We start from the raw sequence: 57,671 nt of genomic DNA, 5'->3' as shown, positions 1-57,671 counted from the left end.
GCGGCTGCGTCACGTCGTCACATTAACCACCCGGCGCCCGGCTGGTCAGGGGTTTTCGATCTCATTGCCCGCCGGGGGGACGCCACCTCGGCGTCCGCGTCAGCCCCAGCGTCCGGTACGGCCCAGCAGGAGGGCCGTCGCGGCGACACCGGCGGTGGAGGTGCGCAGCACGCTGGCGCCGAGGCGGTACGGCTTCGCGCCGGCCGCGGCGAAGGCGTCGAGCTCCTCCGGGGAGACCCCGCCCTCGGGGCCGACGACGAGCACGATGTCGCCCTCGGGCGGCAACGGGGCCGTGGCGAGCGGCTCCGAGCCCTCCTCGTGGAGGACCGCGGCGAACGCGGCGCCGGACAGCAGCCCGGCCAGCTGACGAGTCGTCATCGGCTCGGCGACCTCCGGGAACCGCAGCCGCCGGGCCTGCTTGGCCGCCTCCCGGGCGGTGGACCGCCACTTGGCCAGCGACTTGGCGCCGCGCTCGCCCTTCCACTGGGTGATGCAGCGCGCGGCGGCCCACGGCACGACCGCGTCGACGCCGACCTCGGTCATGGTCTCGACGGCGAGTTCGCCCCGGTCGCCCTTGGGCAGCGCCTGGACGACGGTGATCCGCGGACGGGGTTCGGCCTCCTCGCGGACCTCGGCGACGGCGACCTCGAGCGTGTCCTTGCCGTCGACGGCCGCCACCGTGCCGTACGCGCCGCGTCCCAGGCCGTCGGTGAGCACGATCTCCTCGCCGGCCCGCAGCCGGCGCACGGACACCGCGTGCCGCCCCTCGGGGCCGGAGAGCGTGATGCGGTCCGGGCCCAGCGCGCCGGGCTCGACGACGAAGACGGGTGCGGTCACGGCGCGGTCCTCGGGGAGCGGTGGGTCAGGGCGGCCATGCGCCCATCGTTTCACGGCACGCGACGGCCCGCGGTCCAGGGTGCGTGCACCCTCGGCCGCGGGCCCGTGAGCGAGGCGGTGTCGGCCTAGCGCCCGTTGAACGCGTCCTTGAGGCGGGAGAACAGCCCCTGCTGGCCCGGCTGGAACTGCCCCAGGGGCCGCTCCTCGCCGCGCAGCTTCGCCAGGCGGCGCAGCAGTTCCTCCTGCTCCGGGTCGAGCTTGCCCGGGGTCTGGACCTCGACGTGCACGATGAGGTCGCCCCGGCCGCCGCCCCGCAGGTGCGTGACGCCGCGCTGGTGGAGCGGGATCGACTGGCCGGACTGTGTCCCGGGCCGGATGTCGATCTCCTCCAGCCCGTCCAGGGTCTCCAGCGGGACCTTGGTGCCCAGCGCCGCCGCCGTCATCGGGATGGTGACGGTGCAGTGCAGGTCGTCACCGCGCCGCTGGAACATCTGGTGCGGGAGCTCGCGGATCTCGACGTAGAGGTCGCCGGCGGGACCACCGCCGGGGCCGACCTCGCCCTCGCCCGCGAGCTGGATGCGGGTGCCGTTGTCGACACCGGCCGGGATCTTGACCGTCAGCGTGCGCCGCGAGCGGATCCGGCCGTCGCCCGCGCACTCCGGGCACGGGTTGGGGACGACGGTGCCGAAGCCCTGGCACTGGGGGCACGGGCGGGAGGTCATGACCTGGCCGAGGAAGGACCGCGTGACCTGCGAGACCTCACCGCGGCCGCGACACATGTCACACGTCTGCGCGGTCGTGCCCGGGGCGGCGCCCTCGCCGTGGCAGGTGTTGCAGACGATGGCCGTGTCGACCTGGATGTCCTTGGTCGTGCCGAAGGCCGCCTCGTCCAGCTCGATCTCCAGCCGGATCATCGCGTCCTGGCCGCGCCGGGTGCGCGAGCGCGGGCCGCGCTGGGACGCAGTGCCGAAGAAGGCGTCCATGATGTCGCTGAAGTTGCCGAAGCCCTGGCCGAAGCCCGCGCCCGCGCCCGCACCGCCGCCGTTGGCGGACAGCGGGTCGCCGCCGAGGTCGTAGACCTGCTTCTTCTGCGGGTCCGAGAGCACCTCGTAAGCGGCGTTGATCTCCTTGAACCGCTCCTGGGTCTTCGGATCCGGATTGACGTCCGGGTGCAGCTCTCGCGCGAGACGGCGGAAGGCCTTCTTGATCTCGTCCGGTCCTGCGTCGCGGCGCACGCCGAGCACGGCGTAGTAGTCCGTGGCCACTACGACTCCGCCAGGATCTGTCCGACGTAACGTGCCACTGCGCGTACCGCTCCCATCGTTCCGGGGTAGTCCATGCGGGTCGGTCCGACCACGCCGAGTTTCGCCACCGCCTCGTCGCCCGAACCGTAGCCGACGGAGACGACCGATGTGGAGTTCAGGCCCTCATGGAAGTTCTCGTGACCGATTCTCACCGTCACGCCCGAATCCTTGGCCTCGCCCAGCAGCTTGAGGAGCACCACCTGCTCCTCGAGCGCCTCCAGCACCGGGCGGATCGTCAGCGGGAAGTCGTGCCCGAAGCGGGTCAGGTTGGCCGTGCCGCCGAGCATGATCCGCTCTTCGGTCTCCTCGACCAGGGTCTCCAGGAGTGTGGCGAGCACCACCTGGACGGAGGGCCGGTCGTCGGGCTCGAAGCCCTCGGGGAGCTCCTGCACCAGCGGCGGGACGTCGCTGAAGCGGCGCCCCACCACCCGGCTGTTCAGCCGGGCGCGCAGGTCGGCCAGCACGGTCTCGCCGACCGGTGCCGGGACGTCCACCAGCCGCTGCTCCACCCGTCCGGTGTCCGTGATCAGCACCAGCATGACCCGGGCCGGGGCGAGCGCGAGCAGCTCGACGTGGCGCACCGTCGAGCGGGTGAGCGACGGGTACTGGACGATCGCGACCTGCCGGGTCAGCTGCGCCAGCAGCCGGACCGTGCGGGCCACCACGTCGTCGAGGTCGACGGCGCCGTCCAGGAAGTTCCCGATGGCCCGGCGCTCGGCGCCGGACAGCGGCTTGACACTGGTCAGCCGGTCGACGAAGAGCCGGTAGCCCTTGTCGGTCGGCACGCGGCCGGCGCTGGTGTGGGGCTGCTGGATGTAGCCCTCGTCCTCCAGCACGGCCATGTCGTTGCGGACGGTGGCCGGGGACACGCCGAGGGCGTGCCGCTCGGTCAGCGCCTTGGAGCCGACCGGCTCCTCGGTGCCCACGTAGTCCTGGACGATGGCACGCAGCACTTCCAGCCGTCGTTCACTGAGCATCGCGCACCTCCAGTCGCTCGGTCACCGTGCGGGTCGTGTCGCCCCCCGTGGCCTGGCACTCCTCTTGGCTGAGTGCCAGTTTTCCCCAAGTCAGTGTACGGCGGGGTGGCAAGACCTCGGCAAGGGCCGTCCACGGGTTCGGTCCCAGGACGTCCTTGACCGGCCACCGTAGCGGGCGCGGGGCACGTCGCGGGGATACCGTCACGTTGTGGAGACCACACCGACCGCGCCGGGCTCCCCCGGCGGCTGGGAACAGCTCGCCCCGGGCGTCGCACGGCGGCGGCTGCCCTTCCTCGACGTGACCGTCGGGGTGGTCGTCGGCGACGACGGCGTGCTGCTGATCGACACGGGCTCCTCCGTCCCCGAGGGCGCCGGACTCCGCCGGGAGGTCCGCGAACTGACCGGGCGGGACGTGACGCACATCGCACTCACCCACGGCCACTTCGACCACGTCTTCGGCACCGCCGCCTTCGAGGGCGTCCAGGTCTTCGGGGAGATGACCCTCGACACCTACCTCGGCCGCGAGCGCTTCTCGCTGGGCCTGGACGCGGTCGAGCACGGCGCCGGCGAGGCCGAGTCCGCGCAGGCGGCGGAGGCCCTCGTGCGCCCCGGTCACCTCGTGGACGGCTCCTACGAACTCGACCTCGGCGGCGACCGGCAGGTCCTGCTGGTCCACCCGGGTGAGGGACACACCACGCACGACCTGGCGGTGGTCGTGCCGGGCACGCGGGCCGTGGTCTTCTGCGGCGACCTCGTCGAGGAGTCCGGCGAGCCCCAGGCCGGGCCCGACGCCGCCCCGCACGCCTGGCCCGCCGCCCTGGACCGGCTGCTCCTGCTGGGCGGCGAGACCGCGCTGTACGTGCCGGGCCACGGCGCCGTCGTCGACGCCCGATTCGTCCGCGCCCAACGGGACGCGCTCGCCGCCCGGTTCGGATCCGCCTGAGCGGCGCGCCGCGCGGATACGATCCCAGGCATGCGCAGCCGCAGCTACGACCCCGACCTCACCCCGCCGTGGAAACGGCCCGCCACGCCCGCGCCCGAGGTCGCCGCCGAGCGGGACCTGGTGGTGGAGGAGGTCTCCACCGGCTTCTGCGGCGCGGTCGTCCGGTGCGAGAAGACCGCCGAGGGCCCCACGGTCACCCTCGAGGACCGCTTCGGCAAGCACCGCGTGTTCCCGTTGGCGCCCCGCGGCTTCCTCCTGGAGGGCCGCGTGGTCACCCTCGTGCGCCCCTCCGCCGCCGCCCCCGCGGCCGGCCCCCGGCTGACCGCCTCCGGCTCCCTCGCCGTCCCCGGCGCCCGGGCCCGGGTCGCCCGCGCCGGCCGGATCTACGTCGAGGGCCGCCACGACGCGGAACTGGTCGAGCTCGTCTGGGGCGACGACCTGCGGGTCGAGGGCGTCGTCGTCGAGTACCTGGACGGCGTCGACGACCTCCCCGCCATCGTCGCCTCCTTCGCCCCCGGCCCGGACGCCCGCCTCGGCGTGCTCGTCGACCACCTCGTGCCCGGCAGCAAGGAGTCCCGGATCGCCGCGGAGGTCACCGGCGAGCACGTCCTGGTCGCCGGCCACCCCTACATCGACGTCTGGGAGGCCGTGAAGCCCTCCTCCCTCGGCATCCCCGCCTGGCCGGCCGTCCCCCGCGGCCAGGACTGGAAGACCGGCGTGTGCCGCGCCCTGGGCTGGCCGGAGAACACCGGCGCCGCCTGGCAGCGCATCCTGGGCGCCGTCCACTCCTACAAGGACCTCCAGCCCGAACTGCTGGGGCCCGTGGAGGAGCTGATCGACTTCGTCACAGCCCCGGGCTGAGTCAGTCGACCAGGTCCCTGACGACGGCGTCGGCGAGCAGACGGCCGCGCAGGGTGAGGACGGCGCGGCCCTCACGGTAAGGACCGGTCTCCAGGAGGCCGTCCCTCACGGCACGCTCCGCGGCCCCGGCGCCCGCCGGCGCGAGCACGTCCAGCGGACAGCCCTCGGACAGCCTCAGCTCCAGCAGGATCCGCTCCACCCGGCGGTCCTCCGCCGCCAGTACCTCACGGCCCGCCCCGGGACTGCGGCCCTCGGCGAGCGCCGCCGCGTACGCCGCCGGGTGCTTCACGTTCCACCACCGCACCCCGCCCACGTGGCTGTGCGCGCCGGGCCCGGCGCCCCACCAGTCCGCCCCGGTCCAGTACAGCTCGTTGTGGCGGCACCGGGCCGCCTGCGAGGTCGCCCAGTTCGACACCTCGTACCAGCCGTAGCCGGCCGCCGCCAGGCGCTCCTCCGCGATCAGGTAGCGGTCCGCGTGCACGTCGTCGTCCGTCATCGGCACCTCGCCGCGCCGGATCCTGCGCGCCAGCTGCGTGCCCTCCTCCACGATCAGCGCGTACGCCGACACATGGTCGGGCCCCGCGCCGATCGCGGCGTCCAGCGACGCCCGCCAGTCGTCGTCCGACTCCCCGGGCGTGCCGTAGATCAGATCCAGGTTGACGTGCTCGAACCCCGCCGCCCGCGCCTCCGCCACACACTGCTCCGGGCGGCCCGGCGTGTGCCGCCGGTCCAGCACCTGCAGCACGTGCGGACGGGCGCTCTGCATCCCGAACGAGAGCCGCGTGTACCCCCCGGCCCGCAGCTCCTCCAGGTACGCCGGGTCCACGGACTCCGGGTTCGCCTCCGTGGTGACCTCCGCGCCTTCCGCCAGGCCGAACTCGTCCCGGATCGCCCCCAGCATCCGGGCCAGGTCCGCGGCCGGCAGCAGGGTCGGCGTCCCGCCTCCGACGAACACGGTCTCGACGCGGCGGGGGTCGTCGCCCAGCAGCTTGCGGGCCAGCCGGATCTCGTCGACCAGGGTGTCCGCGTAGTTCTCCCGGGAGGCGAGCACGCCCCCGGTGCCGCGCAGCTCGGCGGCGGTGTAGGTGTTGAAGTCGCAGTACCCGCAGCGGGTGGCGCAGTACGGGACGTGCAGGTAGAACCCCAGCGGGCGGGAGTCCGCGCCCTGCAGCGCGGTCGGCGGGAGCGCGCCGTCCTCCGGCATGGGCTCCCCGTCGGGCAGTACGGATGGCATGCGTCCCATTGTCCGCCATCCCCTCCGAGGGCGGTTCCGTCCCCTCGGGGTGCGTTGTGTGGGGCCCGGTTGTTGTGCGCGGGTCCGTTGTGGTTGCGGGCCGGGTGCCCCGGGCTGCCCGGTTGTCGTGTGCGGGTCCGTTGCGCCTGCGGCGGGCGGTTTCCCCGCCCTCCCGCCCTCCCCCAGCCTTCGGCCGGGGGGACCCCCATCCGGCGCGGTCAGTGAACGCCTCGCAGGGTGCGTGGTGGGCCGGGGGCGGGGCCTCCGGGGCTGCACGTCCTGGACTGGGTTATTTACGTGCATGGCGGGCGGTATTTGTTGTGCCCGGATGCCGCACACAAATATCCCGCAGCGTCCAGAACATCCACCCCTACGACCCCGCCCCCTCCGAATCGTGGGGCGACCAACGGCCGGTGGGGGGGGTGATGGGGGGCCGCCCCTCCCCACACCGCGGGGAGCTGCCCCCAGCAGGGGGTCCCCAGCCGCAGGCGAGCAAGGGTGCACGCACCCGTGGCCCGGGGCACCTCCCACGGGACGAGTGACGCACCTCACCCACCGGCGCTCCAGGGCATTGCCTATGTCACGGCGATGCCGAAGGCCGCCAGGCGGCAGATCACGACGAGCCCCGATGCGGGGACGCACCCTGACCTCCGGCGGGCGGCCGACCCGCAACCAGGTTCAGTCTTGGAACCACACCGAATCAGGCCGCCCCCCTGGCCGAAGGCCGAAATCGGGCAGGAACGCGCACACGACAACGGGCCGCTCAGCAGGGCGCCATACCGCCGGGCATCGGCCCGAACACCCCCTTCCGGTCCGATCGCGCCGGAACCGGCGCGGGCCTCAGCCACCACCCCCATGGCCGTGGGCGTTCGGTAAGACGCGTGCGGCAACCCCGGACTGCCCTCTGACCACCCTCCGGCCGTCAGTCGCCCGCGATACGGAGGGGGTGGGGTCGTAGGGGTGGATGTTCTGGACGCTGCGGGATATTTGTGTGCGGCATCCGGGGCACAACAAGTACCGCCCGCCATGCACGTAAATAACCCAGTCCAGGACGTGCAGCCCCGGAGGCCCCGCCCCCGGCCCACCATGCACGCGCGAGGCGGTCACTGACCGCGCCGGGCAATCGGGGGGCGGGCGGGAGAACCGCCCGCCGCAGGCGCAAACGACCCGCACACAACCACCGGGCACCCCGGCGCACCCGCCCGCAGGCACAACGCACCCGCACACAACAACGGGCCGCAAGGGGCACCCCTCGCGGAAAGGGCCCTCACTGGGCCTGAAGCACGAGCACCGCGAGATCATCATCCGGCGGCGCCACGTCGTACTCGTGCACCGCTCGCCGGATCCGCTCCGCCACCCCCGCCGCCCCCAGCCCGGCGCAAGCCGCCAGCACGGCCGCGAGCCCGTCGTCGTCGTCGAACTGGCGGCTCCCGTTGCGCCGCTCCGTCACCCCGTCCGTGACGCACAGCAACGTGTCCCCCGGGGCCAGCCGGAACGATTCGCTGCGGTACCGCGCGTCGTCCGTGATCCCCAGCAGTATCTGCGGCACCGCGGCGGGCCGTACCGCGCCGTCTCCTGTGAGCAGGAGCGGAAGGGGGTGCCCGGCACTGGCCAGGGTGCACAAGGCGCCGCCACCCGAACCGCCTCCCGGCGCACCCTCCCCCGCCCCCTCCGGCACGATCTCCCCGTACAGCAGGGAGAGGAACCGCGGTCCCGCGTCCCACCCCGGCCCGAGCGCGTCACCGAGCGTGGCCGCCGCGGCCTCGTCCGCGAGCGCGCGGTTGAGCCGGTCGAGGACCTCCGTGACGCCGTACCCCTCGCGCGCGAGCAGCCGCATGACGGGCCGGGCGAGGCCGGTGACCGCGGCGGCCTCGGGGCCGTTGCCCTGGACGTCGCCGAGGGCGAAGCACCAGCGGCCGCCGCCCGCGGGGAAGAGATCGTAGAAGTCGCCGCCGACGACGTCGGCACGCGTGGGCTCGTAGACGACGGCCGTGTCGACGCCCGGCACCGCGCCGAGCCCCGCGGGCAGCAGGCCGCGCTGCAGCACCCGGCTGATCATGGCCTGGCGCGTGTACTGGCGGGCGGTGCCCACCGCCAGTGCGACGCGGCGCGCGAAGTCCTCGATGAGGCCGATGACCTCGTCGGGGAAGCGCATCAGCCCGGTGCGCCCGAGCAGCAGCGTGCCGTGGCAGCGGCCGCCGGTGACGAGGGGGCAGGCGAGCGCCGCGCCGACCGCGTCCGTGCCCTGGGCGGTGGCGGGCCACGGCCAGGGCACGGCGCCGGCGCGGGAGGCGGGCGGCGGCGGTTCCTTCTCCAGCACCATGCGCAGCCCGTCGATGCTGCTCTCCGAGGCGTGCCAGACGCGCGCCAGGCGGGGCTCGGTGCCCTCGGGCCCGTCCCCAAAGAGCCAGACGGCGCACCAGTCGGCGAGGCGGGGCACGAGCAGCTGCCCGGCGAGCGAGGCGACCATGTCCTCGTCGAGCTGCCCGGCGAGCAGGTCGGAGGCCTCGGCGAGGAAGGAGAGCGAGCCGCGGTTGATCCACTCGCTGTCGTGCCGCCGCGGCAGGCGGTGCGCCGTCGGCGCGAGGATCTCGGTGGCGCGCAGTCCGCGCATCAGGGCGCGGTCGGCCTCGGGGGCCGGCGGCAGCGTCCCCGCGGGCTCGCGGTCGGCGGCCAGCCGGCACCAGATGGTCTTGAGCTCGCGCCGGTAGGTGATGCCCCACTCCTCGGAGAGCGCGGAGACGAGCTGCAGTCCGCGCCCTCCGTCGCGGCCCTCGCGGGCGAGTTCGGCCCGGTCGCGGACGACCCGGGCCGGGTGGTGGTCGGAGACCTCGACGACGAGTCCGCCCTCCTCGCGTCCGCCGGGCGCCGCGCTCTCCAGCCGGCAGAGCAGTTCGACGGTGGTGCCGGCGTGGATGACGGCGTTCGTGACGAGTTCGCTCACGAGCAGCACCGCGTCGTCAACGAGGTGGTCGCCGATGCTCTCGGCCGGCCAGGGCTCCTCGGTGGTCCACTCGGCCAGCGCGGCACGGACGAACTTCCTTGCCGCGGAGGCCGCCAGCTGGTTGCCGGGCAGGCTGGTACGGGAAACGAACTCCCGTGGCATGGAATCTGGCCCCACTGTGCGGCTCCCGAGCAGATCCGGCATTGCGCCCTTAACGGCACGCCCAGCGTGACAGACTGAGCGCGCTCATAAGCGCCGAGTCACCGAAGAAGGCCGTCATGGCTCTTAAATCGGCTGTTCCCGCACCGAAAACCGCGACTCCTGCGCGTCCGCGTGTCGCCGACCCGCCTACGGACGGTGAGTGGATACGCGCGGCGGAACTGCGGCCGCTGCTGACGGCGATGCGCTCCCTGTGCGACGGCGACTTCCGGGTACGGCTGGGCGACGGGACGGAGGGGGTGCTGGCCGAACTCGCCGGAACGTTCAACCGGATCGTCGCCCGCGAGCAGCACTTCTCCGCCGAACTGGACCGCGTCAAGCGGGAGGTCGTACGCCGGGGCAGGCTGGACGAGCGGCTCGCGGAGAGCCCGGGCCAGGGCTCCTGGGCGATGAGCGTGCAGGCGGCGAACTCCCTCATCGACGCGCTGGTCATCCCGGCGGCGAACGCCACCCGTGTGCTGGACGCCGTCGCGGACGGGGACCTGACCCAGCGGGTGGACCTGCACGACGGCAGCCGGCCGCTCCGCGGGGACCTGCGCAGGCTCGGCCGGGCGGTCAACCGCATGGTGGACCAGCTGTCGCTGTTCACCGGCGAGGTGACCCGGGTGGCCCGCGAGGTCGGCACCGAAGGCCGGCTCGGCGGCCGCGCCAAGGTGCGGGGGCTGTCCGGCAGTTGGCGGGACGTGACCGAGGCGGTCAACAGGATGGCGGCCCGGCTGACCGCCCAGGTCCGCGACATCGCGCTGGTGACGACAGCGGTGGCGCGGGGCGACCTGACCCGCGAGGTGACGGTCGAGGCGACAGGTGAGCTGCTGGAGCTCAAGCTCACCGTCAACACGATGGTGGACCAGCTCTCCGCCTTCGCCGACGAGGTGACCCGGGTGGCGCGCGAGGTCGGCACCGAGGGCCAACTGGGCGGCCGCGCCCAGGTCCGCGGCGTCTTCGGGGTCTGGAAGGACCTCACCGACAACGTCAACTTCATGGCGTCCAACCTCACCTCCCAGGTCAGGAACATCGCCCAGGTGACGACCTCGGTGGCGAACGGCGACCTGTCGAAGAAGATCACGGTCGACGCCCGCGGCGAGATCCTGGAGCTCAAGGACACCATCAACACGATGGTCGACCAGCTCCGCGGCTTCGCGGACGAGGTGACCCGGGTGGCCCGCGAGGTCGGCACCGAAGGCCGGCTCGGCGGCCGGGCACAGGTCCGCGGCGTCTCCGGCGTCTGGAAGGACCTCACCGACAACGTCAACTTCATGGCCGACAACCTGACCTCCCAGGTCAGGAACATCGCCCAGGTCGCCACCGCCGTCGCCCAGGGCGACCTGTCGAAGAAGATCGACGTCGACGCGCGCGGCGAGATCCTGGAGCTGAAGACGACCATCAACACGATGGTGGACACGCTGTCGTCCTTCTCCTCCGAGGTGACCCGGGTCGCCCGTGAGGTCGGCAGCGAGGGCCAGCTGGGCGGCCAGGCCCGCGTGGAGGGCGTCTACGGCACGTGGAAGCGGCTGACGACGGGGGTGAACGAGCTGGCGTCCAACCTCACCACCCAGGTGCGGGCCATCGCCGAGGTGGCCTCCGCCGTCGCCCAGGGCGACATGTCGCGCAGCATCGCCGTCGAGGCGCAGGGCGAGGTCGCCGAGCTGAAGAACAACGTCGACCTGATGGTGGCCAACCTGCGCGAGACCACCCGCGCCAAGGACTGGCTGGAGTCCAACCTGGCCCGTCTGGCCGGCCTGATGCAGGGGCACCGCGACCTGATGGAGGTCGCGGACCTCATCCTGCGCGAACTGACCCCGCTGGTGAACGCCCAGTACGGGGCGTTCTTCCTCGCCGAGACCGACGCCGACCGCAGTGGCACCGCCCAGCCGCGGGCCCCGCGCGGGCTGGCCTTCATCGCGGGGTACGGCTCGGCGCAGGGCGCCACCGTGGACACCCCCGGCATGCCCGGCCACGGGCTGGTGCGGCAGGCGGCGATGGAGAAGAAACGCATCCTCGTGGAGGAGGCGCCGCCCGACTACATCACGATCACCTCGGGTCTCGGCGAGGCCGCCCCGGCCAGTGTCGTGATCATCCCCATCCTCTTCGAGGACGAACTGCTCGGCGTCATCGAGCTGGCCTCCTTCTCCCGCTTCTCCGACGTCCACCTGGCCTTCTTCGACCAGTTCGTGAGCACCATCGGCGTGGCGATCAACACGATCATCGCCAACTCCCGCACGGAGTCGCTGCTGTCGGAGTCCCAGCGGCTCGCCCAGCAGCTGCAGGAGCGCTCGGACGAACTCCAGCGGCAGCAGGGCGAGCTGCAGCGCTCCAACGCCGAACTGGAGGAGAAGGCGGCCCTGCTGGCCACCTCGTCGCAGTACAAGTCCGAGTTCCTGGCCAACATGTCGCACGAGCTGCGCACCCCGCTCAACTCGCTGCTGATCCTGGCCCGGCTGCTCGCGGACAACCCGGACGGCCATCTGTCCGAGCAGGAGGTGCACTTCGCCACCACGATCCACCGCTCCGGCTCGGACCTGCTGCAACTGATCAACGACATCCTGGACCTCTCCAAGATCGAGGCGGGGCGGATGGACCTCCGTCCCAAGAAGCTGCCGCTGATCAAGCTGCTGGACTATGTGCACGCCACCTTCCGGCCGATCACCCTGGACCGCGGACTCGCCTTCGACGTCACCGTGGCCGAGGACGTGCCCCGCGAGATGTTCTCGGACGAGCAGCGGCTGCAGCAGGTGCTGCGCAACCTGCTCTCCAACGCGATCAAGTTCACCTCCCAGGGGCGGGTTGAGCTGCGGGTGTCACGCTGCGAGGGCGCCGACGACCTGATCGCCTTCGCCGTACGGGACACCGGGATAGGCATCCCCTGCGACAAGCTCCCGGTGATCTTCGAGGCCTTCCAGCAGGCCGACGGCACCACGAACCGCAAGTACGGCGGCACCGGGCTGGGCCTGTCCATCAGCCGGGAGATCGCGGGGCTGCTCGGCGGCCGGATCGTCGCCGAGAGCGAGGCCGGCCGGGGCAGCACCTTCACGCTCTACGTCCCGGCGGTGTACGCGGGCCACGGCGCCACCGGCGAGCCGGAGCCGCAGCACGGCCCCGCGGGCGCCCCCGGCGAGGCCGGGGGATGCCCGGCGCCCGCCGCCGGGACGTACGACGCCGATCCCCGGGCGTCGGGCGCGGGCGCGGGCGCGCCGGACGACACGTGGCCCACCTCGAACCGGATCGACGAGTGGCGGGACGGCCGCGCCGGCCGGGTCCTGACCGGCAACCGCGTGCTCATCGTCGACGACGACATCCGCAACGTCTTCGCCCTCACCCACGTCCTGGCCCGGATCGGGATGCCCGTCCTGTACGCGGAGAACGGCCGCGAGGGCATCGAGACCCTGGAGCGGAACCCCGACGTCGCCCTGGTGCTGATGGACATCATGATGCCCGAGATGGACGGCTACGAGACGATCGAGGCCATCCGCCGCACCCCTCGCTTCGCCGCGCTGCCGATCATCGCCCTTACGGCGAAGGCGATGCCGGGCGACCGCGAACGCTCGATCGCCTGCGGCGCCAACGACTACGTGCCCAAACCGGTGGACGTGGACCGGCTGCTGCACGTGGCGCACCTGCTGCTCGACCCCGAGGCGGGACGGGACGACGGACGGACCTGTCCCGGCCCCGGCGGCCCGGGCGGCTCCGACGACCCCGCGAGGCCCGCGTCGTGACCACGGGCACCACCGGCACGGTCGCGGGGAAGGCGGGCATCCTCCTCGTCGACGACATGGAGGACAACCTCGTCGCCCTCGAGGCCATCCTCGGCACCCTCGACCAGCCGCTGGTGCGCGCCCGTTCCGGGGAGGAGGCGATGAAGGCACTGCTGCGCCAGGAGTTCGCGGTGGTACTGCTCGACGTCCTGATGCCCGGCATGGACGGCTTCGAGACCGCCGCGAACATCAAGCGCCTCGACCAGACCAAGGACATCCCGATCATCTTCCTGACCGGGAACGACCTGGACACCACCTTCGCCTTCCGCGGCTACGCCACCGGCGCGGCGGACTACCTCACCAAGCCCTTCGACCCCTGGGTGCTGCGCGCCAAGGTGACGGTCTTCCTCGAACTGCACCACAAGTCCCGCCAGTTGCGGGGACTGCTGGAGCGCGACCGGGACCGGCTGGAGGCGGTCGAGCAGCGCCTCGCGGCCGTCGAGCGGCAACTCGCCGCCGACGGCCGCCCGGACGTCACCGCGCTCGCCCACCGCGTGGCCCGGCTGGAACGCGCGCTGCGCGGCGTGGGCCTGCCGGGCCCCCGGACGGGCGACTGAGGCGCCCGGCCCGCTCAGTCCTCGCGCGTACCGGCGTACATGTCGTCGATCAGGTCCTTGAACTCCCGCTCCACGACCGGCCGCTTGAGCTTCAGGCTCGGCGTGAGGTCGCCGTGCTCGACGTCCAGGTCCCGCGGCAGCACGCGGAAGGTCTTGATCTGCTGCCAGCGCTGCAGGTCCTGGTTGACCCGCTGCACATAGCCGTCCATCAGGGCCCGCACCTGCTCGGAGCCGACGACCTCCGCGTAGGGCCTGCCCTCCTGGCCGTTCTCCTTCGCCCAGCCGAGGATCGTGGGCTCGTCGAGGGCGAACAGGGCGGTGCAGAAGTTGCGGTCGGCGCCGATCACCAGGACGTTGCTGATGAACGGGCAGGCCGCCTTGAACTGGCCCTCGACCGCGGCCGGCGCGATGTACTTGCCGTTGGAGTTCTTGATGATGTCCTTCTTGCGGTCGGTGATGGTGAGGTAGCCGTCCGCGGACAGCTCCCCGATGTCACCGGTGTGGAACCAGCCGTCCGACTCCAGCACTTCGGCCGTCTTCTCGGGCAGCCCGTGGTAGCCCTGCATGATGCCGGGGCCGCGCAGCAGGATCTCGCCGTCCTCGGCGATGCGGACCTCGGTGCCGGGCAGCGGCTTGCCGACCGTGCCGGTCCGGTAGGCCTCGCCGGGGTTGACGAAGCTGGCGGCGCTGGACTCGGTCAGCCCGTAGCCCTCCAGGATGTGGATGCCGGCGCCGGAGAAGAAGTAGCCGATCTCCGGGGAGAGGGCGGCGGAGCCGGAGACGCAGGCGCGCAGCTTGCCGCCGAAGGCGTCGCGGAGCTTGGCGTACACCAGCCGGTCGGCGACGGCGTGCTGGGCGGTGAGCCCGAAGGGGGCGCTCGCGTTGCCGGTGCGGCGGCGGTTGTCCTGGGTGACCTTGGCGTACTCGCGGGCGACCTCGGCGGCCCACTTGAAGATCCGGTACTTGGCCCCGCCGCCGGCGCGGGCCTTGGCGGCGACGCCGTTGTAGACCTTCTCGAAGATGCGCGGGACGGCGGCCATGTAGGTGGGCTGCACGACCGGCAGATTCTCGATGATCTTGTCGACGCGGCCGTCGACCGCGGTCACGTGGCCGATGGTGATGTGCCCGGCGGTGAGCACCTTGCCGAAGACGTGCGCCAGCGGCAGCCAGAGGTACTGGACGTCGTCCGCCTCCAGCAGGCCGTTCGCCTGGATCGCCCTGGCCATGTACGCCCAGCAGTCGTGCGGCAGCCGTACGCCCTTGGGGCGGCCGGTCGTGCCGGAGGTGTAGATGAGGGTGGCCAGCTGGTCCTTGGTGATCTCGCCCACGGCCTTGCGGACGGCCTCGGGGTTCTTCTCCAGGTAGACCTTGCCGCGCTGCTCCAGTTCGGCCAGCGAGAGCGCCCACCCGTCGTCCCCGAGGTCGGCGCCCTCGGCGTCGACGACCACGACGTGGACCAGCTCGGGAAGCTCGGCGCGGCGCTCGACGGCCTTGGCGAGCTGCACCGCGTTCTCGGCGATCAGCACCCGGCTGCCGGAGTCGGCCAGGATGAAGGCCGTCTCGTCGGCGTTGGTGCTCGGATAGACGGTGGTGGTCGCCGCACCGGCGCAGAGCACGCCGAGGTCGGCCAGGATCCACTCGACCCGGGTGGCCGAGGCGATCGCCACCCGCTCCTCGGGGCGCACACCCAGGTCCATCAGGCCCGCGGCCACGGCGTGGACCCGTTCCGCGGCCTGCTTCCAGGTGAGCGACCTCCATGACTCGGCACCGCCGTCCGCCGACGCCACCGGGAAGCGGTACGCCTCGGCATCGGGCGTCGCCTCGACGCGCTCCAGGAACAGGCTCGCCACGGAGGGCGGCCGGTTCTCGATCAAAGTCTGCGTGTCGGTCACGACAACCTCCGGGGGCCCGCCTCTTAGCTGGGTGACTCGTGAGTAACCACCGAGTGGTGATCAGAGTAGGGAATCGGCGCCCGCTTGGTAAGGGGCCGCGGCCACCGCGATGCAACCGTGACGACCGAATGCATGGCCCATACACGTAACGGCGGGCCCTCCCGGAATCCGGGGAGCCCGCCTTCCGGCCACCGCTCCGGCCACCCACCGGCGGCACCGCGGGGAGGCGGCGCTCAGCCGCCGATGGGCAGCCCGCCGATCATGCCCTTGGTGCCCCCGGTCCTGCCCGCTCCGCCGAGCAGCTCGCCCGTCTTGCCGGTGACCGCCTTCAGACCGGTCTTGGCGACCTCGTCCTTGGCGTCCAGGATCTTCATCGGCCCGTTGCCGAGCGGGAGGGCCTCCCCGGCGAAGGCGGGGGACGCGGCGGCACCGGCGGCGCCCAGCGCGATCACGGAACCGGCGACGACGGCCGCGGCCTTCGAGTACTTCACTTCACATTCCCCTTCCACAGCGACGCCTTTCGCCGCTGTCACGATGAGTAACGTCGTGGACTCCCGGCAGAAACCGCACGGGCAGGGGTTTTTGCCAATCACCCGAATGCCGGACCTCTCATACGAAAGGGCGCCTGCCCGGTAATCGGACAAGCGCCCTTCCTTCGCGCGGCGTCGGACCGCGTCGGCCGACCCGCCGCGGCTACTTCTTCTTGGCCGCGTTCTCGTCGCTGGAGAGCACCGCGATGAAGGCCTCCTGCGGCACCTCCACGGAGCCGACCATCTTCATCCGCTTCTTGCCTTCCTTCTGCTTCTCCAGCAGCTTCCGCTTGCGGGAGATGTCACCGCCGTAGCACTTGGCGAGGACGTCCTTGCGGATGGCGCGGATGGTCTCGCGGGCGATCACCCGCGAACCGATGGCGGCCTGGATGGGCACCTCGAAGGCCTGCCGCGGGATGAGCTCGCGCAGCTTGGCGACGAGCCGCACCCCGTAGGCGTACGCCGCGTCCTTGTGCGTGATCGCCGAGAAGGCGTCCACCTTGTCGCCGTGCAGCAGGATGTCGACCTTGACCAGGCTGGACGTCTGCTCACCGGTGGGCTCGTAGTCCAGGGAGGCGTAACCGCGGGTCTTGGACTTCAGCTGGTCGAAGAAGTCGAACACGATCTCGGCGAGCGGGAGGGTGTAGCGGATCTCCACCCGGTCCTCGGAGAGGTAGTCCATGCCGAGCAGCGAGCCGCGCCGGGTCTGGCAGAGCTCCATGATCGCGCCGATGAACTCCGTGGGCGCCAGGATCGTGGCCCGCACCACCGGCTCGTACACCTCGGCGATCTTGCCCTCGGGGAACTCGCTGGGGTTGGTGACGACGTGCTCGGCGCCGTCCTCCATCACCACGCGGTAGACCACGTTGGGGGCCGTGGCGATCAGGTCGAGCCCGAACTCGCGCTCCAGCCGCTCGCGGATCACGTCCAGGTGCAGCAGACCGAGGAAGCCGACGCGGAAACCGAAGCCGAGGGCCGCGGAGGTCTCCGGCTCGTAGACCAGCGCGGCGTCGTTGAGCTGCAGCTTGTCCAGGGCGTCGCGCAGCTCCGGGTAGTCGGAGCCGTCCAGCGGGTACAGGCCCGAGAACACCATGGGCCTGGGGTCCTTGTAGCCGCCCAGGGCCTCGGTGGCGCCCTTGGTCTGCTGGGTGATCGTGTCACCGACCTTGGACTGGCGGACGTCCTTCACACCCGTGATCAGGTAGCCCACCTCGCCGACGCCGAGGCCGTCGGCCGGCAGCATCTCGGGCGAGTTGGTGCCGATCTCCAGCAGCTCGTGCGTCGCGCCGGTGGACATCATCCTGATCCGCTCGCGCTTGCCGAGCTGACCGTCGACGACCCGGACATAGGTGACGACGCCGCGGTAGGAGTCGTAGACCGAGTCGAAGATCATCGCGCGGGCGGGCGCGTCGGCGACGCCGACCGGGGCCGGGACGGTCTCCACGACGCGGTCCAGCAGCGCCTCGACGCCGAGGCCGGTCTTGGCGGAGACCTTCAGCACGTCGGAGGGGTCGCAGCCGATGAGGTTGGCCAGCTCCTCGGAGAACTTCTCGGGCTGCGCGGCCGGCAGGTCGATCTTGTTCAGCACCGGGACGATGGTGAGGTCGTTCTCCATCGCCAGGTAGAGGTTGGCCAGCGTCTGCGCCTCGATGCCCTGCGCGGCGTCGACCAGCAGGACCGTGCCCTCACAGGCCGCCAGCGACCGGGAGACCTCGTAGGTGAAGTCCACGTGCCCCGGGGTGTCGATCATGTTCAGGATGTGGGTGTTCCCCTGGCCTGCACCCTCGGTGGGCGCCCAGGGCAGCCGGACCGCCTGGGACTTGATCGTGATACCGCGCTCGCGCTCGATGTCCATCCGGTCGAGGTATTGGGCGCGCATCTGCCGCTGATCCACCACGCCGGTGAGCTGGAGCATGCGGTCGGCGAGCGTCGACTTGCCGTGGTCGATGTGCGCGATGATGCAGAAATTGCGGATCAGCGCCGGGTCGGTACGGCTCGGCTCCGGCACGTTCGAAGGGGTCGCGGGCACGCAGGGTCCTGTCTCTTGAGGCGCCTGTCGCCTCTGGTCGGATCGATACGTATGGCTCCCATAGTCCCATGGCCCGGGCCCACGACCGTGCCGGGCGGTGCGGGACGGGCCGGGAGACCCGCCACCGGACACCGGTTTGGGCGGCGCGGCGGCCGACTGCTAACCTGGGCAGTCGCGTCTCGTGCCCTCTACCCGAGGCGCGGACCCCATCAGATCGCACCTGAAAAGGCTCTTTCGTGGCGAACATCAAGTCCCAGATCAAGCGCAACAAGACCAACGAGAAGGCGCGCCTGCGCAACAAGGCCGTCAAGTCCGAGCTCAAGACCGCCATCCGTCGCACCCGTGAGGCCGTGGCCACCGGCGACGTCGAGAAGGCCACCGAGGCCGCGCGCCTCGCGTCCAAGAAGCTCGACAAGGCCGTGAGCAAGGGCGTCATCCACAAGAACCAGGCCGCCAACAAGAAGTCGGCGCTGGCGCTGAAGGTGGCCGGCCTCCAGGGCTGAGCCTTCCCGTAGCAGTACCCGTCGGTGACGGACACAGCGGTCCCTCTCACCCGCTCCTCCACCGGCACCCATGATGTTCCGGCCGCACGCGGCCTGCGTTCGCCACGCGGGTGCGGCCTCCGAAGGGCCCCTTACCTCCTCGGTACGGGGCCCTTCGGCATGACCGGATCCGTCCGCCGCGGGATCAGCGAGCCCGCGCGGCCCGCGCGACGGCGACGACCGCCTTCTCCAGGGCGTAGGCCGGGTCCGCGCCACCGCCCTTGACCGCGGCGTCGGCATCGGCGACCGCGCGCAGAGCGGCGGAGACGCCGTCGGCCGACCAGCCGCGCATCTGCTGGCGTACGCGGTCGATCTTCCACGGCGGCATGCCCAGCTCGCGGGCCAGGTCACCGGAGCGCGCCCCGCGCGGGGCGGAGGCGAGCTTGCCGATGGCGCGGACACCCGAGGCGAGCGCGAAGGTGATGCCGGGCAGCGGCTGGCCGACCGCGATCGCCCAGCGCAGCCGCTCCAGTGCCTCGGCGGCGCGGCCGGTCACCGCGAGGTCGGCGACCTCGAAGCCGGTCGCCTCGGCGCGGCCGGTGTAGTAACGGGCCACCACCGCCGCGTCGATCGCGCCCTCCACGTCGGCGGCGAGCTGGGCACAGGCACTCGCCAGCTCCCGCAGGTCGCTGCCGATGGCGTCCACCAGTGCCTGGCAGGCCTCGGGGGTCGCGGACCGGCCCAGGGTGCGGAACTCCTGCCGGACGAAGGCCAGCCGGTCGGCGGGCTTGGTCATCTTCGGGCAGGCCACCTCGCGCGCACCGGCCTTGCGCGCCGCGTCCAGCAGACCCTTGCCCTTGGCGCCGCCCGCGTGGAGCAGGACGAGCGTGATCTCCTCGGCGGGAGCGTCCAGGTAGGCCTTGACGTCCTTGACGGTGTCCGCGGACAGATCCTGTGCGTTCCGTACGACCACGACCTTGCGCTCGGCGAACAGCGACGGGCTGGTGAGCTCCGCCAGCGTGCCCGGCTGGAGGGCGTCCGGAGTGAGGTCGCGCACATCGGTGTCGGCGTCGGCGGCGCGCGCCGCCTCCACGACCTCCCGTACCGCACGGTCGAGGAGCAGGTCCTCCTGTCCCACCGCGATCGTCAGGGGGGCGAGCGGGCTGTCTGTCGTACTGTTCCTGGCCATCGCGGTCCAGCATCCCACGCGGGTCCGACACAATGTCCCGGTGAATGACGTCAGACATGTGCTCGTCCTCCCCGACCGCGACGCCGCCGAGGACGCCGCCGACGAAGCCGCCGAACGCTTCGACCTGCCCGCCCGCCCCCAGCTCGTCCGTGACGCCCTCGCGGGCGAGGACGACGCCGAGGACGCCCAATGGCTCGTCGTCATCAACGACGACGACGAGGAACTGGACCCCACCGCTCTGAACGAACTGGCGGAGGAGTTCGAGGGCTGGCTGGAGGAGGAGGACTAGACCGTGCCGCTGCGGGTCCCCGCACAGCGCCGTCGATCGCAGGAGCCGGGGGCCGAACGCCCCGGGACGGCCGGGACGCTCCCGGCCGTCCCGTTCAACCAACGCGTACGTCTCCTGGTCGAGGCAGTCGACCAGGCCGACGAGCTCGCCCTCGCCCAGGGGCTGATGGAGGCACGGGGCTGGGCGGTGCGCCGCGCCGGCCGTGAGGACGCCCCGGCCACGGCGGACGGCGGCCGCGTCGCACTCGTCGTCGAGGTCCGGCTGAGCGGCTCCCGCCGGCGGGCCGAGAAGGCTGCGTGCGGGGCCGTGGAGCGGCTGGCGAGGACCCATCAACTCGCCCTGTGGGTCCGGGACGCGGCGCTGTTGCTGCGGCCGGACGACCCGCGGACCGAGTACCGCGTGATCCGCCGTCCCGGCGCGGGCACCGGGTGGCGCGACCGGCTCGCACGGTGGTGGGCCGCGTGCGGCGGGCGCGGCGCGCACCGGCTGCTGCGGGTGCCGGGCGGGCTCACCCGGGAGGCCGTCGAGCGCGAGCTCGCGGAACGCCCCTTGGGTGGCCGCACGTTCACCTCCGAGGCCTATGAACTGCGGCCCGCGCCGCCGGAGACGGAGGAGGAGGCGACGGCCGTCGAGGGGCGCCGTACCGCGTCCCGGGTGCGGGTGCTGCCCGGTGCGGCCGTCGCCGCGGCGGCGGTGCTGGGCTGGGCCGCCCTCGACGGCACGGGGCTCCTGTGGTGGCCGCTGACCGCGGCGGCCCTCTTCTGCGCGCCGGGGGTGTACTTCGCCCTGCGCGACTCGTGGTTCTCACGCAACGCGGTCTGGCTGGTGCCGCTCGCCCTACCGGTGGGGTGGTCGCTGGTGACCTGGCTCGGCCGGCTGATGCAGGCGCTCTACCTCGACCGCTTCGGCATCCCGTCCGGCTCCGTCCGCTCCGCCGGGGACCTGTGGCCGTACGCGGCCGCCGCCGAACCGCTCGGCCTCGCGCTGGGGTTCGTCCTGTTCTTCACGGCCGTCGCGGGGTGGCTGCGGCACGTGCACATCGCCAAGGGCGACAACCGCCTCGCCCTGGTCGCCCTCACCGTGCTGCTCTCGGCGGCCTTCGCGGCCACCGCGCTCTTCACCGGAGTCCGCGACGCGGACCGCGCCGCCCGGGAAGCGGCGACCGCCGCCCACCGAGGTCACGCCCCGGCGGCGTACTTCGGGGTGCGCGGCACCCTGATGTGCGTGGTGCCCGTAGGCGAGGGCCCCGTCCCCGTGGAGAACGGCCCGGTGCCGGCCGGCCACGCCGTCCTGTCCTTCGGCGCCTCCGGGGACTGGATCTGGCTGTGGGACCCGGACCGTTCGCAGGCGCTGTCCGTGCGCCGGGAGGATGTGCAGCTCCTGCCCGCGCCCGCGGTCAGCGGGAGTCGCCGAACAGGATGCGGTAGATGATCAGGAGGGCGAGCGCGCCGCCTATGGCCGCGCCCCACGTGGGCAGGTCGTAGAAGTCCTTGGTGATGGGGTGGTCGAGGAACTTCGCCGAGATCCAGCCGCCGACCACGGCGCCCGCGATGCCGATCAGCGTCGTCCCGACCACTCCGCCCGGGTCCTTGCCGGGGAGCAGTATCTTCGCGACGGCGCCCGCGATCAGGCCCAGAACGATCCAGCCGATGATGGTCATGCCGTCAACCTGCCACGGCCCCCCGCCCTTCATGCGTGCCGAGACGGAGCCATGGGCAAGCCGTGACACGGCGGTTGCACTTCTCAGCGGACTCTCAGCTCCGCCGCGGCGGACGGCCAGGGGGGGGCGGCCCGGGGTGCCGTCCCGGGGGGCCGTCCGGGGGTGCCGTCCGGGGGTGCCGTCCGGGGTGCGAAAAACCGGGTGACGTCCACGCGGCGGCTCTGCAGGATCGCCGGGTCAGCCAGTTCGAGCCGAGGAGTCCCCCATGGTGCGTCGCACGATCGTCCCGACCCTGTTCCCGCCGCCCGGCTACGCGCACGCCGCCGTCGTCGAGGCCGGGCAGCGGCTCGCCTTCATGGCCGGTTCCGTACCTCTGGACGCCCAGGGCGCCCTGGTGGGCCCCGGCGATCCGGTCGCCCAGGCACACCAGGTCGTCGCCAACCTCGACGAGGCCCTGCGCGCCGTGGGCAGCGGCCTGGAGCACGTCGTCGCCAGCACGGTCTACGTCGTGGCCGCCGACCCCGCCGACCTGTCGCGGGTCTGGGAGGTCGTACGGGCCTCGGGGCTGACCGAGGGGCCCCACACGTCGACGCTGCTCGGGGTCGGCTGCCTCGGGTACACCGGCCAGTTGGTGGAGGTCACCGCGACGGCGGTGGTGCCCTGACCCACGACGGGTCGGGGGCGTCCGGGGTGCGCGGCGCGGACGCGGCGAAGTCGGGCTCCGGCCGGGAAGGCGTCCCTCGCGTCAGTCCTGGGGAACCCGCGACGATCACGCCGGACCCGGATAGCTTCACCGTATGACTCGAACACTGCGCGAGCGGCACGCCGGGGCGATGGTCCGGCTCAGGGACGACGAGGACGTGTGGGTGGCGACGGCGGACGGGGAGGGTGCACCGTGCCTGGTCCCGCTGTCGTTCTGGTGGGACGGGCAGGAGCTGTGGCTCGCCACCCGGAGGACGAATCCCACCGGGCGGAACCTGGAGGCATCGGGACGGGTGCGGCTGAGCCTGGGGCACACCCGGGATCTGGTGCTCGTCGACGGCACCGCACGGGTCGTGGAGTTCGCGCGGCTGCCGGACGGCGTCGGCGACGCCTTCGCGGCGAAGGCCGCGTGGGATCCCCGCGGTGACGGACCTTCGTACGCGTTCTACGCGGTCCGGCCGCAATGGGTGCAGGCCTGGGGGACGGCGACCGAGATGCGAGACCGGGATCTGATGAAGGAAGGGGTGTGGCTATTCTGATCTCCGAGCACTGATATGCACAGCGGACTGCCTTAAGTTGCCGGTTTTACGTCGGACATGGGGCAGTGGATCTTCGGATTTCGTTGTCCGGAGACTCTTGACGGGGGCTTGGCGGGCGCGGTTTCATCCTCGGAAGCGGAAGTGAATATTCCGTTCCATGTTTCCCTGGACCGGAGGCGGTAGCCCCCTCAAGCCCGACCCGATCGGATGCGCGCATGACCGACACGCTCCACCCGCCGACGGCCCCGCACTCGCCGCTCGCCCCGCCCATCGAGGCGCCGAAGTCGCTCAAGAGGTCGATCGGCGTGGTCGGCGGAACGCTTCTGACGCTGTCGTGCCTGACCCCCGCCTCCTCGCTCTTCGTCATCGTGCCCCCGCTCTTCGCCGACCTGGGAACCGGGACGGCGCTGACGATCGTGGTCGCTGCGGTCCTCTGCATCGCGGTGGCGTTCTGCTATTCGGAACTCGGCACGCTGATACCGAGCGCGGGCGGCGAGTACGCCATGGTCGGCACGCTCATCGGGCGGCTGGCCGGATGGATCGTGTTCGTGCTGTCCCTGGTCGTCGTGATGATCGTGCCGCCGATCATCGCGCTCGGCACGGGTGAGTACCTGGCGCCGATCATGCAGATCGACCCGAAGATCGCGGGCGCCGCCGTCATGCTGCTCGCCACCGTCATGGGTCTGCTGGACCTGCGGGCCAACGCCTGGATCACCGGCATCTTCCTGGTCCTGGAGGTCGTCGCGGCCGCGGTGGTGGCCTTCCTCGGCTTCTCCCACACCTCCCGGTCGGCCTCGGTGCTGATCCACCCGGTGACCGAGGCCGGGCACGGGGTGAGCACGGCCGTCACGGCGGGGACGATCATCGCGGGACTGGCGATCGCGCTCTTCGTGCTGCAGGGCTTCAGCACGGCGGTGTACCTGTCCGAGGAGATGGAGAACCCGCGGCGCACGGTCTCCCGGACCGTGCTGTGGACGCTCGGCATCGGCGCCGTCGTGGTGATCGTGCCGACGATCGCGATCACGCTGGGCGCGCCCGACATGAACTCCCTGATGGCCGGCGACCTCTCCGCGCTCGTGCAGGGCTGGAGCAACTCGGCGGTCGGCACCTTCATCAGCCTCTGCATCGCGCTGGCCATCATCAACGCGGGCATCGTGATGGTCATCCAGAACTCCCGGGTGCTGTACGCCTCCGCGCGGGACCGCGCCTGGCCGGCCCCGGTCAACAGGGCCTTCGGCACGCTGAGCAAGCGGTTCGGCGCCCCGTGGATCGCGACGCTCGCGGTGGGCGTGCCCGGCGCCGTGCTCTGCTTCGTACCGGTGGAGACGCTGAGCGGCGTCACCGGTGTCGCCGTCGCCGCGATGTACATCGTCGTCGCGCTCGCGGCCCTCGGCTCGCGCCGCGGCGGGCACAGGGAGCGCGCGGCCTGGCGCATGCCACTGTGGCCCGCGGTGCCGCTGCTGCTGGTCGTCGTGCTGGCGTACGTGCTGACCCGGCAGACCGCGAAGGACCTGGTGATCACCGGTGTGATCGTCGCCGCCTCGCTCGCCTACTGGCTCTTCTACCTCCGGCCCCGGCAGAGCACCCGCTGGGTGATCTCCGTGCCCGAGGAGGAGATGGGCCTCGAGAACGTCTGAGCCGCCGCCCGTCCCCCGTGGGGCCCGTACCGGTCGTGCACCGGTGCGGGCCCTTCGCCGTCCCCGGCCGGCCCGCCTCGCGGCGGGCGGCGGACCGGCCGCGGCTGCCCGCAGTTCCTCCCGGTCGCCCAGGACGGCGACCGGACCGTCCCGGTCGGTGCGCAGGACGGCGGTGCCCTGGGCGCGCAGCGCGGCGAGGGTGCGTGGGGACGGGTGTCCGTACGGGTTGCCCGCACCGCAGCTCACGAGCGCCAGACGGGGCCGCAGCCGGGCCAGGAGCGCCGGGTCCTGGTACGCGGAACCGTGGTGGGCGACCTTCAGCACGTCGACGCGGGGGAGGTCCGGGACGGCGGTCAGGAGCGCGCGCTGGGCCGCGGGCTCCAGATCGCCGAGCAGGAGCACGGTGAGCCCTGCCGTGCGGACCAGCAGGGTGACGCTGGCGTCGTTCGGGTTGGCGTCGTTCGGGTTGGCGTCGTCGGCGCCCGCGAGGAGGGAGGGCGCGGCGGGCCACAGCACGCTCCAGTCCAGGGAGCCCAGCCGGCGGCGCTCCCCGGGCGCCGCGCGTAGCAGGGGGACACGGGCGTCGGCCGCCTGACGGCGTACGAAGGCGGCCTGGTCGGAGGGTTCGTCGAGGGTGGTCGTCTCGATGGCGCCCACGGAGCGGCCGCGCAGGACCCCGGGGAGGCCGGCGACGTGGTCGGCGTGGAAATGGGTGAGGACGAGCAGCGGGACCTCGGTGACCCCGAGGGAGCGCAGACAGCGGTCGACGAGGCGGGGCTCCGGGCCGGTGTCCACCACGACGGCGGCGCCGTCGCCCGCGGAGAGCACCAGCGCGTCGCCCTGGCCGACGTCGCAGGCCACCAGCCGCCAGGCCGGCGGCGGCCAGCCCGTCACCGCGCGCGGCAGCGGCACCGGACGCACGACGGCCGCCACGAGCAGCAGCGCCGCCGCGGCGCACAGCCAGGGACGGCGCAGAAGGCGGCGCCCGGCCGCGACCACCACCACGGTGACGGCGGCCAGCAGCAGGGCGCCTGCCCAGGTGCCGGGCCAGTCGATCGTCGCTCCGGGCAGGGCGGCACCACGACGGGCCACCGCCGCGATCCAGTCGGCCGGCCAGGCCGCGACCCAGGCGAGGGCCTTGGCGACGGGCATGGCGAACGGCGCCGCGGCCAGGGCCGCGAACCCGAGGACGGTGGCGGGGCCGACCGCGAGTTCCGCCAGCAGGTTGCAGGGGACGGCGACCAGGCTGACGTGGGCGGCCAGCACCGCCACCACGGGGGCGCACACCGCCTGCGCGGCCGCCGCCGCGGCCAGGACCTCCGCGAGGCGCGGCGGCACCCTCCGGCGTCGCAGAGCGGCGCTCCAGCGCGGCGCGAGAAGGAGGAGCGCGGCGGTGGCCAGCACGGACAGCACGAAGCCGTACGAGCGGGCGAGCCAGGGGTCGTAGAGGAGCAGCAGGAGGGCGGCTCCGCACAGCGCGGGCAGCAGGCTGCGGCGGCGGCCCGTGCCGATGGCCAGCAGGGTGATCAGCCCGCAGGCGGCCGCGCGCAGCACGCTCGGGTCCGGCCGGCACACGACGACGAACGCCACCGTGAGCACTCCCCCGAGCACGGCCGTCACACGGAGCGGGAGAGCCAGCCGCGGCGCCAGGCCGCCGCGTTCGGCGCGCAGGGCGAGCCCGGGAGGACCGATCAGCAGGATCAGCACCAGGGAGAGATTGGAACCGCTGACCGCGGTCAGATGGGTCAGGTCGGTGGCCTCGAAGGCGTCGTGCAACTCCACCGGGACTCGGGACGTGTCCCCGACGACCAGCCCGGGAAGGAGGGCCCGGGCGTCGGGCGGCAGGCCCTCGGTGGCCTCACGCAGTCCCGCCCGGAGCCCGCCGGCCACCCGTTGCGCACGGCCCGGCGGCTCGACGACGCGGGGCGGCCCGCGGACCGACAGCACCGCGGCGACTCGGTCACCCGGGCCCGTCGCCGGGGCGAGCCGGGCCTCCGCGTCGACGTGTGTCCCCGGCAGCAACGTCAGCCACCTGCGAGCCGGTTGCCGGGCGATGAGCAGGACCGGAGTGCGGACGGCGGTCGTCGCACCCCGCGCCGCCACGCGCACCGCCTCGGCCTCCACCAGCACCGCGTCCGGGGCTCGCACCGCCCCGCTCATCTGTGGGCGGATCAGCCGGGGATCCGCGGTCAGCCGCAACTCGACCCTCGCATGCGCGTGTTCGGCCGCCAGGGCGGGCACCGGACCGCGGTGCAGATCCGCGGCGTGCAGCCCCGCGACGGCCGCGGACGCCGCCGCGCAGAGCGCCACAGTGGCCGCCGTCGCCCACCGGCGTACGAGCGACGCCGGCGCCGCCAGGACGACCACCGCGCACGCCCATGCCACGGCTCGCCCCGGCAGTGCGAGGGCGACGCCCGCCGCGAGCCAGGCCGCGATGGCCGGTGCCACCAGACGCAGGTCCGGCGGGCCTTCCTGGCGCGGGTTCGACGCACCCCGTGGGGAGACGGCCGCCGCGTGCACCGCCGGGCGGGAGGCGTTCACGGGGTGACCAGCGGTTTGAGATCGGAGAACCGGCGGTCCCCGATGCCGTTGACGTCACGCAGTTGCTCCACGGACGTGAAACCGCCGTGCCGTCCGCGGTAGTCGATGATGTGTTGGGCGAGCACGGGACCCACACCGGGAAGGGCGTCCAACTGCTCGGCGGTGGCGGTGTTGAGGCTGACCGGACCGCTCGCGCCGGCGGCCCCCGGGACGCCGGCGGCGGGCGGCGGGGCCGGGCGGCCGACGGCGATCTGCTCCCCGTCGGCCAAAAGGCGGGCCAGGTTCAGGGCGCTGGTGTCCGTGCCGGGCAGCGCTCCCCCGGCGGCGGCCACGGCGTCCGCCACGCGGGACCCCGCGGGCAGCCGGCGCAGCCCCGGGGTTCTGACCTTGCCCGCGACGTCCACGACCAGCACCGGTTTCGCGCCCGGCACGGGGCTCGGCGCCCGCGGCCCGGCCGCGGCGGAGGTCCGGGCGGCGGCGGGGGCCTCGGCAGCGGCGGGCAGCGCCGCGGCGACCGGGGGCACCGCGACGGTGCGCGGCCGGCCGGTCCAGAAGTGGTGCACCGCGAAGGCCAGGGCCACGAGGAGCACGACGGCGAGGGCGGCCGCGGTCCTCGCCTCGATGCCGCACCGGACGGAGAACCAGGTGGGGAGGCGTTCGGTGAGGGCCAGACGCCAGGCACCCCCGACGCGGCCGCGCCCCGGCGGGTCCGGCACGGCCCCGCGCCCCGGCGGATCCGCCGCAGCCGGCGGCTCCGGTCGTGCCCCGCGCCCCGGTCGCGCCGCGGGCTCCGGTCGTGCCGCGCGCTCCGGTCGCGCCGGTCGTTCGGGCGGATCCGGCCGTGCCGGTCGTTCCGGTGGCTGCGGCACACCCCGTTGCGCGGGGCGCACCGGCGGACGGTCGAAGAGCGCGGCGGCCCGTTCCCGGACCGCGGCAGGGGCCGGTGTGCCGGAGGCTGCGGACGGATGCCTGCGGTGGCGAGGAGTTGCGGTGGTCGATCGCATGTCAGGGACGGTAGGCGGACCGCCGCCAAAGAGATGATCTTGCTCAAGTCCTGTGGATCGTCCGCAGGTTGTGGATAACTCCGTCACCCGCAAGGCGTCACAGCGGGGAGACGACCGCCCCCAGCAGCCCGGGGCCCGTGTGGGCGCCGATCACCGCGCCGACCTCGCTGAGGATGAGGGTGTTGAGTCCGGGGACCCGCGCCCGCAGCCGCTCCGCCAGGGCGGAGGCGCGGTCCGCGGCGGCCAGGTGGTGGACGGCGATGTCCACCTGCCGGGTGCCCGCCCGCTCGACGACGATCTCCTCGAGCCGCGCCAGTGCCTTGGAGGCCGTACGGACCTTCTCCAGCAGCTGGATGCGGCCCTCGTCCAGCTGCAGCAGCGGCTTCACCGCGAGCGCCGACCCGAGCAGCGCCTGCGCCGCGCCGATGCGTCCGCCCCGGCGCAGGTAGTCCAGGGTGTCCACGTAGAAGTACGCCGATGTGTCCGACGCCCGCTTCTCCGCCGCCGCCACGATCTCGTCCGCGGAGCCGCCCGCCTCCGCCGCCTCGGCGGCGCTCAGCACCGGGAACCCGAGGGCCATGGCGACCATGGCGGTGTCCACCACGCGCACCGGCACCGGCGCTTGCGCCCCCGCGAGCAGCGCGGCGTCGTAGGTGCCGGAGAACTCGGCCGACAGGTGCAGGGAGACGATCTCGGTCGCACCCGACTCCGCCACCGCGCGGTAGGCGGCGGCGAATTCCTCGGGGCTCGGCCGCGACGTGGTGACGGGCTTGCGGCGCTGCAGGGCGCGGGCGACCGCGGGAGCCGACACCTCGGTGCCCTCTTCCAGCGCTTCGTCGCCGATCACCACCGCCAGGGGCACCACGGTGATGCGGTGCCGGGTCAGGGCCTCCTGCGGCAGGTAGGCCGTGGAATCGGTGACGATAGCGACATGGGACGACATGTGCGGGAGGTTACCCGCGCCGAAGGCCGGGCGACAGTACGGCTCCGCCGAGGTGAACCCGGGTGAACGTCCCCGGGACGCGTCCCGGCCGCGTGGGGCCCGTCACAGCGCCTTGGGCGGCTGACCGGCGCCGGGCTCGGACGTCCGCTCCCGCCGCGTCCCCGGCTGAATGTGCGGTTCCGGTACCGGTCCCGGCTCCGGGAGCGCCGCGGGAGCCCAGTGCCGCAACGCCCCGGCCTCCAGGTCGATGTCGCGGCCCAGCGCGGCGAGGTCGTCGTCGGCGAAGCGGCGGGCGCGGTCCTGGGCGGCCCAACGCAGCGAGTCCGCGGAGTGGGTGATGCGCCGCGTGCGCTCCTCGAGTTCGCCGATCCGGGCGGCGATGCGGGCCCGGTCGGGCTCGCGCTCCAGAAGCCTCAGCTCCGCGTCGAGTTCCTGGGCGTGCGAGCGCAGCCGGCTGAGCAGGGCGACGGCCTCGCTCAGCGACGGGTCGACAGCCGCCTGCCCCTCCAGTGCCTCGCCCGTGCTCGCGACGGACGTACGCAGTGCCAGGCGCAGCTCGGCGAGCTTCCCGGCGGGCCCGGGCCGGCTGTAGCGGCGGGCCTTGAGGCCGGTGTCCTCGACCACGCGGCGGGCCTCGATGCTGGTGCGCTCCACCCCGCGCTTGACCGCCCGCGCCGTCTTGACCGCGGCGACGACGCCGAGCGCCACAAAGGAGGCGAAGAGCAGCAGGATCACGGCGACGGCGACATCCACGGCGGCTCCTCTGCCTGGTCGGCCCGGTCCGTCGGACCGGCCCGGTCTGCTGGACCGGTTGTACGTCCACGGTAAACGGACGGGGGCGGGCAAGGGTTCCGGGAGAACCCTTACCCGCCCCCTACACCGACTTGCGCCGGCCGGGTGATCAGGGCGGCCGTCGGACCGCCGCACACCACCCGGCCGTCACGCGGTCACGCGGTCACGCGGTCACGCGGTCACGCGGTCACGCGGTCACGCGGTCACGCGGTCACGCCGGAACGATGTTCACCAGCTTCGGCGCCCGCACGATCACCTTGCGGACCCCCGCGCCGTCCAGCGCGGCGACGACCGCCGGGTCGGCCAGGGCCTGGACCTCCAGGTCCGCGTCGGAGATCGTCGGCGGCACCTCCAGACGGGCCTTGATCTTGCCCTTGATCTGCACGACGCAGGTGACGGTCTCGTCCACCACGTACGCCGGGTCGGCCACCGGCAGGTCCTCGTGCGCCAGGGACCCGTCGTGCCCCAGCCGCCGCCACAGCTCCTCGGCGATGTGCGGGGCCAGCGGCGCGATCAGCAGCACCAGGGGCTCGGCCACCGAGCGCGGCACGGGGCCGCCCGCCTTGGTCAGGTGGTTGTTCAGCTCGGTGATCTTGGCGATGGCGGTGTTGAAGCGCAGGCCCTCCAGGTCCTGGCGGACGCCGTCGATCGCCTTGTGCAGGGCGCGCAGGGTGTCCTCGTCCGGCTCGGCCCCGGTCACCGTGACCTCGCCGGTCGTCTCGTCCACGACGTTGCGCCACAGCCGCTGCAGCAGCCGGTACTGGCCGACGACGGCGCGGGTGTCCCAGGGACGGGAGACGTCCAGCGGGCCCATCGCCATCTCGTACAGGCGCAGGGTGTCGGCGCCGTACTCGGCGGCGATCTCGTCCGGGGTGACGGCGTTCTTCAGGGACTTGCCCATCTTGCCCAGCTCGCGCTTGACCTGCTCGCCGCCGTACCACCAGCCGCCGTCACGCTCCTCGACCTCGGCCGCCGGGACGGGGAAGCCGCGGCTGTCACGGTAGACGTAGGCCTGGATCATGCCCTGGTTGAACAGCTTGTGGAACGGCTCCACGGACGAGACGTGGCCCAGGTCGAACAGCACCTTGGACCAGAAGCGCGCGTACAGCAGGTGCAGCACCGCGTGCTCTGCGCCGCCGACGTACAGGTCGACACCGCCGTGCGGCTGCCCCTCCCGCGGACCCATCCAGTACCGCTCGATCTCGGGGTCGACCAGCTGCCGGTCGTTGTGCGGGTCCAGGTAGCGCAGCTCGTACCAGCAGGAACCCGCCCAGTTGGGCATGGTGTTGGTCTCGCGGCGGTACGGTCGCACGCCCCGGCCGTCGCCCAGGTCCAGCTCGACATGGACCCACTCCGCGTTGCGGGACAGCGGGGTCTCCGGCACGGTGTCGGCGTCGTCCGGGTCGAAGGTGCGCGGCGAGTAGTCCTCGACCTCGGGCAGCTCCAGCGGCAGCATCGAGTCGGGCAGGGCGTGGGCGACGCCGTCCTCGTCGTAGACGATGGGGAAGGGCTCGCCCCAGTATCGCTGGCGGCTGAACAGCCAGTCGCGCAGGCGGAAGTTGATGGTGCCCTCGCCGATGCCGCGCTGCTCCAGGTACGCGATGACCTTGCGCTTGGCGTCGGCGACCTCCAGGCCGTTCAGGTCGATCTCGTCGTTGGCGGAGTTGATCGCCGGGCCCTGGCCCGTGTACGCCTCGCCCTCCCAGCCCTCGGGCGGCCGGACGGTGCGGATGATGGGCAGGTCGAAGACGGTGGCGAACTCCCAGTCACGCTCGTCCTGGCCGGGGACGGCCATGATCGCGCCGGTGCCGTAGCCCATCAGGACGTAGTCGGCGACGAAGACCGGGACTCGGGTGCCGGTCAGCGGGTTCACGGCGTACGCGCCGCTGAAGACGCCGGTCTTGTTCTTGCCCTCGGTCTGCCGCTCGACGTCCGACTTGGACTGGGCCTGCCTGCGGTACTCCGCGACGGCCTCGGCCGGGGTGGCCGCGCCGCCGGTCCAGGCGTCCTTGGTGCCCTCCGGCCACGCGGCCGGCACCACGGTGTCGACCAGCGGGTGCTCGGGGGCCAGCACCATGTAGGTGGCGCCGAACAGGGTGTCCGGGCGGGTGGTGAAGACGGTGATCGGCTCCCCCGGGTGGCCCTCGACGGCGAAGCCGACCTTGGCGCCCTCGGAGCGGCCGATCCAGTTGCGCTGCTGCAGCTTGATCGCCTCGGGCCAGTCCAGCGCGTCCAGGTCGGTCAGCAGGCGGTCCGCGTAGGCGGTGATGCGCATCATCCACTGGCGCAGCTTGGCCTTGAAGACGGGGAAGTTGCCGCGCTCGGAGCGGCCGTCGGCGGTGACCTCCTCGTTGGCCAGCACGGTGCCCAGGCCGGGGCACCAGTTGACCGGGGACTCCGAGGCGTACGCCAGGCGGTACTCACCCAGGACGGCGTCGCGCTCGACGGGGGTCAGCTCGGCCCACGCACGCCCGTCGGGCGTCCGCCGGTCGCCCTTCTCGAACTGCTCGACCAGCTCACCGATGGGGCGGGCGCGGTCGGCCTGGGGGTCGTACCAGGAGTTGAAGATCTGCAGGAAGATCCACTGGGTCCACTTGTAGTAGTCCGGGTCGATCGTGGCGAACGACCGGCGCTTGTCGTGGCCCAGGCCCAGCCGGCGCAGCTGGGACTTCATGTTGTTCATGGCGGCCTCGGTGGTGACCCGAGGGTGCTCGCCGGTCTGCACGGCGTGCTGCTCGGCGGGCAGGCCGAAGGCGTCGAAGCCCAGGGTGTGCAGCACGTTGTGCCCGGTCATCCGCTGGAAGCGGGCGAAGACGTCGGTGGCGATGTAGCCCAGCGGGTGGCCGACGTGCAGTCCCGCGCCCGAGGGGTACGGGAACATGTCCATGATGAACTTCTTGGGCTTGGCCGACTCGCCGTCCCCGGCCAGGTCACCGATGGGGTTGGGCGCGGCGAAGGTCTGGTGCTCGTCCCAGAAGTCCTGCCAGCGGCTCTCGATGTCGGCGGCCAGGGCGGCCGTGTAGCGGTGGGGCGCAGCCGCCTCCGCGGCGGGGGTGGTCTCGCTCATCGTCCTTCGTACTCCATCGCTGTCATGACGGCCTGCGGCCCGGCCGCCGTACGGGCATCTGCCTGCGGAACCGCGGAGCTGCGGAAACGAAAAAGCCCCTCGCACAGGAGGGGCGCCGCACTGACATCGATCCTGGTCAGCACGGCTCACTAAGCAGAAGGCGTACGGCACGCATGGGGTCAGGGTACCCCAGAGCGGGAAGGGCCCGCACCGAGGTTCCCCCCGGTGCGGGCCCTTCCGTGCCGTTTCCGGCCGTGCTCAGCGGTGGTGCGGCTTGTACGTGTCGAGGTAGCCGCGCGCCGGGGTGCCGACGCCGGTCACATCGTCGTAGCCGACGACCGCGGACAGCGAGCTGTCCTTGCCGAGGCTGCGGAGCGAGGTGATCGTGCCGTCCGCCGCGTCGAAGCCGTTGGCGTAGTCCACGCGGACCACCGCGAGGTCCTTGCCGCGGCCCAGCGGGTGGTCGGTCACGTCGTGGTAGGCGCCGGTGCCGTAGCGGTCGTAGATCAGCGGGTTGGCGAAGCCGATCGGCACACCGTGCCGGGCCTGCTGCGCCAGCGCCTGGACGCCCGCGATCACCGGGGCGGCGAGCGAGGTGCCGCCGATCCGGTACTCGCTGTACTGGAAAGACCCGTCCGGGAAGGCCTGCGTCTGGCCGACGAGGAAGCCGGTGTTCGGGTCGGCGACGGCGGCGATGTCGGGCTCGACGCGCTGCCTGACCGTGCCGCCGTTGGCCCGGGCGAGCGAGTCGGGGACGACGCCGCGCTGGTAGAACGGCTGCGCGTACAGCTTGCTGGTACCGCCGCCCGCGCCGGAGGTGTAGCCGCCGGGGAAGGCCGTCCAGCTCGAGCCGTCCTCGGCCAGCGTCGCCTTCAGGGTGCCCCAGCCGGTCTCCCACTGGTACTTGTCGCCCTTGCCGACGGCGAGCGAGGTGCCGCCCACGGAGGTGACCCAGGGGGAGTTCGCCGGGGTGTCGACCTGCTTCGCGCCGGTCCCCAGGGGGTTCGCGACGTTGTCGCCCGCGTCGCCGGAGGAGAAGTAGAAGCCGATGCCCTCGACCGCGCCGATCTGGAAGATCTGGTCGTAGGCGGCGGCGATGTCCGGCGTCTCGTTGGACTCGAGGTCGCCCCACGAGTTGGAGACGATGTCGGCGAGCCGGTGGTCGACGATCTTGCCGAGCGCGTCGAGCAGGTCGTCGTCGGTGCAGGAGGCGGCGCCGACGTAGGTGATGTCGGCGGCCGGGGCGACCGCGTGCACCGCCTCGACGTCCAGGGTCTCCTCGCCGTACCAGCCGGAGGCGTCGCACTCGTCGGGGCTCGTGTAGCGGTAGTCGCCCGGCAGCACCTGGGAGAGCTGGCCCCGCTTGTAGGCCGCGTCGCCGTTGCGGGCCGCGTACTTCTTGGCGTCGGCGACGATCGTCGGGGAGGCGAACGCGTCGGTGATGGCGACGGTGACGCCCTTGCCGTTGTACGAGCCGGCTCCGTAGGCCGCGCGCAGCTGCCTGCCCGTGTAGCCCTTGACGGCGTAGGGGGCGCGCGTGCCGTAGGCGACCGGCAGCTTCTTGTCGGTGTTCGACCCGTAGTACGTGGAGAAGGGGCCGGCGTTCTTGAAGACGGCGCCGGGCGGCGGCAGCGTGTCCTGGTGCCGTGCGCGCCGCGGGGAGTTGTCCAGGCCGGTGACCGTGAGCACCGCGCCGTCCAGGGAGGCGGGCACCGAGGCCGTTCCGGTCGGGGCGTGGTAGGTCTTGGCGCCCTTCGCGTAGTTGTGGAGCTGGGTGCCGAACGCCTTCTCCGCGTCGGCGACGTCGCCGGTGACGGTCAGGTAGTGGTCGTCGGCGCCGGTGACCCGGAGCCCGGAGGACTCCAGCCACTGCCGGGTCTGGGCGACCTGCTGCGCGGTGGCGCCGAAGCGGGCCTTGGCCTGCTCGGCCGAGAGGAACGCGCCGTACGAGGCGGAACCGGGGTCGGAAACCGCCTTGGCGTAGGCCGCCAGGCCCTGGGCGTCGCGGCCGGCGAGGTAGACCCGGAGGGTGACCTCGGCCGAGTCGGCCGTGGCGCCCCTGTCGGCCTTTGCGGTGGCCCAGACCGGCTTGCTGCCGGCCAGGCCGTGCCGTCCGTGCGGCGCGTCGGCCTGCGCGGTGGGTATGCCCATCGCCAGAGCGCCGGCGACCAGCGGCAGTGTCGCCGCCAGGGCCAGGCCGGCCCGCTTTCTCGAGCGGGTTGAACTCATGTGACCCCCTGCTGTGTGAAGTTCTCGCGGAGTGGCGGCGCGCCGGAACCGGCTGCGCGCGGAGACCGCCACGCCACTCTCGCGATGAACAGCTCATGCCAGGTACATGTGTTCGCCAAGAAGGACTCAAAGAAGGCCCACGAAAGGGCAATTGGGAGGGCGATCCGATCCGGAATGCGGACATATGGTGCCGGAGACCGGACGCTCCGAGAAGGGGCCGATCATCCTTGCCGAACGGAGCCCGAACAAACCAACGTTAGCAGTTCGTAATGATCCTCATCCCGGGTTGTCGAAAGACGATCGTTCTGACCACCCGCAGGGGTTAGCGTCTGCCCCATGCGCACCAACCGACAGTCCCCGGACGGTCGCCGGACCCCCCCGATACCGGCGAGCGACATCCTGTCCGGGGCCCTTCGCGCCGCACGGTCGCCCCGCGCCTGGGCGATCGCCGGCACCGCCGCCGCCCTGCTCGTCCTCGCCGTCACCGCGGGGCCGTACCTGCGGGCGTTCCTGGACTTCGGCGCCGGCGTCCTCACCCTCGTCTCCCTGAGCTGCACCGTCATCTGGGGCCTGGTGTCCACCGACACCGTCTTCCTCGGGCCCCGCGAACGTCTGCTCACCCAGGGCATCCACCGCGGTCTGGGCGTCGCCGCGATCGGGTTCCTGATCCTGCACGTGACCACGAAGATCGTCGAGGTACGGGTCACCACCGCCGGCGCCTTCCTCCCCCTCGGCGTGACCGGCCGGGACGGGCTCATCGCCCTCGGCGTGCTCGCCGCCTACCTGATGATCCTCGCCGCCGCCACGGGCGCCATGCGCAGTGTCTTCGCCGCCAACCGCCACCCCGTGCGGTGGCGCATCCTGCACAGCACCGCCTACGCCTCCTGGTGCATGGCGCTGATCCACGGCCTGCAGTCCGGGCGTTCGGCCAAGTCATGGATCGTCGTGGCCTACGGGATCTGCCTGGTGGGTGTCGCCATCGGCCTGATCTACCGCCTCCGCAGGACCCGTGGCGAGGCGCTCTTCCCCGAGACCCGGGAACGCTCCGCCTCCTTCCGCAAGCTCGGCGGCGAACGGGCCGCGTCCCGGGGCGGTTCGGGCCGCCGGCGCGCCGTGCCGCGCGAGGAGACCGGGCCCAGCCTGGCCAGCGCCTACAGCCAGCCGCTGCCGCCGCTGCCCAACTTCCCCACCGCCCAGCAGTACACGGCTGTCCCTCCCCCGGCACCGGACCGTACTCTCGGCTTGGATCCCGCGGCCGCCACGATGCAGATGCCGCAGGTACCCGCCGAACCCCAGGCGGCGTACCCGCAGCAACCGCAGGTGCCGTACCAGCAGCAGCCCCAGCAGACCGGCTGGGACGGCACCCCCGCGTGGGGCACGCCCTTGCAGGGCGGCGCACAGGACGTGGATCCGCTGGGGGCCGACCGGCTCCAGCCGATCGCCTGGCAGCAGTCCACGCCCGGGCCCTATGAAGGACAACGATGAGCGTTCCCGCCATACCGGACCGGTCACCCGCCCCTCGCTCGGGGGCGGGTGACGTGCTCCCCGACGTGCGTACCGTCGGGCTGCCCCGGATCACCGCGGGTTTCGACGAGGTGGAGCGCCTGGACCGGGTGACCCATCTGAACGTGCACGGTTCCATGCCGAGCCTGACCGAGGGCGAACTGCTCGACCTCGCCGAGCTGATGGGACTGCGCGGCCGCGGCGGAGCGGGTTTCCCCTTCTACAAGAAGCTCAAGGCCGTCGGCGAGGCCGCGCGCCGGCGCGGCACCCCGACCGCCGTGATGGTCAACGGCTGCGAGGGCGAACCGGCCTGCCGCAAGGACGCGGTCATCCTGCGCCGCGCCCCGCATCTCATGCTGGACGGCGCCCTGCTGTGCGCCGAGATCCTCGGCGCCCGTGAACTGGTCATCAGCGTCACCCGCGACACCAACGAACAGTCCGTGCGCGACGCCCTGGCCGAGCGCGGCCTCGGCACCAAGCGCGGCCGCCAGCTGAGGGCCCGGATCGTACGGATGCCGGAGCGCTTCGTGTCGGGCGAGTCCTCGGGCATCATCTCGGCGGCCAACGGCGGCCTCCCCCTGCCGCCCGGCAAGAAGGTGAGCGCGAGCGAGTCCGGCCTCGGCGGGATGCCGACGCTCTTCTCCAACACCGAGACCTTCACCCAACTGGCCATCGGCGCCCGCATGGGAGCGATCCGCTTCGGCTCCGCGGGCGCCCCCGGCGAGCCCGGCACCGCCATGCTGACCGTCTCCGGCTCGGTGCCCCGGCAGACGGTCGTGGAGACCCCGACCGGCGTCCCCATGTCGTACATCCTGCAGATGTGCGGCGGGAATCCGGGTCAGGGCGTGCTCGTCGGCGGCTACCACGGCGCCTGGATCGACCCCAGCGTCGCCTCGATGGTGACGATAGCCAGGGAGAGCCTGGAGGCCCACAAGGCCACCCTGGGCGCCGGCGCCCTGCTGCCGCTGGACCCGGGACTGTGCCCGCTCGGCGAGTCGCTGCTGGTCGCCCAGTGGCTCGCCGCCGAGACGGCCGGCCAGTGCGGGCCGTGCCGCCTCGGACTGCCCCGTATGGCAGGGCTGCTCCAGGACGTGCTCAACGGCGGCGGACAGGCCGCGCTGGAGCAGCTGCGGCAGACCGCGGTGGCGGTCAAGGGGCGCGGCGTGTGCAAGCACCCCGACGGCTCGATGCGCTTTGTGATGTCCAGCATCAACGCCTTCACCGACGACCTCGCCGCCCACGTCCTCGGCGGCGGCTGCGGCCGTCCCACGGTGGGCGTGCTGCCGCTGCTGAAGTCCGACCCCCCGATGCTGCGCGGCGGCGGCTCCGCGGGCGCCGCGGCCGCGGCGCCCAGCAACAAGCGGCTGAACGTCGACTGGACGCTGTGCAAGGGCCACGGCCTGTGCGCCGGCGTGCTGCCGGAGATCGTACGGCTGGATCGGGACGGCTACCCCGACATCGCCGGCACGCCGGTACCGCCGCACCTGGACGCGGCCGCGCAGCGCGCGGTGGCCCGCTGCCCGGCGCTGGCGCTGCGCATGGAGGAGGGCGGGCGCCGCTGACCGCGGGCGCACGAGGGGCCCGGCACCTTGGTGGTGCCGGGCCCCTCGTGCGTCCGCGCCGGCCGGCGGGCCGGCACCGCGCTCATTCCGGCCGGTCGCCGGTCATGCGCCTGAGCCACTGCCGGGCCAGCCGGCGCTCCTCCTGGCTGAACCCGGCCTCGAGTTCCCGTTCGCGTTCGCGCACCACGGGCCGGGCCTCCTCGAGGCGCCCGCGCCCGGCGTCGGTCAGGAAGACCTGCTGGCTGCGGCCGTCCGTGGGGTGCCGCCGGCGCTCGACCAGACCCTGGTCGGCGAGCCCGGCGAGCAGTTCGTTGGCCGACTGACGGGTGCTGGCCACGGCCCGGGCCAGGTCGGCGATGGTGATGCCCGGCTGGTCCGCGAGCACGAGCAAGGAGGCGTACTGGGCGACGGACAGTCCGAGCCCCGACAAGGCACCGTCCATGGCCCCGCGCATGTTCAGCCACGCCTGACGGACCAGGAAGCTCAGACAGAGCTCATCGATGTCGGCGTCCACCCAGGTCTCCCCTCGCATTGACAGGAACCTTACGTTCTTGGCACGCTAAGAACGTAAGGGCCCTGTCGATTCTACCCGAGACGGCCGGCCCTCGGCAGTTCCGCGTACCCGCTCACCGGAGGTGTGCCGCACTATGTCCGATCGCTTAGAGAGTGGGCAGGAAGGGCCCGAGGTCAATCCGGGCCTGGTGCTGCTCCTCTGCTCGGGCGCGACCTTCATGGCGTTCCTCGACCTGTCCGTCGTGAACATCGCGTTCCCCAAGATCATCGAGAAGTTCCCCGACACCGGGATGGCCACGCTGACCTGGGTGGTCAGCGGTTACGCGGTGATGTTCGCCGCCGTACTGACCCCGGCGGGACGGCTTGCCGACACCGTCGGGCGCACCAGGGTCTTCCTCTGGTCGCTGACCGGCTTCACGCTCGCCTCACTGGCCTGCGGCGCGGCCACCGGCCCCGAGTGGCTCATCGTGGCGCGGTTCGCGCAGGGCGCGCTGGCGGCGGGGATGATCCCCTCGGCGCTCAGCCTGATCATGTCCTCGACCCCGCTGGAGAAGCTGATCAAGGCGATCGGCACCTGGTCGGCGGTGGCGGGTTTCTCCGCCGTGGTCGGCCCGGCCGTCGGCGGCGTGCTCGTGGAGCAGATGAGCTGGCGAGCGGTCTTCTACATCAACGTGCCCATCGGTGTCCTGCTGGCCGTCGCCGGACTGAGGGCGCTCCCCCGCCACCGGCCCGCGACGGGCAGCAGGCTTCCCGACGTCGTCGGCACCGCGTCGCTCGCGCTCGGCATCGGCCTGGTCGTGGCCTCCCTCACCGAGGGCGACTCCTGGGGCTGGACGAGCGCCCGCACGCTCGGGCTGCTCGCCGGCGGACTCGCCCTGGGTGCCTTCGCGGTGCTCAGGTCACGGCGGCACGCGTCCCCGGCCATCGCCACCGAGCTGTGGAAGAGCCGGAAGTACGCCGTGGTCAACGGTGTCTCCGCGGTCTTTGGCGTGTCGATGTTCGCCTGGCTGTTGGCGGGCGCGCTCTTCGCCACCGGCGTGTGGCACTGGAGCATCATGGAGGCCGCCGGAGCGATGAGCGTCGGCGCGGTCGCCTCCATGGTCACCTCGACCATCGCCGGGCGGGCCTCCGAACCGGCCGCGCACCGGCGGCTGGTGATCCTCGGCGCGCTCATGTTCGCCGCCTGCACCGCGCTGATGGGCAGTGGCTTCCTGGGCCCGGACCCCGACTTCTGGGGTGCCTGGGTACCGACCGGACTCCTGGGCGGCGGCGGCCTCGGCTTCGCGGTCACCTCACTGTCGTCCATCGCCGCGACCGCGCTGCCGCCGCTGCAGTTCGCGGCCGGGGTGGGCATGAACCTCACCGCGCGCCAGATCGGCGGCGCCCTGGGGACGGCGATGCTCGCCGCCATCATGGCCGCGCACTCGGCGCCGGGTATCGACGCCTTCCACGACCTGTACCGGGTGTGCACGGCGGTCACCGTCGTGGCGGCGCTCGCCGCCCTGGGACTCACCGACCGGACCCCCGCGGCCGTCCCCCGGCAGGAGGCGGGCGCGCAGACGCCGGCGGAGGTCTCCGGTTCCTGAGACCCCCGCCGGAGGCCCGGAGACAGGCGGCCGGGAGAACGTTGAATCGTTCTCCCGGCCGCCATCCTCCCGTTTTCCGTCAACATTCCCCACGATTACTCGGCGAACGACGGAGGAAAACATTCCGGAAAGAATTCAAGGAATAAACCAATCCGCTCCCTCCGATCATTACCAATGGGTCGGCGCAAACAATTTCCTTGCAGTCAACCCCTCCCCGTGGCAGACTCGGTCGCGGCAGGGCCGGAACTTCGGGAACGACCATTTCCGGCTCGTAGATCAGTGACCACGGGGGGACCTGGTGCACACCGTTCTCGATTGGATCGACCATGCCGCCGACGACCGGGGAATCCACTTCTCCGATTCCGGGACCGGCTGGTCGTTCGTTTCCCACAGCACACTGGCCGGCGAGGCCCACCGGGTGGCGTCCTTACTCCACACTCACGGCCCACAGCCCGGCGACGTGGTGTCTCTGCTGGTCAACGAGGTGCGTGACTTCGCACCCGCCTTCCTGGGCACCATGCTGGCCGGCCTCACCCCGGCTCCGATCGCCTCGCCCCTCACTTTCCAGGGAAATGATCGGTACACCGAGCACGTCACGGACATCCTGAAAGTCGCGGAACCGGCTCTGATCCTGTCCGACGCGTCCCTCGCGGAAATAGCGGAGAAGACCTCGGCGCAACTCGACGGCGGCTCCGTGGTACTTCTCGAGGAGTCGGCCGGATTATCGGCCGATGATTCCGCGCGACGCACGCCGGCGGAACTCGGGCTGCTGCAGTTCACCTCCGGTTCCAGCGGTTCGCCGAAGGGTGTCCGCGTGTCCCGGGACAATCTGGCGGCGAACGTCCGGAGCATTCACGAGTGGCTGGGCACAACCGCCGCCGACTCCTGCTCCTCCTGGCTCCCGCTCTACCACGACATGGGGCTCATCGGGACGTTCCTCGGTTCGCTCACGGCCCGGATCGACCTCTGGCTCATGTCGCCCCTGGACTTCGTGAGGAACCCGCTGCGCTGGCTGGAGGCGCACGGCCGGCACGGCGCGACCATGACCACCGCCCCCAACTTCGGATACGGCTACACCGCGAAACGCGTCCGCCCGCAGGACCTGGAGGGAATGGACTTCTCCCACTGGCGGGTCGCCATGAACGGGGCGGAGCGCATCGACCCCCGGGCCGCCGCCGCGTTCGCCGCGCTGCTGGCCCCGCACGGCTTCCGCACCACCGCCTTCGCCCCCTGCTACGGCCTCGCCGAGGCCACCCTGGCCGTCTCGGGCGTCAGGCCGGGCTCCGGGGCGCGCACGGTACGGCTGAAGGGCGGACTGCACACCGGCCGGCCCGTCGTGCCCACCGACCGGGGACAGCTGGGGACCGTCCACCCCGACGGCGGGGCGAACTGGCTGACGTCCTGCGGCCCGGCGGTGCCGGGCGCCGGCGTGGACATCGTCGACGAGGACGGCGCGGCGCTCCCCGAGGGGCACTTCGGCGAGATCCGCGTCCGGGGGACGTCCGTGGCCGGCGGCTACCGCTCCTGCGTACCGGACGCCTCGTCGAACTTCACGGGCGACGGCCTGCGTACCGGCGACGCCGGATTCCTGCTGGAGGGCGAGCTGTTCGTGGTCGGACGGGTCGGTGACAGCATCAAGGTCCGGGGTCGCAAGGTGCACGCGGAGGACCTCGAGACCGCGCTCACCGCGGTCGACGGCATCCCCTCCGGACGCTGCGCCGTCGCCCTCGGTACGACCGGCGAGGCCCACCACGTGGTGGCCGTCGTCGAAACGGGGGACTCCGGCTGGCTCGACGGCGCCCTCGCCGTGATCCGCGCCGCCACCGACGACACCGTCAGGGTCACCGTGGTCCGCGCCGCACGGGGCGGCATCCCCCGCACCTCCAGCGGCAAGCCGCGCCGGCGCCTGCTCTGGCACCGCTTCCAGGACGGGGCGGCCCTCGGGGAGGTCGTGCACGGCACGGCTCCCGCCGCCCCCGTCACCGGCTGACCCGACGCGTCCCGCGCGTCCGGCGCTCCGGCATTCCCGGGATTCCCGGCACGCGCGCCGCAGTCGTGGCGATTCCTGTCCGGCATCCGTGAATTCCGCCGCGTTCCCGCCGCGGTCACGCATGCCCTGACGACGCGAATTCCGACAAGGAGAAGAGTGCAATGACGACCGCCACCACCACGGACACCGGCCCCGGCCAGGGTCACGTCCCCGACATCACCGCGGAAACCGGCGCCGACGAGCACGAGGAGGGCCAGGAGCGGCAGGGCCGGCTCGCCACCTCCGCCGACCTCTACCGCCGCTGGGAGCGCCAGCAGTGGAGCGTCGCCGAGGTCAGGCCGGCCCGTGACGTGGAGCGCTGGAACGCCCTCACCCCCTTCATGCGGCAGCAGATGCTGGGCGCGCTGGCCGAACTGGAGGTCGGCGAGGTCGCGGTGACCCACACCCTCGGCACGCTGATCGACAGCCCGCCGACCGAGGACGACCGCATCTACCTGTGCACCCAGCTCGCCGACGAGGCACGCCACGTGCGGTTCTTCCAGACCTACCTGGAGGACGCCTGCGGCATCGACCTCGACGCCGCGGAGGGCGGCGAGCTGGAGGCCGCAGCCGACTACGCCAAGGTCTTCGCCCCCGAGCTCACCAGGGTCACCTCGGAGGTCCGGCGCAGCGGCGACACCGAGTCCTGGTACCGCGCCCTGGTCTACTACCACCTGATCACCGAGGGCGTACTGGCCGCCACCGCGCTGCGCACCACCCGCTTCCTCGCCCGGCGGCTGCGACTGGCCGCCCTGGAGGAGGGGCTCACCAACGTCACCCGCGACGAGTCCCGGCATGTCTCGTTCGGGCTGCGCGCCGCCGAGGACGGCGTGGCGCGCGGATACGGCCGGGTGGTCGAGGACGCCCACTTCGAGGCGATCGGCATGGCGGCCTGGGTGCTCGTCGGCCCGGCCCGGCACAACCCCTCGCCCGCCATCCCCGCCGCGCTCGCCAGCCGGGCCGCGCAGTTGCAGGGCGCCGTCGACATCGGCGAGGAGCGGCTGGTCAAGCAGCTGCGCCTGATCGGCCTGCCCGAACTGGCCGACCGCGCCGGGCGGGCCTGGCGCCAGGAGATCGACAAGGCGCTGTCGGCCTACGAGGAGCGGTGGTCGGCGCCGCACCCGATCCGTGCCGCCGCGGCCCGCGCCGCCGCCCGGTGAACCACCCCTCGGTACCCCTCTCAGGAAAGTGAGTCCGTCATGTCCAACGAGAACACGCGCGCCAGGGTCCGCGAGATCGTCGGCGAGATGAGCCCGAGCGGCAAGCGGGACGTCGCCCCCGCCGACCTCCTGGTGGAGGACCTCGGCTACGACTCCCTCGCCGTGATCGAGCTGTCGCTGCAGATCGAGTCCGCCTTCGGCCTCAGCTCCATGAGCCAGGGGACGGTACCGGACATCACCACCGTCCAGGACGTCGAGGACCTGGTCGTGCAGGCCCTCGCCACCCCCATCGACGCCGCGTGAGCGCCGCCGTGACCCCGGCGAAGGAAGGCGCCGACCGGCACTGCCTCCCGGCGGACGAGGCGGCGGAGCTGCTGCGCCCGGCGCCCTGGCAGCGGTTCGCCGTGATGGGCGACAGCTTCGCCGAGGGCGTGGGCGGCCCCTGCCCCGGCTACGCCGACGTGCCCTGGCCCGAGCGGGTGGCGGGCGCCCTGCGGGCCACCCGGTCCGGCCTGGAGTACCTCAACACCGGTGAGACGGGGCTGCGCACCGCCCAGGTCCGCCGGACCCAGCTGGAGCGGGTGCTGGCGTTCCGACCCGACCTGGTGAACGTCGCCTCCGGCGGCAACGACCTCTTCGTGCCGGAGCCCGACCTGGACGCCGTCGAGGCCGATCTCGACGCCGTCTACCGGGCACTGCGCGAGCAGAAGGCGCACATCTTCGCCTTCACGGTCGCCGACATCTTCGACGCCTTCCCCGAACTGGTGGAGTTCCGCGCCAGGATCACCGCGCTCAACGAGCGGATCAGGGCCGTGGCCGGCCGCTACGACGCCACCGTCGTGGAGATGGAGCGGCATCCGGTCCGGAACGAGCCCACGCTGATGAGCGGGGACGGGATCCACTTCTCGATGCACGGGCACGCGGTGCTCGCGTCCGAGATCATCCGCAACCTCGCGCAGGACATCGCGTGACCGGGCCCACCGCCTCGGTCGCCGGCGCCGACTACGTCGTGGTCGGCGCCGGCTCGGCCGGCTGCGTCCTCGCCGCGCGGCTCAGCGAGGACCCCTCGGTGCGGGTCGTCCTCGTCGAGGCGGGCGGACCCGACCGCAGAGCGGAGATCAGCATCCCGGCCGCGTTCCCCAAGCTGTTCGGCACGGAGTACGACTGGGCCTTCTCCACCGCCCCCCAGCCGGCCCTGGGCGGCCGCGAGGTCTACTGGCCGCGGGGCAGGACCCTGGGCGGCTCCTCCTCGCTCAACGCCCAGATCTGGACGCGCGGTCACCGCGCGGACTACGACGGCTGGGTCGCCGCCGGCCTCACCGGCTGGGGTTTCGCCGAGGTGGAGCCGTACTTCCGCAAGGCCGAGGAGACGCTGGGCGTCCGGCACCTGCGCGACCCCAACCCGACCACCGCCGACTTCCTCGCCGCCTGCGCCAAGGCGGGCGTCCCCCCGATGGGCGGCACCGAGTGGACGGCGCCCGAGGGCTGCGGGCCGATCCGCGTCACCCAGCGCAACGGCCGCCGCTGGAGCACCGCCGACGCCTATCTGCGCCCCGCCCTCGGCCGGGAGAACCTGACCGTGCTCACCGCGGGGCACGCCCGGCGGGTCGTGCTCGACGGCACCCGCGCGGCCGGCGTCGAGGTCGCCACCCCGGAGGGCGTACGGACGGTGGCGGCGGCCCGCGAGGTGATCCTCGCAGCGGGCGCGGTGGGCAGCCCGCACCTGCTCATGCTGTCCGGCGTCGGCAACCCGAAGGAGCTGCGCGCGCACGGCATCCCGGTCGCCGTGGAACTGCCGGCGGTGGGCCGGGGGCTGAGCGACCACCTCTTCGCGCCGCTCGCGCTGGCCGCCCGCGAGCCGGTCTCGCCGGGCATCGGCGACCAGGGCGAGGACGTGATGCAGTACTTCCGCCACCGCACCGGGAAGCTGAGCTCCAACCTCGCCGAGGCCGTGGTCTGGCTGCGCACCGACGAGCGGCCCGCGCCACCGGACGTCGAACTGCTCTGGATGCCGGTGCCGTTCCTCGACCACGGGCGCGGCGACCCCGGACACGGGGTGACGCTCGGCGTCGTCCTGCTGCAGCCCGAGAGCCGCGGCCGGATCACGCTGCGGTCCGCGGACCCGGCGGCCGCACCCCTGATCGACCCCGGCTACCTGACCGACCCGGGCGGGGCCGACCTGGCCACGCTGACCGCGGGCGTCCGCCGGGCCCAGGACATCCTCCGCCGGGAACCGCTGGCGCCGTGGCTCGGACAGCCGCTGGTCGCCGGGGTCCTGGACGATTCCGCCGACGCCGTGGCCGCCCTCGTGCGCCGCCACGCGCAGACGCTCTACCACCCCGTGGGCACCTGCCGCATGGGGGCGGACGAGGCGTCGGTCGTGGATCCCCGGTTCCGCGTGCGGGGGACGGCGGGACTGCGCGTCGTCGATGCCGGCGCACTTCCCGTCATCCCCCGCGCGCACACCCACGCGCCGACCGTGATGCTCGCCGAGCGCGCGGCCGACCTGCTGCGCGCCACCTGATCCGAGCCCGACGAACCGAAAGGCCCCTCCGCCATGACCGTGGACCACCGGACGCTGTTCGGCGCCCTGCTCGCCGACGACGACTTCACCGCACGACTGAAGGACCGCGGGCTCTCGCTGTACTTCGTCCCGCCCGAGCCCGGCACCGCCGTCTTCGTCTCCTCCGACGGCGTGGTCGCGGGCGAGCCGCCCTTCCCGCCCACCCTGCGCTTCGAGATGGGGCAGGACACCGCCCACGAGATCTGGAGCGGCCGGCTGCCGCTGATGAACGCCGTGGTGGAGCGCCGGCTGGCCATCAAGGGCCCGGTCGCCCGGGTCCGGCAGCTGACCGACCTGCTGCCGGCCGTGGGCGCCACGTACGCCGAGCTGTCCGCCCGGCCCCGTTCCTGACGCGTCCGACGACCGTACGACGACACCCATGAAAGGCATGACCGCCATGACCGCCGCCGTCAGCACCGGCACCGTCACCAATGCGCCGACCCTGTCCGACACCGCCGCCCTCAGCGCGGCCGCCATGCCCTCCCTGTTCACGCTGCCGCCCGAGGTGGAACGGCTGCGCGACGAGGTCCGCGAGTTCGCGCGCACCGTCGTCAAGCCCCGCGTGCTCGACAACGACCTCGCGCCGCACGACGACTTCGACTGGGAGATCGTCCGCAAGGGCCACGAGCTGGGGCTGTTGCGGATGACGCTGCCCGAGGAGTTCGGCGGCCGCGGTGTGGGGGTGCTCGGTGTCGCCGTCGCCCTGGAGGAGCTTGCCGCCGTCTGCGCGAGCACCGCGCTGGTCTTCGGCGCCTCGCTGCTGGGCCAGAGCAGCGTGCTCGCCTCCGGCGACCCCGCCCTCCAGGCCCGGTTCATCCCCGGGTTCCTCGGCGCCGAGCCGGTGCTCGCCTGCAACGCCATCACCGAGGAGGTGGCCGGCTGCGACCTGCTCATCCCGGAGAACTCCCCGCACGCGCAGGAGGTGACGACCGCCCGCCGGGAGGGCGACGGCTACGTCCTCAACGGCGTCAAGCGGTTCATCACCAACGGCAGGGTCGCGCAGTGGTGCACCGTCTTCGCCAACCTCGAGGGGCATCCCGGGGCGGACGGCCTGACCACCTTCGTCGTCCCGCTGGACAGCGAGGGCGTGACCCGCGGCCCGGTCGCGGACAAGATGGGCTACCGCGCCTGCCTCGGCACCACCCTGGTCTTCGAGGACGTCCGTGTGCCCGCCGCGAACGTGGTGCACGGCGAGGGCAACGGCTGGAACTTCCTCACCATGCAGTCCAACCAGGCCCGCGCCACCGTCGCCGCGATCTCCACCGGTGTCGCCCGGGGCGCGTTCGAGATCGCCAGGCAGTGGTGCGGGGAGCGCGTCCAGGCCGGGGTGCCGCTGTACCGGCACCAGTTCAGCGCGCGGAAGCTCGCCGGGATGTCCGTGAAGATCGACGCCGCCCGGCTGCTGTACCTCCAGGCCGCGCACCAGGCCGACAACATGCTGCCGGCCCCCACCTACGGCCCGGCCGCCGCCAAGCTCTACGCGGACCGGATCGCCATAGAGGTGGCCGAGGAGGCCATGTCGATGCTCGGCGCCCGCGGCTACTGCCGGGAGTACGACGTCGAGAAGTTCGTCCGCGAGTCCTTCGGGGCCCGCATCTACGAGGGCACCCCCGAGGTCCTCGCGCTGGCCGTCACCGGCGCGCTCTACGGCCACCGCGCCTGAACCACGATCCGGCGAGGGAGCCATCGGATGGAGCAGACACTCGAACGGGCCCGCAGCACCGACGTCTACGCGGCCGAGGTGCAGATGGTGCACAGCCTGACCAGTTTCACGGGGCTCGCCGCCCAGGTGCCCGCGGAGAGCCTCCTGTACCACTGCGAACGGCCCGGCGGCCCGACCGTCCTCGCCGTGCGCAACGACGGGCTGCCGGAGCCGTACCGCCACGGCATCTACGGCTTCCGGCTCGCCCAGTACCTGCGCCTGAGGTTCGCCAGCGCGGATCTCGCCTTCCGGCGCTCCCTGGTGACCGAACCGCACGCGGGCCACGGCAACGAGATCCACGTGCTCGCCCTCGACGGGGCGAGCGGCGCGATCCTTCGCTACCTCTCGCTGGTCGGCTCGACCGACCCGGTGCCGCTGGGCCTCAAGGATCCCGCGCGGGCGCTCTTCCCGTGCGAGGTCGCCCACGGGGTCAACCTCTTCGAGCACGTGGAGTGCGACGGGGACCTCGACACCAGCCGCGTCTGGGAGGTCAAGCGGCTGGTGCACCGCGCCGAGCAGAATCGTTCCAGCGCCTACGCGCGGCTGCGTCTGGCGCTGGAGCTGATGCTCGGCTTCCACACCGCGCTCGGCCGGATCGAGCCGGCCCCCGAGGTGCTCGTGGGCGACGGCGAGGAGGGCATCGCGATCCGCCGGCTGCTGCGCAGCCTGAAGGACATCACGGTGCTGGAGGGCACCCGGCCCTCGCTGCCCGCCGACGACCTGATGTTCCCGCTCTACACGCAACGCGAGGTCGTGAAGCCCTTCGTGGCGCGGGCTCCGCACGGCGAGGAACTGCAGCGACTGATCCGAGACATCGACCGCGCCCTGACCGACCGCAATCCGCTCGACGCCCTCAAGGGCCTGGTGGAGTCCGTCGGCGGCCGCCTGCGGAGGGTTCACGTATGACCGGCATCCACACGACCGTCCCCGGCCCCGCCGGCGGCGCGGGGGCGGGCGGCGCCCCCGACACGTTCTACGCCGCGTTCACCGAGCGCAACCGCGGCCTGATCCCGGACGCCGCGCAGCGGGCGCTGCGCACGGCCGTCGTGCTCGTCGCGGGCTGCGGGTCGACGGGTGGCGCGACCGTCGACCCGCTGACCCGGCTGGGCGTCCAGCACTTCGTACTCGCCGAGCCCGGCGCGTACGAGCTGAACAACCTCAACCGGCAGCACGCCGCGCACTCCGACATCGGCCGCAACAAGGCCGAAGTGGCCGCCGAGCGCGTCCGCGCGGTCAACCCGCACGCGGTCGCCGAGGTGCGCCCTGAGGGCATCCGGCCGGAGAACGTCAAGGCACTGCTGGGCAGTTGCGACATCGTCGTCGACGGCGTCGACGTGACCACCCCGGCGGGCTGGCGCGCCAAGTACGCCCTGCACGCCGAGGCGGCGGCCCAGGGCCGTCCCGTCGTCTCCGGCTACGACATGTCCGGGACCCAGCACATCCGCTACTACGACTACCGCCCCGGGCTGCCGCCACTGGCCGGCGAGGTCACCGCGGAGCAGGTCGCCACCGAGTCGGTGTGGGAGCTGCTGCTGCGGATCGTGCCGCGCGAGCTGGTGCCCGAGGACCTGCTGGCCGACATACGCGCCCACCGCGACGAACCGGACTACAGCGTTCCGCAGCTGGTCTACACCTCGCTGCTCTTCGGCGTCCTGACGGCCCGTTACGTCGTCGAGGTGCTGGCCGGCCGTCCCGTCCGCGAGGCGCTGTCGCTGGACGTCCACCAGATCGTCCGACCGCAGTCCTAGGAGGAAGAGATGACGTCCGAACTGCTCAAGCCCGATCCCAAGGCCGATCCGGTCGCCCGCCAGACGAAGAAGGCGGCCCAGCTGCTCGTCGCGTCCGCCCGGCACTCGTACGACCCCCTGGTGGACATCGACTGGGACGCGCCGCTCGCCGAGGGCAAGTGGTTCCTCGCGGAGAAGCGCTGCTCGCTCTACGGCACCGAGCTGTGGGACTCACTCGGCGCCGAGCAGAAGATGCTGCTCAGCCGCGAGGAGCTGGCCGCCTCGGTCGCCGTCGGGGTGTGGACCGAGCACGTCCTGCTCCACCTGGTCTCCCGGTACGTCTACAAGCGCGACGTGTCGACCCCGCAGGTGCAGTTCGCGCTGACCGAGGTCGCCGACGAGGTCCGCCACATGATCATGTTCGCCAGGCTGGTGGAGAAGACCGGGGCCGAGATCTACCCGACGCCGCCGAAGACCCTCCGCAGCGGGCTGCTGCTCAAGACCTTCGCGCCGGTGCCGGCGCTGTGGGCGCTGATCCTGCTCACCGAGGAGTTCTTCGACCGCTTCCAGCGCGAGCAGGCCAACGACGAGACCATCCAGCCCGTCGTGCGCGCGGTCGCCCGCATCCACGTCGTGGAGGAGGCCCGGCACATCTCCTTCGCCCGCACCGAGCTCGAACGGTTTGTGCCCACCCTGTCCAGGGCCCGGCTCGGCGCGCTGCGCCGACTGCTCGCGGGGATCGTGGCGGGCATGCGCAAGGACCGCTACAACCCGCTGATGTACCAGCGTGCCGGGCTCGATCCGAAGACCGCGATCGCGGCGGCCCGCGCCAACCCCAACAACATCGAGAACGCGAAGTACGGGGGTCAGCGGATCGCCGCGTACTACCGGCAGATCGGGCTGATCGGCGGTCCGACGGAGAAGGTCTGGCGCGAGGCCGGCTGGCTGTCGTGACCGCCCACGGCCCCGAGCCCGACCACGGCCACGGCCACGGCCACGGCCACGGCCACGACGAGGACGGCTACGCCGGACCGGCCACCCTGCTGGTGGCCGGCCATGCCCTCGACGTCGAGGTCCGGCTGACCGGCTACTTCCAGCCCCTCGACGGCCGCTACCACTGGTACGGCCGGCTGGCCCCCGACGCGCGGCTGTCCGCGCTGGCCGCCCGCCGGCCGGTCCCCGTCACCGTGTGCACCCCGCACGGCCGGGCCGAGGGCGAGCTCTCCGACCCCGACCTGTGGCAGCGGCTGCGGGTCGAGGGCACGAGCACGCCCCCGTTCACCGCCATGGCCACGCCCGGCCTCGAGAACTGACCCGCGAGAACCCCCAGGGAGCCGCACCATGTGCTTCGACGCCGACTCCGCGCCTCCGGTGCCCCACGGGCCGCAGGCCCTCGCCCGGGACCACCGGATCACGCTCACCGCGCGGGACGGAACCCGCTTCGCCGCCTTCGAGGCCGTACCGGAGCACCCCTCCGGGCTCGGCGTCGTCATCCTGCCCGATGTACGCGGGCTCTACCGCTTCTACATCGAGCTGGCCCGGCGCTTCGCCGAGCACGGCCACCACGCCGTGGTCGTGGACTACTACGGCCGCACCGCCGGGGCCGGCGAGCGGGGCCCGGACTTCCCGGTGGACGAGCACATGGTGCGGCTCACCCCGCGCGGCCTGTACGACGACCTCTCCGCGGCGGTGGCGCACCTGCGCTCCCCCGAGGGAGGCGGGCGGCACCGGATCGTCACCGCGGGCTTCTGCATCGGGGGCCGCCTGGCCGTCCTCGCGGGCACGAAGAGGGCGGGCCACGGCCTCGCCGGGACCGTGGGCTTCTACTGCTGGCCCGCCCCCGGACCGGACGGCTCCCCCGGGCCCACCCAGCGAGCGGGCGAGCTGACCGCCCCGGTGCTCGCGCTGATGGCGGGGGACGACCCCGGCATCCCGCGGGAGCACGTCCACGCCTTCGAGCGCGCCCTCGCCGAGGCGGGGGTCGAGCACGAGGTGGTCACCTACCCGGACGCCCCGCACAGCTTCTTCGACGCGAAGCAGGGCGACCACGCCGAGGCCTCGGCCGACGCCTGGCGCAGGGTGCTGGCCTTCGCCGGGCGCGCGGCGGCCGGCTGAAGGCGGCCGCCGCGGAACGCCAAGAGCCCGTCCGATCGAGGCGATCGGACGGGCTCCCGTCACATTGTGGAAGTGGAGCTACGGGGATTCGAACCCCGGACCTCTTGCATGCCATGCAAGCGCTCTACCAACTGAGCTATAGCCCCGCGATGTCGTTCTCCCGGGTTCCCCCGGCGACCTGCCATACATTACACGGCCATGGGGGCCCTTCGCCAAATCCGTTCCTGGCCGCCCCGACAGGGCGACCGGTACTGTCGGCTGACCCCTCCCCGACCGAGACTGGAGCAGCCCGCAGTGACCGCGACACAGCCCAGGGCCGCCGCCGGGAACGCGCCCCGGGGCCTGCCGGTACGGCGGGCCACCCTCGTCGCGGCACTCGTCTGCCTGGTCTCCTTCGCGGCCTTCTGGGCCGCCCAACGGGCCGCGCACGTCTCGATGATCGACCTCACCGTCTACCGGGCCGAGGGCTGGACGGTGCGCAACGGCGGGGACCTCTACGCGATGCGCGTCACCCACGCGCAGCTGCCCAACACCTACCCGCCGTTCGCGGCGCTGCTCTTCACGCCGCTGACGCTGCTGGGCACCGGCGCCTGCCGGGTCGCGGCGACCCTGCTCAACCTGGGCCTGCTGGTGGCGCTCTGCCATCTGTCGCTCCGGCTGGCCGGACTTCCGCGGCGGCTCCCGCCGGCGGCGGCCGCGCTCGGAGTGGCCGCGGCGGCCGTGTGGTGCGAGCCGGTGTGGACGACACTGCGGTACGGGCAGATCAACCTGCTGCTCGCGGTCCTGGTGCTGTGGGACCTCACCCGGCGCAGGAGCCGAACGGCGGGGATCGGCATCGGCATCGCCGCGGGGATCAAGCTGACCCCGCTGCTGTTCGTGCTCTTCCTGGCGATCGGCGGGGCGGTGGCCGCCTGGCGCCGGCGCGAGCGGTGGAACGCGTGGCTGCGGCAGGCGGCCGTGGCCTTCGTCACCTTCGCCGCGACCGCGGGCCTTTCCGCGCTCGTACTGCCGCATGACTCAAGGCGGTTCTGGACCGGGGTCGTCTTCTCCGCCGACCGCGCCGGCAACGGGGAGGACACCGCCAACCAGTCACTGCGGGGCGTCCTCGCCCGCGCCCTGCACACCGGCGACCCGGGCGGCCCGTGGCTCCTCGTGGCCGTCCTCGTGGCCGCCGCGGGCCTGGCCGTCGCCGCGGCACACCTGGCCTCCGGGGAGCACGCCTGGGCGGTGCTGTCCTGCGCGGTGACGGGCCTCCTCGTCAGCCCGGTCTCGTGGTCGCACCACTGGGTGTGGGCCGTCCCGCTGCTCGTGTTCCTCTGCGGACGTGCACCGCGCGGCCGCCGGCCCGCGCTGCGGTGGGGCGGCGCCGCGCTGTTCGGCCTGCTCTTCTGCTCGTACGCGCTGTGGCTCACGCCGCACGGGGACGGGGTCGCGCGTCCCGAACTCCACCAGTCGGCGCCCCAGATGGCCTTGTCCGCGGTCTACCCGGCCGCCGGGGCGGCGTTCCTGTGCCTCGCGGCGGCCGCCGCGTGGCGCGGGCGCGGGGACCGCGCCACGGCACCCGTCTGAGCGGTGCCCGGGTCCTGCGCCATGGCGGCCGCGCGCACGAGTCGGCGGCGGGTTGGGGGACGGCGTGCCCGAGGCGGTCCTCGGGCCGGCGGCGGGCCACCCCGAACAGGGCCGCCGGCAGGGCCGGTTCGCCCTGCCCCCGCCGCCGGGCCGGCCGACGAGGAGAGCCGGAAACCGACGGCCCGCCGGTGGGCCGCCCCGGCACGCGTGGCCGCTGCCGGAGCTCACGGCGAAAGGGGCCGGCCACGGAACCGGCCGGGTGAAACGCGAGGATCCCGCCTCCCCTGAGGGGAGACGGGATCCGGTGCTTCTGTGGAGCTACGGGGATTCGAACCCCGGACCTCTTGCATGCCATGCAAGCGCTCTACCAACTGAGCTATAGCCCCGCTGTCCTCGGGCTTTTCCGCCCGGCGAACGAGAAGAAGCTTAGCCGGTCAGGGCCGGATTCCTGAAATCGGCCGCGGACCGGCCCCGCCCCGGCCCCGCGGGACCCGTCAGTCGTCGTCGCCGAGCACCGGCTCGGGCAGGGTGCCGGCGTTGTGCTCCAGCAGCCGCCAGCCGCGGGCGCCCTCGCCGAGGACCGACCAGCAGGTGTTGGACAGCCCGCCGAGCGCCTCCCAGCTGCGCGGGTCCAGCCCGAGCAGCCGGCCGATGGTGGTGCGGATGGCACCGCCGTGGCTGACGACCACCAGTACACCGCCGTCGGGCAGCTTGTCGGCCGCCGCGAGCACCACCGGGGCGGCCCGTTCGGCGACCTCGGTCTCCAGCTCGCCGCCGCCGCGCCGCACGGGCTCGCCGCGCTTCCAGGCCGCGTACTCCTCACCGAACCGCTGGGTGATCTCCTCGTGGGTCAGGCCCTGCCAGACACCCGCGTAGGTCTCCCGCAGCCCCTCGTCGTACGAGATGTCCAGGCCCGTGACGGCGGCCAGCTCCGCGGCGGTGTCGGCGGCGCGCTGCAGGTCGGACGAGACGATCGCGTCCGGTTCCAGGGCGGCCAGCAGCCGTGCGGCCCGCTTGGCCTGGGCGACGCCGGCGGACGTCAGCGGGATGTCCGTGGAGCCCTGGAAGCGGCCCTCCACGTTCCACGAGGTCTGGCCGTGCCGCCAGAAGACGACGCGGCGGCCGCGACCGCGCCCATGCCCGTTCAGATCAGCTCTCCCTCGTCGGCGGCCGCGGTGGCGCGGGCGTGCTCATCGGCCTTGCCGCGGGTGGCGACGGCGTCCTTGGGCAGCTCGAGCTCGGGGCAGTCCTTCCACAGCCGCTCCAGCGCGTAGAAGACCCGCTCCTCCGAGTGCTGGACGTGCACCACGATGTCGATGTAGTCGAGCAGGACCCAGCGGCCGTCGCGCTCGCCCTCACGGCGCACCGGCTTGACGCCGAGCTCGTTCTGCAGCCGCTCCTCGACCTCGTCGACGATGGCCTTCACCTGGCGGTCGTTGGGCGCCGAGGCCAGCAGGAACGCGTCGGTGATGGAGAGGACGTCGCTGACGTCGTAGGCGATGATGTCGTGCGCGAGCTTGTCGGCGGCCGCCTGCGCGGCGGTCTGGATGAGCTCGATGGAGCGGTCCGTGGCGGTCACTGGTGAGGCTTTCCGGTCGGGGACGTTCGTACGTCCAGGGTCTCACGGACCGTCCTCGGTCCCCGACCGGTTATGCGCCGCCCAGGTCAGACCCTCTTCGGCGGGCTGTAGTCCTGGCCCAGGACGACCGTGATGTCGGCGTTGGAGGCGACGTCGCCCTTCTTGGCGGCCTTGGCGGACAGGCCCAGCGTCTTGGCCAGCTCCTCCGCGTTCGCCTTCTGGTCGGCGTCGGCGTACAGGACCTGCGAGGTGGCCTGGGTGTCCGCGGCGGCGCCGGAGACGAAGGTGTAGCCGCCGCCGACGATCTGCACCTGGGCCTCGCCGGTGTTGGTGGCGACGCCGGTGGCGTTGCGCAGGGTGACCCGGGGGATGCCCTCGGAGTCGGTGTTGGTGACGGTGCCGCCGAGCACCTTCTTCACCACGTCCTCGGTGGCCTTCTCGCTCAGCGTGCCGTCGGGCTCCACCGGCAGCGTCTCGGTGGTGTAGTCGCCGCCCTTGGCCTCCTCGGACAGCGCCGCGAGACTGCTGCCCAGGTCCTTCTCCGTCAGCGGCGGCTCGATGACCTGGTTGAGCCCCTCGACGGTCTTGGTCGCCAGGTCGGGGTCGCTGTACATCTTCTTGAGCACGGCCTGGACGACCTGCCCGAAGCGGGCGAGCTGCTTGTCCGGCCCCTCGCCCGGCCCCCGGTGGATGGCGTACGCGACGGCGGCCTGGCCGCCGAGCTCCTGCTGCTTGCCGGGCTTGACGAGGGTCTTGTCGCCCTTCTTCTTGCCGGCCTTCACCGTGGCGTCGGTGTCGACGAGGACGCCGCCGAGGGACTCGACGAGGTTGTCCAGGTAGGGGGTGTCCAGCCGCCAGGTGCCGCTGATCTTGGTGCCGAGCAGGCCTTCCAGCGCCTCACGCGTGGGGGCGGAACCGTTCTCCACGACGGACTTCCCGAGCGTGGTGCTGCCGCCGTCGTCGCCGCTCACGGCCAGCGAGTTCGGCAGCAGGACGGTGGTGCCCTTCTTGGTGGTCGAGTTGCTGACCAGCAGCGCGGTCGAGGTCTCCTCGCTGCCGACCGGGCGCAGGTGCAGCACGATGACGTCGCGCTTCTGGCCGCCCGCGGCCTGCTGGGCGGTCCCGGAGTCCCCGCCGAGGCCGGGGATCTTGCCGGCCTTCCACAGGTAGCCGACGCCACCGACGGCGGCCAGCGCCAGGACGACGACCGCGGCGACCACGCGGTTGCGGCCGCGGCGCCTGGCCTCCTCGCGGCGCTCGGTGCGCGACTCGGTGAACTTCAGCCAGTCGATGACCTCTTCCGACTCCTCGGTCTCCTCGTCGACGAAGGAGAACTGGCCGGTGTGGAAGCCGTCTTCACCCGAAGGCCCGCGGCCGGGCGCGGGAGCGGGCCGGGCCGGCGGCTCCTCGTACGCGGGCCGCCGCTGGGCCGGAGGGGCCTGCTGCGGTGTCTGGGGGGCCGGTGCCTGCGGCGGCGCCGGGGGCTGCTGTCCGTACTGCTGCTCCTCGTAGTACGGCTCCTGGTACTGCGGCTGCTGCGGGATCCACCCCTGGTACTGCTGTGTCTGCTGGGGCTGTTGAGACTGCTGCGGCTGCGGCTGCTGGTACTGCTGCTGCTCCTGCGGGTAGTACGGCTGGCCGGTGTAGCCCTGCTGACCCTGCTGCTGGGGCTGCTGCCCCTGGTAGGCCTGCTGCTGGCCGGTCTGCTGGGCGTACGGGTCGTACTGCCCGTACTCGTCGCCGTAGCCGTTTGCGTAGTCGCCCTGCTGCTGTGCGTAGGGGTCCTCTCCGTAGGGGTCCTGACCGCCCTGCTCGGGTGTTCCCTCGGCGTATTGCCATCGGGGGTAGTCGTTCACTGGGGACCCCTCCAGTTGCCGATCAGCCGCTGATCACTTACCGGTACAGCCTGCGTTTGTCGATGTAGCGCACGACGCCGTCGGGCACGAGATACCAGACCGGCTCCCCCTTGGCGACCCGCTGACGGCAGTCGGTCGAGGAGATCGCCAGGGCGGGCACCTCCACCAGGGAGACCCCGCCGGCCGGGAAGCCGGGGTCGGACAGGGTGTGCCCGGGGCGGGTGACGCCGATGAAGTGCGCCAGGGAGAACAGCTCCTCGGCCTTGCGCCAGGAGAAGATCTGGGCCAGCGCGTCCGCCCCGGTGATGAAGAACAGCTCCGCCTCGGGGTGCTCGGCCCGCAGGTCGCGGAGCGTGTCGATCGTGTACGTGCGGCCACCGCGCTCGATGTCGCTGCGGCTGACCGAGAACTGCGGGTTCGACGCGGTGGCGATCACCGTCATCAGGTAACGGTCCTCGGCCGCCGACACCTTCTGGGTGCTCTTCTGCCAGGGCTGGCCGGTGGGCACGAAGACCACCTCGTCCAGCTGGAAAAGGTGCGCCACCTCGCTGGCCGCGACGAGGTGGCCGTGGTGGACGGGATCGAACGTCCCACCCATCACACCGATTCGCTTCTTCATGCGGATAGACCCTACCCGCATCACCTGATCGAGCTCAGCGGTCGCGGTTGAAGCGCGTGGTGATGAAGAGCAGGAGCAGCAGCGCGAACAGCGCGCCGCCGCCGGTGAGGTACGGGCTCAGGCTCTCGTGGTTGCCGCCGCCCTCGCCCTCGGCGAGCGTGGTCAGAACGGCGGCGGTCGCGTAGGAGGTCATTCGGCGTCCCTTGGTGGCTTCGGGTCTGTCGACGGGCGGAGGACTCGGGCAACATCGTACGGGCGGTCCGGGCGGAACTTCGCGGTGGCTCCGCGCGTCCTCACTACGTACCCAACGGGCGAGCAGGGGGGCGGGGACATATGTCCGGTCCGAACGATTCGAGCGGTGCGAACGGCGGCGGGAAGGACGGGCAGCGGCTGCCCGGACGCAACCGGCGGCGTTTCGAGGGGATCTCCTCGCGC

49 protein-coding genes, 2 tRNA genes and 1 pseudogene (2 of these 52 only partly in view) are annotated in these 57,671 nt (G+C 72.7%); 27 read left to right on the top strand and 25 right to left on the bottom strand.

From position 1 onward, the window contains the following. From OIE69_RS26420 to hrcA, 4 genes are all read right to left on the bottom strand, one after another. Window positions 1–13: the 5' end (the start) of a S41 family peptidase gene (locus tag OIE69_RS26420; RefSeq protein WP_326576196.1), read on the bottom strand. The gene continues 3,263 nt to the left of window position 1, outside the view; the window shows 13 of its 3,276 coding nt (coding positions 1–13); its start codon is at window positions 11–13; its stop codon lies beyond the left edge, outside the window. Between the two features lie 86 nt (window positions 14–99). Then, window positions 100–837 (bottom strand): 16S rRNA (uracil(1498)-N(3))-methyltransferase, encoded by a 738-nt coding sequence (locus tag OIE69_RS26415; protein WP_326576195.1) that lies wholly within the window; start codon window positions 835–837, stop codon window positions 100–102. Between the two features lie 125 nt (window positions 838–962). Further along, the gene (dnaJ, locus tag OIE69_RS26410) at window positions 963–2,102 is read right to left on the bottom strand and encodes a molecular chaperone DnaJ (RefSeq protein ID WP_089221484.1); all 1,140 of its coding nucleotides are present in this window, start codon (window positions 2,100–2,102) and stop codon (window positions 963–965) included. Then, window positions 2,102–3,118: a heat-inducible transcriptional repressor HrcA gene (hrcA, locus tag OIE69_RS26405; RefSeq protein ID WP_326576194.1), complete on the bottom strand. Its 1,017-nt coding sequence runs from the start codon at window positions 3,116–3,118 to the stop codon at window positions 2,102–2,104. Before hrcA ends, dnaJ begins: the two co-directional genes overlap by 1 nt. A gap of 208 nt (window positions 3,119–3,326) precedes the next feature. Between hrcA and OIE69_RS26400 the strand changes: the two genes are divergently transcribed. Next, the gene (locus tag OIE69_RS26400; RefSeq protein ID WP_326576193.1) at window positions 3,327–4,061 is read left to right on the top strand and encodes an MBL fold metallo-hydrolase; all 735 of its coding nucleotides are present in this window, start codon (window positions 3,327–3,329) and stop codon (window positions 4,059–4,061) included. A 30-nt stretch (window positions 4,062–4,091) separates the two neighbouring features. Then, on the top strand, window positions 4,092–4,922 hold the full coding sequence (locus OIE69_RS26395) for a DUF3097 domain-containing protein (RefSeq protein WP_326576192.1): 831 nt from the start codon (window positions 4,092–4,094) through the stop codon (window positions 4,920–4,922). A 1-nt stretch (window position 4,923) separates the two neighbouring features. Here the strand turns inward: OIE69_RS26395 and hemW are convergent, their stop codons facing one another. Then, on the bottom strand, window positions 4,924–6,156 hold the full coding sequence (gene hemW, locus OIE69_RS26390) for a radical SAM family heme chaperone HemW (RefSeq protein ID WP_326576191.1): 1,233 nt from the start codon (window positions 6,154–6,156) through the stop codon (window positions 4,924–4,926). A gap of 1,267 nt (window positions 6,157–7,423) precedes the next feature. Continuing rightward, window positions 7,424–9,262, bottom strand: a complete 1,839-nt coding sequence (locus OIE69_RS26385) for a SpoIIE family protein phosphatase (protein ID WP_326576190.1) — start codon at window positions 9,260–9,262, stop codon at window positions 7,424–7,426. 239 nt (window positions 9,263–9,501) lie between these two features. Between OIE69_RS26385 and OIE69_RS26380 the strand changes: the two genes are divergently transcribed. Both OIE69_RS26380 and OIE69_RS26375 read left to right on the top strand, forming a co-directional pair. Beyond that, window positions 9,502–13,032 carry a HAMP domain-containing protein gene (locus OIE69_RS26380; protein ID WP_326581420.1) on the top strand — a complete coding sequence of 1,177 codons (3,531 nt, stop codon included), beginning with the start codon at window positions 9,502–9,504 and terminating at the stop codon, window positions 13,030–13,032. A 56-nt stretch (window positions 13,033–13,088) separates the two neighbouring features. Further along, complete coding sequence (locus OIE69_RS26375) at window positions 13,089–13,628, top strand: response regulator (RefSeq protein ID WP_245939098.1); 540 nt, start codon at window positions 13,089–13,091, stop codon at window positions 13,626–13,628. A gap of 14 nt (window positions 13,629–13,642) precedes the next feature. On the opposite strand, the gene OIE69_RS26370 is transcribed toward OIE69_RS26375, so the two are convergent. From OIE69_RS26370 to lepA, 3 genes are all read right to left on the bottom strand, one after another. After that, window positions 13,643–15,520, bottom strand: coding sequence for an AMP-dependent synthetase/ligase (locus OIE69_RS26370; RefSeq protein ID WP_326576188.1), 1,878 nt, complete (start codon window positions 15,518–15,520; stop codon window positions 13,643–13,645). Window positions 15,521–15,753: 233 nt separating this feature from the next. Beyond that, on the bottom strand, window positions 15,754–16,011 hold the full coding sequence (locus OIE69_RS26365; RefSeq protein ID WP_326576187.1) for a hypothetical protein: 258 nt from the start codon (window positions 16,009–16,011) through the stop codon (window positions 15,754–15,756). A 202-nt stretch (window positions 16,012–16,213) separates the two neighbouring features. After that, window positions 16,214–18,079, bottom strand: coding sequence for a translation elongation factor 4 (gene lepA, locus OIE69_RS26360; RefSeq protein WP_326576186.1), 1,866 nt, complete (start codon window positions 18,077–18,079; stop codon window positions 16,214–16,216). Window positions 18,080–18,315: 236 nt separating this feature from the next. On the opposite strand from lepA, the gene rpsT reads away from it, so the two are divergent. Next, window positions 18,316–18,582 carry a 30S ribosomal protein S20 gene (gene rpsT / locus OIE69_RS26355; RefSeq protein WP_018556617.1) on the top strand — a complete coding sequence of 89 codons (267 nt, stop codon included), beginning with the start codon at window positions 18,316–18,318 and terminating at the stop codon, window positions 18,580–18,582. A 184-nt stretch (window positions 18,583–18,766) separates the two neighbouring features. On the opposite strand, the gene holA is transcribed toward rpsT, so the two are convergent. Then, window positions 18,767–19,750 (bottom strand): DNA polymerase III subunit delta, encoded by a 984-nt coding sequence (gene holA, locus OIE69_RS26350; RefSeq protein ID WP_018556616.1) that lies wholly within the window; start codon window positions 19,748–19,750, stop codon window positions 18,767–18,769. Between the two features lie 40 nt (window positions 19,751–19,790). Between holA and OIE69_RS26345 the strand changes: the two genes are divergently transcribed. Together OIE69_RS26345 and OIE69_RS26340 are read left to right on the top strand one after the other, a co-directional pair. Then, window positions 19,791–20,039 (top strand): hypothetical protein, encoded by a 249-nt coding sequence (locus OIE69_RS26345; protein ID WP_089226869.1) that lies wholly within the window; start codon window positions 19,791–19,793, stop codon window positions 20,037–20,039. A gap of 3 nt (window positions 20,040–20,042) precedes the next feature. Then, entirely contained in the window at window positions 20,043–21,470 is a 1,428-nt protein-coding gene (locus OIE69_RS26340) for a hypothetical protein (protein WP_326576185.1), read from the top strand. Here the strand turns inward: OIE69_RS26340 and OIE69_RS26335 are convergent. Further along, window positions 21,436–21,699 carry a GlsB/YeaQ/YmgE family stress response membrane protein gene (locus OIE69_RS26335; RefSeq protein ID WP_326576184.1) on the bottom strand — a complete coding sequence of 88 codons (264 nt, stop codon included), beginning with the start codon at window positions 21,697–21,699 and terminating at the stop codon, window positions 21,436–21,438. The two genes, OIE69_RS26340 and OIE69_RS26335, sit on opposite strands and share 35 nt — an antisense overlap. A 265-nt stretch (window positions 21,700–21,964) precedes the next feature. Between OIE69_RS26335 and OIE69_RS26330 the strand changes: the two genes are divergently transcribed. From OIE69_RS26330 to OIE69_RS26320, 3 genes are all read left to right on the top strand, one after another. Further along, window positions 21,965–22,363: a RidA family protein gene (locus OIE69_RS26330; RefSeq protein WP_326576183.1), complete on the top strand. Its 399-nt coding sequence runs from the start codon at window positions 21,965–21,967 to the stop codon at window positions 22,361–22,363. A 133-nt stretch (window positions 22,364–22,496) separates the two neighbouring features. After that, on the top strand, window positions 22,497–22,940 hold the full coding sequence (locus OIE69_RS26325; RefSeq protein ID WP_326576182.1) for a pyridoxamine 5'-phosphate oxidase family protein: 444 nt from the start codon (window positions 22,497–22,499) through the stop codon (window positions 22,938–22,940). 215 nt (window positions 22,941–23,155) lie between these two features. Continuing rightward, the gene (locus OIE69_RS26320; RefSeq protein ID WP_326576181.1) at window positions 23,156–24,577 is read left to right on the top strand and encodes an APC family permease; all 1,422 of its coding nucleotides are present in this window, start codon (window positions 23,156–23,158) and stop codon (window positions 24,575–24,577) included. 96 nt (window positions 24,578–24,673) lie between these two features. On the opposite strand, the pseudogene OIE69_RS26315 reads toward OIE69_RS26320, so the two are convergent. The 6 genes and pseudogenes from OIE69_RS26315 to OIE69_RS26290 form a co-directional block, all read right to left on the bottom strand. Beyond that, window positions 24,674–27,118 (bottom strand): annotated as a pseudogene (locus OIE69_RS26315) (ComEC/Rec2 family competence protein); the annotation flags it as partial. Next, window positions 27,115–27,834: a ComEA family DNA-binding protein gene (locus OIE69_RS26310; protein ID WP_392567572.1), complete on the bottom strand. Its 720-nt coding sequence runs from the start codon at window positions 27,832–27,834 to the stop codon at window positions 27,115–27,117. The gene OIE69_RS26310 and the pseudogene OIE69_RS26315, both read right to left, overlap by 4 nt. A 385-nt stretch (window positions 27,835–28,219) precedes the next feature. Next, complete coding sequence (locus OIE69_RS26305; RefSeq protein WP_326576180.1) at window positions 28,220–29,065, bottom strand: DegV family protein; 846 nt, start codon at window positions 29,063–29,065, stop codon at window positions 28,220–28,222. A 102-nt stretch (window positions 29,066–29,167) separates the two neighbouring features. Continuing rightward, a complete protein-coding gene (locus OIE69_RS26300) occupies window positions 29,168–29,818 on the bottom strand; it encodes a hypothetical protein (RefSeq protein WP_326576179.1) in 651 nt (216 codons plus the stop codon). 250 nt (window positions 29,819–30,068) lie between these two features. After that, window positions 30,069–32,924: a leucine--tRNA ligase gene (leuS, locus tag OIE69_RS26295; protein ID WP_326576178.1), complete on the bottom strand. Its 2,856-nt coding sequence runs from the start codon at window positions 32,922–32,924 to the stop codon at window positions 30,069–30,071. Window positions 32,925–33,182: 258 nt separating this feature from the next. After that, window positions 33,183–35,153 carry a S53 family peptidase gene (locus tag OIE69_RS26290; protein WP_326576177.1) on the bottom strand — a complete coding sequence of 657 codons (1,971 nt, stop codon included), beginning with the start codon at window positions 35,151–35,153 and terminating at the stop codon, window positions 33,183–33,185. A 336-nt stretch (window positions 35,154–35,489) separates the two neighbouring features. Here OIE69_RS26290 and OIE69_RS26285 point away from each other — a divergent pair, with 336 nt between their 5' ends. Further along, complete coding sequence (locus OIE69_RS26285) at window positions 35,490–36,638, top strand: cytochrome b/b6 domain-containing protein (protein WP_326576176.1); 1,149 nt, start codon at window positions 35,490–35,492, stop codon at window positions 36,636–36,638. Continuing rightward, window positions 36,635–38,218, top strand: coding sequence for an NADH-ubiquinone oxidoreductase-F iron-sulfur binding region domain-containing protein (locus tag OIE69_RS26280; protein WP_326576175.1), 1,584 nt, complete (start codon window positions 36,635–36,637; stop codon window positions 38,216–38,218). Before OIE69_RS26285 ends, OIE69_RS26280 begins: the two co-directional genes overlap by 4 nt. An 82-nt stretch (window positions 38,219–38,300) precedes the next feature. Here the strand turns inward: OIE69_RS26280 and OIE69_RS26275 are convergent, their stop codons facing one another. Further along, window positions 38,301–38,750 (bottom strand): MarR family winged helix-turn-helix transcriptional regulator, encoded by a 450-nt coding sequence (locus OIE69_RS26275; protein ID WP_326576174.1) that lies wholly within the window; start codon window positions 38,748–38,750, stop codon window positions 38,301–38,303. Between the two features lie 115 nt (window positions 38,751–38,865). Here OIE69_RS26275 and OIE69_RS26270 point away from each other — a divergent pair, with 115 nt between their 5' ends. From OIE69_RS26270 to OIE69_RS26210, 13 genes are all read left to right on the top strand, one after another. Further along, window positions 38,866–40,317 (top strand): MFS transporter, encoded by a 1,452-nt coding sequence (locus OIE69_RS26270; RefSeq protein ID WP_326576173.1) that lies wholly within the window; start codon window positions 38,866–38,868, stop codon window positions 40,315–40,317. A 298-nt stretch (window positions 40,318–40,615) separates the two neighbouring features. Next, window positions 40,616–42,307 carry an AMP-binding protein gene (locus OIE69_RS26265; RefSeq protein ID WP_326576172.1) on the top strand — a complete coding sequence of 564 codons (1,692 nt, stop codon included), beginning with the start codon at window positions 40,616–40,618 and terminating at the stop codon, window positions 42,305–42,307. 161 nt (window positions 42,308–42,468) lie between these two features. Next, window positions 42,469–43,506, top strand: coding sequence for a ribonucleotide-diphosphate reductase subunit beta (locus OIE69_RS26260; protein WP_326576171.1), 1,038 nt, complete (start codon window positions 42,469–42,471; stop codon window positions 43,504–43,506). Window positions 43,507–43,545: 39 nt separating this feature from the next. Beyond that, on the top strand, window positions 43,546–43,809 hold the full coding sequence (locus OIE69_RS26255; protein ID WP_326576170.1) for an acyl carrier protein: 264 nt from the start codon (window positions 43,546–43,548) through the stop codon (window positions 43,807–43,809). Continuing rightward, window positions 43,806–44,477 (top strand): SGNH/GDSL hydrolase family protein, encoded by a 672-nt coding sequence (locus tag OIE69_RS26250; RefSeq protein ID WP_326576169.1) that lies wholly within the window; start codon window positions 43,806–43,808, stop codon window positions 44,475–44,477. The genes OIE69_RS26255 and OIE69_RS26250 overlap by 4 nt, the downstream gene beginning before the upstream one ends. Continuing rightward, window positions 44,474–46,030, top strand: coding sequence for a GMC family oxidoreductase (locus tag OIE69_RS26245; RefSeq protein ID WP_326576168.1), 1,557 nt, complete (start codon window positions 44,474–44,476; stop codon window positions 46,028–46,030). The genes OIE69_RS26250 and OIE69_RS26245 overlap by 4 nt, the downstream gene beginning before the upstream one ends. A gap of 33 nt (window positions 46,031–46,063) precedes the next feature. After that, window positions 46,064–46,420, top strand: a complete 357-nt coding sequence (locus tag OIE69_RS26240) for a hypothetical protein (protein ID WP_326576167.1) — start codon at window positions 46,064–46,066, stop codon at window positions 46,418–46,420. Window positions 46,421–46,448: 28 nt separating this feature from the next. Beyond that, entirely contained in the window at window positions 46,449–47,732 is a 1,284-nt protein-coding gene (locus OIE69_RS26235; RefSeq protein ID WP_326576166.1) for an acyl-CoA dehydrogenase family protein, read from the top strand. Between the two features lie 27 nt (window positions 47,733–47,759). Further along, on the top strand, window positions 47,760–48,677 hold the full coding sequence (locus OIE69_RS26230) for a hypothetical protein (protein ID WP_326576165.1): 918 nt from the start codon (window positions 47,760–47,762) through the stop codon (window positions 48,675–48,677). Then, window positions 48,674–49,519, top strand: a complete 846-nt coding sequence (locus OIE69_RS26225) for a HesA/MoeB/ThiF family protein (RefSeq protein WP_326576164.1) — start codon at window positions 48,674–48,676, stop codon at window positions 49,517–49,519. Before OIE69_RS26230 ends, OIE69_RS26225 begins: the two co-directional genes overlap by 4 nt. Before the next feature lie 9 nt (window positions 49,520–49,528). Next, a complete protein-coding gene (locus tag OIE69_RS26220; RefSeq protein ID WP_326576163.1) occupies window positions 49,529–50,452 on the top strand; it encodes an AurF N-oxygenase family protein in 924 nt (307 codons plus the stop codon). Then, the gene (locus OIE69_RS26215; protein ID WP_326576162.1) at window positions 50,449–50,811 is read left to right on the top strand and encodes a DUF4873 domain-containing protein; all 363 of its coding nucleotides are present in this window, start codon (window positions 50,449–50,451) and stop codon (window positions 50,809–50,811) included. Before OIE69_RS26220 ends, OIE69_RS26215 begins: the two co-directional genes overlap by 4 nt. Window positions 50,812–50,839: 28 nt before the next feature. Continuing rightward, window positions 50,840–51,613, top strand: a complete 774-nt coding sequence (locus OIE69_RS26210; protein WP_326576161.1) for a dienelactone hydrolase family protein — start codon at window positions 50,840–50,842, stop codon at window positions 51,611–51,613. A gap of 73 nt (window positions 51,614–51,686) precedes the next feature. On the opposite strand, the gene OIE69_RS26205 is transcribed toward OIE69_RS26210, so the two are convergent. Then, window positions 51,687–51,759: transfer RNA gene (locus OIE69_RS26205), tRNA-Ala, on the bottom strand. Between the two features lie 148 nt (window positions 51,760–51,907). On the opposite strand from OIE69_RS26205, the gene OIE69_RS26200 reads away from it, so the two are divergent. Beyond that, on the top strand, window positions 51,908–53,182 hold the full coding sequence (locus OIE69_RS26200) for a glycosyltransferase 87 family protein (protein WP_326576160.1): 1,275 nt from the start codon (window positions 51,908–51,910) through the stop codon (window positions 53,180–53,182). Between the two features lie 313 nt (window positions 53,183–53,495). Here OIE69_RS26200 and OIE69_RS26195 read toward each other — a convergent pair. From OIE69_RS26195 to OIE69_RS26170, 6 genes are all read right to left on the bottom strand, one after another. Further along, window positions 53,496–53,568: transfer RNA gene (locus tag OIE69_RS26195), tRNA-Ala, on the bottom strand. Window positions 53,569–53,676: 108 nt separating this feature from the next. Further along, window positions 53,677–54,330: a histidine phosphatase family protein gene (locus OIE69_RS26190; RefSeq protein ID WP_326581418.1), complete on the bottom strand. Its 654-nt coding sequence runs from the start codon at window positions 54,328–54,330 to the stop codon at window positions 53,677–53,679. Next, entirely contained in the window at window positions 54,327–54,761 is a 435-nt protein-coding gene (gene rsfS / locus OIE69_RS26185; RefSeq protein ID WP_326576159.1) for a ribosome silencing factor, read from the bottom strand. Before rsfS ends, OIE69_RS26190 begins: the two co-directional genes overlap by 4 nt. Window positions 54,762–54,847: 86 nt before the next feature. Then, window positions 54,848–56,617 carry an LCP family protein gene (locus OIE69_RS26180; RefSeq protein WP_326576158.1) on the bottom strand — a complete coding sequence of 590 codons (1,770 nt, stop codon included), beginning with the start codon at window positions 56,615–56,617 and terminating at the stop codon, window positions 54,848–54,850. A 37-nt stretch (window positions 56,618–56,654) separates the two neighbouring features. Beyond that, entirely contained in the window at window positions 56,655–57,236 is a 582-nt protein-coding gene (gene nadD, locus OIE69_RS26175; protein ID WP_089226908.1) for a nicotinate-nucleotide adenylyltransferase, read from the bottom strand. 34 nt (window positions 57,237–57,270) lie between these two features. Next, window positions 57,271–57,429 (bottom strand): hypothetical protein, encoded by a 159-nt coding sequence (locus tag OIE69_RS26170; protein WP_018556595.1) that lies wholly within the window; start codon window positions 57,427–57,429, stop codon window positions 57,271–57,273. Window positions 57,430–57,569: 140 nt separating this feature from the next. Here OIE69_RS26170 and OIE69_RS26165 point away from each other — a divergent pair, with 140 nt between their 5' ends. Then, window positions 57,570–57,671: the 5' end (the start) of a M48 family metallopeptidase gene (locus OIE69_RS26165; RefSeq protein ID WP_326576157.1), read on the top strand. 1,020 nt of this gene lie beyond the right edge of the window; the window shows 102 of its 1,122 coding nt (coding positions 1–102); its start codon is at window positions 57,570–57,572; the stop codon falls past the right edge of the window.

Origin of the sequence: Actinacidiphila glaucinigra (assembly GCF_035918135.1) — a bacterium.
GTDB lineage: Bacteria > Actinomycetota > Actinomycetes > Streptomycetales > Streptomycetaceae > Actinacidiphila > Actinacidiphila glaucinigra.
The sequence above is the reverse complement of the archived record's forward strand: the minus strand, read 5'-3'. Positions and strand labels throughout refer to the sequence as shown.

Coding starts and splice junctions, on each gene's coding strand:
- hrcA (WP_326576194.1), bottom strand. CDS start 3,118: ATGCTCAGTGAACGACGGCTGGAAGTGCTGCGTGCCATCGTCCAGGAC.
- OIE69_RS26395 (WP_326576192.1), top strand. CDS start 4,092: ATGCGCAGCCGCAGCTACGACCCCGACCTCACCCCGCCGTGGAAACGG.
- hemW (WP_326576191.1), bottom strand. CDS start 6,156: ATGCCATCCGTACTGCCCGACGGGGAGCCCATGCCGGAGGACGGCGCG.
- OIE69_RS26385 (WP_326576190.1), bottom strand. CDS start 9,262: ATGCCACGGGAGTTCGTTTCCCGTACCAGCCTGCCCGGCAACCAGCTG.
- OIE69_RS26380 (WP_326581420.1), top strand. CDS start 9,502: ATGCGCTCCCTGTGCGACGGCGACTTCCGGGTACGGCTGGGCGACGGG.
- OIE69_RS26375 (WP_245939098.1), top strand. CDS start 13,089: ATGGAGGACAACCTCGTCGCCCTCGAGGCCATCCTCGGCACCCTCGAC.
- holA (WP_018556616.1), bottom strand. CDS start 19,750: ATGGCCAGGAACAGTACGACAGACAGCCCGCTCGCCCCCCTGACGATC.
- OIE69_RS26335 (WP_326576184.1), bottom strand. CDS start 21,699: ATGACCATCATCGGCTGGATCGTTCTGGGCCTGATCGCGGGCGCCGTC.
- OIE69_RS26330 (WP_326576183.1), top strand. CDS start 21,965: ATGGTGCGTCGCACGATCGTCCCGACCCTGTTCCCGCCGCCCGGCTAC.
- OIE69_RS26325 (WP_326576182.1), top strand. CDS start 22,497: ATGACTCGAACACTGCGCGAGCGGCACGCCGGGGCGATGGTCCGGCTC.
- OIE69_RS26320 (WP_326576181.1), top strand. CDS start 23,156: ATGACCGACACGCTCCACCCGCCGACGGCCCCGCACTCGCCGCTCGCC.
- OIE69_RS26305 (WP_326576180.1), bottom strand. CDS start 29,065: ATGTCGTCCCATGTCGCTATCGTCACCGATTCCACGGCCTACCTGCCG.
- leuS (WP_326576178.1), bottom strand. CDS start 32,924: ATGAGCGAGACCACCCCCGCCGCGGAGGCGGCTGCGCCCCACCGCTAC.
- OIE69_RS26290 (WP_326576177.1), bottom strand. CDS start 35,153: ATGAGTTCAACCCGCTCGAGAAAGCGGGCCGGCCTGGCCCTGGCGGCG.
- OIE69_RS26285 (WP_326576176.1), top strand. CDS start 35,490: ATGCGCACCAACCGACAGTCCCCGGACGGTCGCCGGACCCCCCCGATA.
- OIE69_RS26280 (WP_326576175.1), top strand. CDS start 36,635: ATGAGCGTTCCCGCCATACCGGACCGGTCACCCGCCCCTCGCTCGGGG.
- OIE69_RS26275 (WP_326576174.1), bottom strand. CDS start 38,750: ATGCGAGGGGAGACCTGGGTGGACGCCGACATCGATGAGCTCTGTCTG.
- OIE69_RS26270 (WP_326576173.1), top strand. CDS start 38,866: ATGTCCGATCGCTTAGAGAGTGGGCAGGAAGGGCCCGAGGTCAATCCG.
- OIE69_RS26260 (WP_326576171.1), top strand. CDS start 42,469: ATGACGACCGCCACCACCACGGACACCGGCCCCGGCCAGGGTCACGTC.
- OIE69_RS26255 (WP_326576170.1), top strand. CDS start 43,546: ATGTCCAACGAGAACACGCGCGCCAGGGTCCGCGAGATCGTCGGCGAG.
- OIE69_RS26240 (WP_326576167.1), top strand. CDS start 46,064: ATGACCGTGGACCACCGGACGCTGTTCGGCGCCCTGCTCGCCGACGAC.
- OIE69_RS26235 (WP_326576166.1), top strand. CDS start 46,449: ATGAAAGGCATGACCGCCATGACCGCCGCCGTCAGCACCGGCACCGTC.
- OIE69_RS26230 (WP_326576165.1), top strand. CDS start 47,760: ATGGAGCAGACACTCGAACGGGCCCGCAGCACCGACGTCTACGCGGCC.
- OIE69_RS26225 (WP_326576164.1), top strand. CDS start 48,674: ATGACCGGCATCCACACGACCGTCCCCGGCCCCGCCGGCGGCGCGGGG.
- OIE69_RS26220 (WP_326576163.1), top strand. CDS start 49,529: ATGACGTCCGAACTGCTCAAGCCCGATCCCAAGGCCGATCCGGTCGCC.
- OIE69_RS26210 (WP_326576161.1), top strand. CDS start 50,840: ATGTGCTTCGACGCCGACTCCGCGCCTCCGGTGCCCCACGGGCCGCAG.
- nadD (WP_089226908.1), bottom strand. CDS start 57,236: ATGAAGAAGCGAATCGGTGTGATGGGTGGGACGTTCGATCCCGTCCAC.
- OIE69_RS26170 (WP_018556595.1), bottom strand. CDS start 57,429: ATGACCTCCTACGCGACCGCCGCCGTTCTGACCACGCTCGCCGAGGGC.